This is a genomic window from Arenibacter hampyeongensis, from assembly GCF_002909255.1.
GTDB classification, from domain to species: domain Bacteria; phylum Bacteroidota; class Bacteroidia; order Flavobacteriales; family Flavobacteriaceae; genus Arenibacter; species Arenibacter hampyeongensis.
Genome location: NZ_PIOB01000007.1, coordinates 1 through 57,671, shown reverse-complemented (window position 1 = coordinate 57,671; position 57,671 = coordinate 1). Strand labels below are relative to the sequence as shown.

Here is a 57,671-nt window from a genome sequence, read left to right as displayed (position 1 = left end):
CGTAATGGGACCAAAGGGCAAATGGGTAGAAGTTCAGATTAGAAGTGAGAGAATGCACGAGATTGCCGAGAAAGGTTATGCTGCCCATTTTAAATATAAGCATGGCAATCAAAAAGAACAGGGCATAGAAGAATGGCTGAACAAACTGCAGGAAGCTTTGGAAAATGCAAATACCAATGCGGTTGATTTTGTTGAAGAATTTAAACTTAACCTCTATTCCAAAGAGATTTTTGTATTTACACCCAAAGGAGAATTAAAATCCCTTCCCAAAGGGGCCACTCCATTGGATTTTGCCTTTAACATCCATACTGAAGTTGGTATGCACACCAGAGGAGCCAAAGTAAATGGAAAATTGGTACCCCTGAACACTACTTTAAATAGTGGTGACCAAGTGGACATATTAACTTCCGATACAGCCAAGCCAAGCCAGAGCTGGTTGGACTATGCCACAACAGCAAGAGCCAGAGCCAAGATAAAATCTTCTTTAAGGGAAGAAAAAAAGTCCACTGCACAGGACGGTAAGGAAATCCTAAGACGTAAACTTAAATCTCAAAAAATTACGCTTAATGAGGATACAATAAACAAATTGGTCGTCTTTTTTAAATTAAAGACCAGTTTGGATCTATTTTATAGGGTCGCTATAGGCGCCATTGACAATCAAATGTTAAAGGATTTTGCCGCTTCTTACAGCAACGCCTTTATAAGCTTCTTCAAGAATAAGATGAGGAAGCACCCTGTTCCAGAGGACATCCATAAAGATGAAATAACGACCAAGTTTGACACTCTCGTTTTTGGAAAGGAAGAAGACAAGTTGGAATATAAATTATCCCAATGCTGTAATCCCATTCCGGGAGACGAGGTATTTGGTTTTGTAAGTGTAAATGATGGTATCAAGGTACATAAAAAGAATTGTCCAAATGCCATTTCACTACAATCCAATTATGCCTACAGGATCATTTCCGCCAAATGGATAGATTCCTCACAGGAAGAATTTACGGTAGAAATAATGCTGACCGGGATAGACAACTTAGGGCTGATAAGTGAAATTACAGAGATTATTTCTGGAAATTTACATGTGAATATGAGAAATATTAATTTCGGTACGGAGGGCGGCACCTTTTCAGGGAGAATTACACTTGTTGTAAAAAACAATGCCATCCTTAAAAAAGTTATAGATAAACTAAAGCAGATCAACGGCATCGATAAAGTAACCAGAATTTAAATTTTAACTGTACATTTGTACCCTAACGCTGGGTAAATGCTATGGGCGAAAATAAGAATCAAGAAATAGTTAAAAATGTCTTCACCACTTTTTTAGAGGAAAATGGGCATAGAAAAACACCTGAGCGCTACGCAATATTACAGGAAATATACGAGAGCGAAGAGCATTTCGATATAGAATCGCTCTATATTACCATGAAAAACAAAAATTATCGCGTAAGCAGGGCTACACTTTACAACACTATTGAACTTTTATTGGATTGCAAATTGGTCAGGAAACACCAATTTGGAAAAAATCAGGCCCAATACGAAAAATCATATTTTGACCGACAGCACGATCATGTTATCCTTACTGATACTGGTGAAGTCATGGAATTTTGCGATCCCCGCATCCAAAGTATAAAACAGACCATTGAGGAAGTTTTCAAAATAAAGATCAATACACACTCACTCTATTTTTACGGGACAAGAATCAAAGAAGAGAACACGAATAATTAATCCAATTACATAAAGAATGGCAGTAGATTTACTACTAGGACTCCAATGGGGAGATGAAGGAAAAGGGAAAATAGTTGATGTTTTAACCAAGAACTATGACATTATTGCACGTTTCCAAGGCGGCCCCAATGCTGGCCACACATTAGAATTTGATGGTATAAAACACGTTTTGCACACCATTCCTTCAGGAATTTTTCACAAAACAGCGGTTAACATTGTCGGTAACGGTGTAGTTATTGATCCGGTTATCTTTAAAAAAGAGCTCGACAATCTTAAGAAATTCAATCTAGACATTAAGTCCAAACTATTTATCTCTAGAAAGGCACACCTAATTTTGCCAACCCATCGCCTATTGGATGCGGCCTCTGAAACTGCCAAAGGCAAGGCCAAAATTGGATCTACCCTTAAGGGTATTGGCCCAACTTACATGGACAAAACGGGCAGGAACGGAATGAGGGTAGGTGATCTTGAATTTTCTGATTGGAAAGAAAAATACCGAGCATTGGCCAACAAACACGAGGCAATGATCAGCTTTTACAATGTAGAGATCCAATACGACCTAAAGGAGTTGGAGGCAGACTTTTTTATGGCTGTTGAAGAATTAAAAAAACTGACCTTCATTGATAGTGAAGAGTATATTTTTAATGCACAGAGGGAAGGCAAAAAAATATTGGCGGAAGGTGCTCAAGGATCCTTATTGGACATCGATTTTGGAACATATCCGTTTGTAACCTCCTCCAACACCACAGCGGCGGGAGCTTGTACCGGATTGGGCGTAGCACCTAATAAAATTGGTAAGGTTTTAGGTATTTTCAAAGCTTATACCACCCGTGTAGGCAGTGGACCGTTCCCCACAGAACTTTTTGACGAAGACGGTGCAACCATGGGCAGGGTAGGAAATGAATTTGGCGCAACCACAGGTAGACCTAGACGTTGCGGATGGTTGGATTTGGTAGCCCTTAAATACGCCGTTGAAATTAATGGAGTAACGGAATTGATGATGATGAAAGCGGACGTGCTTAGTGGATTTAAAAAATTAAAAGTGTGTACTGCTTACAATTATAAGGGGAACCAAATAAAACATTTACCCTATAGTATAGAACCGGAATATGTTACCCCGGTTTATACAGAAATGAAGGGTTGGGCAAAAGACTTGACCAAAATGAGCAAGTCAGATGAACTTCCGGACACCCTAATGGATTATATAAAGTTCTTGGAAAAAGAACTGGAAGTCCCCATCAAGATTGTTTCGGTAGGACCAGATAGGACCCAGACCATATATCGTTAAACAAAAGCCATCTTTTAAGATGGCTTTTTTGTTAATGGCATTTTATTAAAACTATCCCAAACTGTAACTTCCTCCCCCAAAATATACTATTTTTGACCAAAATTTTAAACATTGCTTAAGTCCATATTCTTTTTATTTACAGTATTCATTTGTTGTAACGGTTTGGCCCAAGAGCCGAAGTCGGAGATTAAACAAATAAACATTGTTTATGGAGGTACTTTTACCAAAGATGAAAAACTATTTCCGGGAGCCGCCATCTTTAGTAAGGATAACCAACAAGTTCAAATGGAGCATGCAGGAGCCGATTTATGGTGTGATATTGCAATATATTACCAAAAAGAAAATAAGCTAAAGGCAATTGGAAACATTAAGCTTCAACAGGGAGATTCCGTACAATTAACCTCTGGAAAAATAGATTACGATGGCAATTTGAATCTTGCCAAGGCCTGGGAAAATGTGGTTTTGAACCATACCAGCATGACCCTTACCACGGACACCTTACGATTTGACAGGGAAAAGCAGGAGGCGTATTACAAAGATTATGGAACAGTAGTTGATTCTTCCAATACCCTTACCAGCAGAATTGGACGCTATTTTACCCAACTAAAGAAATCGCAATTTTTGGATAGTGTAAACCTCGTGAATCCAGAATTTAAATTGGTTTCCAAACAATTGGATTATTATACGGTTTCCAAAAACGCTTATTTATACGGCCCATCCACCATCACTGGAGAAGCCTATAAAATGTATTGTGAACGCGGGTTTTATGACACCAAAATTGAAAATGGATACGGAATAAAAAATACCCGTATAGATTATAATAATCGCATCATAACTGGGGACAGTTTGTATTTTGACAAGAAGACTGAATTTGCTTCCGCTACGAACAATATTACCATAAGGGATACGATAAACAATGGCTTGATCAGGGCCCACTATGCGGAAGTATACAAGGCCAAAGATTCAGTATTTGCCACCAAAAGAGCCGTTTCCATTAATCTGGTAGAGCAAGATTCCCTATATATGCACGGTGACACCCTAATGATCACAGGAAAGCCCGAACAGCGCATTATAAGAGCGTTCAGGAATGCCAAATTCTATAAGAAAGATTTAAGTGGCAAATGCGATTCCATACATTTTAACCAAAAGACCGGCATTACCGAATTAATTACCGAACCTATTATTTGGAATGGCGAAAATCAAATGACCGGGGATAGTATTCATTTACTTTCCAATTTGGAAACCGAAAAATTGGACTCCATGAAGGTAATCAACAATGCCTTTGTAATTTCCATGGATACAGTGGGTAAAGTAGGTTACAATCAAGCCAAGGGCAAGGATCTTTTTGGAAAATTTATCGACAACAAACTTAGTCTTATAGATCTGGTAAAAAACACAGAGGTCATCTATTATATGTACAATGATGACCAGGAACTCATTGGTATAGACAAGACCATATGCAGTGCCATTAGAATGACCCTTGCCAATAATGAAATAGAGGATATTACTTTTATCACCAATCCTGATGGCGATATTTTCCCGGAAAAGGACATCCCGGAAAACAGTAGACTGCTAAAAGGTTTCATATGGCGCGGGGATGAGCGAATACTTAGTAAGTATGACATATTTGATGAGGACGACAATAATATAAAACTGGCCACTATTAAAGGGGTGGAAAACCCCATAGATTTGGATGTAGATCCGGAGGAGGCGGCCGAAGACCAAAGGAAACGTGATTCCATAAATTCTTCAAAATTGCTACCTCCCGATCCAGTTGTGAAAAAATTTGAAACTAAAAAAATAGATCAACAGAAAAAAGTCACAAAGCCAGCACTAACGGAAGCAAAAACAAAGGAACGTTACGAAGAGGGCGACAAGGAAGACGGATTGGATCCCGGCTACTATTTAATTGCCAATGTGTTTGAGCAAAAGAAAAATTATGAAAAATTTTTAAAAAACCTTACAGCTAAAGGTTTATATCCCAAATATTTCTTCCGAAAATTTAATAAATATCACTATGTGTATTTGGAACGATTTAATTCATGGCAAGAAGCACTTAATTCCCGTGATAGTAATTTCAACGGTAAATATTTGGATGAAACCTGGATTTTTAGGGTTCTGGATAATTAGAGCGATGAATAAATGATAGAGGATTATTTTAAATACCAGGCACAGACTTCCGCCCATCCCCTGGCCTTGGAAATTTCACACGCCAAAGGCAGTTATATTTACGATTCCAAAGGAAATGCATATCTAGATTTTGTTGCTGGGGTTTCCGCTTGTAGCTTGGGACACAGCCACCCAAGAGTGGTAAATGCCATCCAAGATCAATTGGGTAAGTATATGCATGTAATGGTCTATGGCGAATACATTCAGGAACCGGCCGTAGCCTATACCAAACTATTGGCACATCATCTCCCCGCTCCTTTGGAGACCACTTATTTGGTTAATTCCGGAACAGAAGCCATTGAAGGAGCATTGAAATTATCAAGAAGGTTCACAGGAAGAACTCAAATTCTAGCGGCCAAGAATGCTTACCACGGGAATACTATGGGTAGTTTGAGCATTATGGGTTATGAAGAACGCAAAAGTGCTTTTAGACCACTTATTCCAGATGTCGGATTTATTCGTTTTAATTCTGAAGCGGATCTGTTAAAAATAACGGAAAAAACCGCTGGAGTAGTTTTGGAAACCATTCAAGGTGGTGCCGGTTTTATATTGCCGGAAAATGGGTATTTAAAAAAGGTAAGGGAACGATGTACAGCAGTGGGTGCCATGTTAATTTTGGATGAGATCCAACCTGGTTTTGGCCGTACTGGAAAATTGTTCGCTTTTGAGCATTATGATTGTATTCCCGACATTCTGGTTATTGGCAAGGGCATGGGTGGCGGTATGCCGGTCGGAGCCTTTGTTGCTTCCCACCATATGATGCTGTCCCTAATAGAGAACCCCAAACTTGGCCATATTACCACCTTTGGCGGCAATGCTGTAATTGCTGCCGCATGCCTGGCCACATTGCAGGAAATAACTGAAAGTACACTTATTCAAGATTCTTTGGAAAAAGAGAAACTGTTAAGGAATCTTTTACAACATCGACTAATAAAGGAAATTCGCGGAAAGGGCCTTATGTTGGCCTTGATAATGGAAAAACCAGAAATAGCCAACGAAGTTGTACTTAAATGTGCTGCAAAAAACTTGATTTTATTCTGGCTGCTTTTTGAACCAAATGCGGTTCGCATATCCCCGCCGTTGACCATTACCACTGAAGAAATTACACTTGGCTGTGAACTGATTTTGGAGGTATTGGACGGCCTTAAACAATAAATTGTTAACTAATTTGTTAATATTAAAGACCAAATCTGTCGGAATTAAGGGTTTCAATAGACTACTTTAGTTCCAATGAATAACTAGAAGTTCCTATGGCGTTAGAACCAAACGAGAGACCAGGGCAACCAATTGCTAAGTTTGAATCCATGCTCAAGACCGATGATGTGTACTTCTTTGATGCGGAAGATTTTCAAGATATTATTCACCATTATCTTAATAACGGTAAAATTTCCTTGGCGAAAAAGGCCATCAAAATAGGGTTGCAACAGCATCCAGGCAGTATTGAACTAAAGTTATTGTCCATAGAGGTCCTTGTTTTTGAAAATAATCTTGAGCTGGCCGAAAAAATGTTGGATGAGCTTCAGGTAATAGATAGCAACAACGAAGAAATATACATTCAACGGGCCAATATCTATTCCAAAAAGGATAATCACGAAGCAGCTGTCTCCCTTTTAAACCATGCCTTAAATTTAACCGATGACAGTTTTGACATCCATTCACTACTTGGAATGGAGTATCTGTTCATGGATAATTTTGAAGATGCCAAACAAAATTTCATGATGTGTGTTTCCTATGATGAGGAAGATTATTCATCACTTTACAATGTGATCTATTGTTTTGAATTTCTTGAGGATTTTGACGGTGCCATAGTGTACCTAAATGACTATCTGGAGCGAAACCCCTACAGTGAGGTTGCTTGGCACCAATTGGGTAAGATGTATTTTACCAAAAAGATGCATAAGGAAGCATTGACGGCTTTTGACTTTGCCATAATTTCCGACGACACTTTTATTGGCGCTTATTTTGAAAAAGGCAAAGTATTGGAGAAAATGGGTAGATACAATGAGGCCATTGAAAATTATGAGACCACCATTGCCATTGAAGACCCAACCTCCCATGCCTATTTAAGGATTGGCAGATGTCACGAAAAATTAAAAAATGATGAATTGGCAAAATCCTATTATTACAGGACGGTTCATGAAGACCCATTATTGGATAAAGGTTGGTTATCAATTACAGATTACTACATAAGGCAAAAAGATTACAAAAAAGCGTTGTACTATATTAATAAGGCCATAAATATTGATGGGGAAAATTCCAAGTATTGGAAGAAATGCGGAAAGATTCATTCTGCCCTAAAAAACAACGACGAGGCTTACTACGCCTATCAACAGGCAGTGGACTTAGGGAACTACGAATTTGATACTTGGTTTCATTGGGCCGATGTAGCTGTACAAAACCTAGATGTTCATGCCGCGATAGAAATATTGCTTCAAGGTCATGAATTTTATCCCCAGCGATGCGAAATGCAGTATAAAATGGCTGGATTCTATATGCTTATAAGCGATTTCCCCAGGGCTCAATATAGATTGTTGAATGCCCTAAAAATAGACATGGACCAACTTCATTTATTTGAGGACGAATTCCCTCAATTCTACAACACCGATTGGGCTCAAAACTTAATTGAAGATGTGAAAAATGCTTCCAGATAAATAAACTATTTTTGTTTTTTTATCATTTATGGAAAATCGCAGTCTATTAAATTACGTTATCATTTTATTAAAAGGAATGGCCATGGGCGCTGCAGATGTTGTACCTGGTGTCTCTGGAGGTACCATTGCTTTTATTTCCGGTATTTATGAAGAACTCATCACCAGTATTAACAATGTAAACCTATCCCTTTTAAAGACTTTGAGAACAGAAGGATTAAGGGCTTTCTGGATTAAACTCAACGGCAACTTCCTACTAGCACTACTCTTAGGTATAGGCATTAGTGTTCTGTCGCTGGCCAAGCTCATTAGTTGGTTAATGGAGAACCAACCCATACCCCTATGGTCCTTTTTCTTTGGGCTGGTTGTGGCAAGTATATTGCTCGTAGGCAAAGAAATTAAAAAATGGAATTTGGCCGCCATATTAATATTGATACTTGGTGCCGCCATAGCTTTTTATATTACTCAGTTGCCTCCTTCCGAAAATTCGGAATCCCTTCCCTATTTATTCTTTTCCGGTGCCCTGGCCATATGTGCCATGATTTTACCTGGAATCTCCGGAGCCTTTATCCTAGTACTGTTAGGTTCCTACAAGACGGTTTTGGACGCGGTGCACGAACGCGATCTACAAATTATAGCAACGGTGGGCCTGGGAGCAATATTCGGGCTTCTAAGCTTTGCAAAGCTTTTAAAATGGATGTTTACCCACTACAAAAATCTAACCTTGGCCTTACTTACCGGATTTATATTGGGTTCTTTAAACAAAATTTGGCCTTGGAAGGAAGTCTTGGAAACCAAAATGTTCGGAGAAAAAATAATTACCATTAAAGATCAAAACATATCGCCTTTTTCTTTTGACGGTGACTCCCAATTAATAAGTGCAATTATTTTAGCTATACTAGGTTTTTCCCTTATTTTTATACTGGAAAAATTGGCTGCAAAAAAATAAACCTCCTACCCCAAATGAAAAATCCCAGAACCTTTACGGATAAATTTTTCCTTGTTATCAAAGGCTTGTTTATGGGTGCCGCCAACAAAGTTCCGGGGGTGTCTGGAGGAATTGTGGCATTTGTAGGTGGCTTTTATGAAGAGTTTATTTATTCTTTGCAAAAGGTAAACGGAAAAGCCTTTAAACTCCTGATCAGTGGTAGGCTGAAAAGTTTCTACCGGTACACCAACGGCCAGTTTTTAACGCTCCTAATATTTGGTATGCTTGTGAGTTATTTCAGTGTCTCCAAAATTTTGGATTATTTTTTGGAACGGAATGAACTCTATGTATGGTCTGCCTTTTTTGGAATGATATTGGGTTCTATTTACTATATTGGAAAAGATTTTGGATATTGGGGAAAAAGGACCATATCCGCATGTATACTTGGACTTACCATAGGTATTTCTATAAGTTTCCTAAATCCGGCTACACAGAACGACAACTTGATCTTTATATTCTTTTGTGGCATTATCAGTGTTTCAGGAATGACTTTACCTGGCCTGTCCGGGTCGTTTATCCTCATTCTATTAGGTAATTATGTACTTCTCCTGGTAGATTCGGTAAACGCACTTTATGACTCCTTTTCGGAAATTTTTAGGGGCGACTTCAGTTTTATTGATAATCCGACAAGGCTCAATACCCTGAAGATACTTGCCGTGTTTACCACTGGATCCGCTGCCGGATTGGTTACGCTCTCCCATTTGTTAAGTTATGTTCTTAAACATTACAGACATATTACTACAGCGGTAATAATAGGTTTCATTACAGGCTCACTCGGGGTAGTTTGGCCTTGGAAGCGGACTCTCTTCAAAACGGACAATGCAGGTAATTTACTGTTGGACACGAGCCGGAATCCCATTATAAAAAACTATGAAAGATATTTGCCAAATTTGGCATCTTCCGAGACTTGGTGGGCCATATTTTTTATATTTTTTGGGATATTAATTTTATTAGGTTTAGACTGGTATGGAAAAAATAGAAAAAGGTAAAAATAGATTTGGCTTAATAGGAAAGAATATCTCCTATTCGTTTTCAAGGGGATATTTTACAAATAAATTTTTCGAGCTGGGATTGGAACAACATGCTTATGAAAATTTTGATCTTGAGCGAATAGATCTGTTCAAAAACCTTTTGGAATTAAATAGCGACATCAAAGGTTTTAACGTTACTATTCCATACAAGGAACAGATCATGCCCTTTTTATCAAAAATAGACCAAGAGGCCCAGGCTATTGGAGCAGTGAACACTATTAAAATTGTAAAGAACGAAACAATTGGCTACAACACCGACGTGTATGGTTTTCAAAAATCCATAGAGCCCTATCTAAAGAATCACCACAAAAAAGCACTTATTCTAGGAACAGGTGGCGCTTCCAAAGCTGTTGCCTTTGTACTCAATAAATTAGGAATAACCAATAAATTAGTGTCCAGAAATCCTAAAAAGGACCAGCTTAATTACACAGATCTAAGCAAGCAAGTAATAACGGACCATACAGTTATTGTTAATTGTACTCCCCTGGGCACCTTCCCAAACATAAATGACAAGCCGGACATTCCATACCACTTTATCACCAATCAACATTTACTTTTCGATCTTATTTACAATCCAGAAAAAACAGCCTTCCTATTGGCTGGGGAGCGAGAAGGCGGTAAAATTAGCAACGGTTCCAATATGCTTCAATTTCAGGCAGAAAAATCTTGGGAAATTTGGAATTCATAGGTTAAAAGACCAGCAGGATATTAAAAACTACAAAAATATAGGTTTACCCCACTTATTAAATCCTTAAAAAGAAGTTTCATTACCTTTGATATTAAAACGGATGTAATTATATTTCCGTACATTACATATAGAAAGCTATAAACATTCATAAAATGTTAGAAGATAAAGAAGATAAACTACAGAATAATGTAGGTACAGAGGAAACTTCGGAAAATACTGAACCCATAAATAATTCGGATACTGAAGCAAAAACAAATTCTTCCCTCGAGCCTGAGGAAATGGAAACTGATTCTGAAAATAATGCGGAGGTGATTAACGTAAAGGAAGATGCATCTGAGGAGGCCAAAGCCAAAGAAAAAGAGGAGATTATTGCAAAAAAGCCTGAAGAACCCTCTATTCAGGAAACACCCGAGAAAATAGTATCCAACAAAAAAAATGAGGCTTCCAAACAAAACGTGGAAGAAGCCAATAAGGACCAAAAATCCGAAGATGGAACTGTAGAAAAAGAGGAAGATGTTTTGGAGGAAATAGATGAATCCAATGCAGAGGATGCAGAAGATTCGGACAACCACCAGAGACACCATATTCCTATGCCGGATTACCATGCCATGTCTATGGAGAATTTGGTGGGCGAACTTCAGCGATTGGTAAGGAATGAAAAAGTACAGGCTATTAAAAAGCATGTGGATGGAATTAAATATGAATTCGATCTAAAATTTCAAGAATTTATAGATGAAAAAAAGGAGGACTTCGTTACCAGTGGTGGCAACGAAATAGACTTCCGATACAATTCTGTTACAAAAAGACAGTTTAACGAGGTTTATTCCGATTACCGGGAAAAAAGAAATAGCTATTACAAAAGCCTTGAACAGGGACTTAAATCCAATCTTACACAAAGATTGGAAATCATAAATGAGCTCAAGGCATTGGTAAACGTTGAAGAGGATATCAACACCACTTATAAGAACTTTAAGGAACTTCAGGAACGGTGGAAAAATGCCGGCCCAATTCCACGTACAAATTACAACGATGTATGGCGCACCTATCACCATCATATTGAAATATTTTACGACTTTCTTCATTTAAACAGGGAGCTCAGGGATTTGGATTTTAAGCACAATTACGAGGAAAAGTTAAAAATCGTAGTTCGGGCAGAGGAGTTGGTCCAAATAGAGGATTTAAGCAAAGCATTTCAGGAACTGCAGACGCTACACAAAATATGGAAGGAAGATATTGGTCCTGTAGGCAAGGAACACAGGGAAGAGATTTGGGACCGTTTTAGCAACGCTACCAAATTACTTCACCAAAGACGTCAGGAATATTATAAAGACCTGGAAAAGGTTTACGAGCAAAACTTGGAAAGGAAAAACGAAATTATCCAATCCATAAGTTCAATAGCCTCCCATATTGCATCGAGTCACAAAGAGCTACAACAACAAATAAGGGAAGTAGAAAAATTACGCGATTCCTTTTTTAAGGCCGGGAAAGTACCTCAGAAAGTGAATGAGAAAACTTGGGCAAGTTTTAAGGATGCCGTACGTGAATTTAATAGAAACAAGAACAACTATTACAAAAATCTAAAGAAAGACCAGCAAGTAAACCTTGATAAGAAAAGGGCTCTGTTAGAGCTTGCAGTTTCATTAAAGGATAGTGAAGACTGGGATACTACCACCCAAGAACTGAAAAGAATCCAGAATGAATGGAAAAAGATAGGACATGTACCTAGAAAATATTCCGACAAAATATGGAAGGAGTTCAAAACCGCATGTAACCACTATTTTGACCGTTTCCATGCCTTAAAAAATGAAGCTCACAAAGAGGAAGCCGAGAATTTTGAACGGAAAAATGCCTGCTTGGAAAACTTAAAGAGCTTTGAACTCAGCGGAGACAAGGACAAAGATTTGACGGCCATTAAAGAATTTATTTCGGAATGGAAAGAAGCAGGCAGGGTACCTTTTAACAAAAAGAGTATAAATGCCAAATTCAATAAAATTCTTGACGCACTGTTCAAAAAATTAAATGTCAACAGACAGGAAGCCGAATTGTTGAAATATGGAAATAAGATTCAGCAGTTGGCCAATAACGACAATGACTATGCCATCTCCAACGAGCGTACTTTTATTAGAAGAAAAATTGACGAAAGTAAAAGTGAAATTAGGCAATTGGAAAACAATCTTCAATTCTTTTCCAATGCCTCAGAGGATAATCCATTGGTAAAGGAAGTAATTAAAAACATCAACAATCACAAAGATTCCTTGGCCACTTGGAAAGCCAAACTTAAAAAGTTGAACATCCTGGAAAACAACTTAATGAAAGAGGTTGATGAGGCTGAAAGTGAAGAGGACCTGGCCAATGACGAAGATTAGGCCCTACCAAAAACAAATAAAAATTTAAGCGTATTAGAAAAATCAAGGTTAGTTTTATTATTGCCATAGGGTTTGTTATTTTAATAACAAGCTGCGGTACTCCTAGAATAATTGTAAAAGAAAAGGGGAACGGTCTTGCCAAAACCATAACACAACCAGATTTATTATTTGTAATTACCGAAGAAAATCCTAAGCCCAACGACTCCCTTTTGATCGGCACCATAGCCACCAAACACAATGGCTTTACTGGAGATTGCAACCTTCGACAAGTTAAACAGGCTGCAAAAAAGGAGGCTAAAGGAATTGGTGGAAATTTAATATTCATAACCAAACATAGGCGTCCCAACGCTCTTTTAAATCCCTGCCACAGACTTCAAGGGAATATATATTCCGTTCCCAATCCAGAAGACTTTGAAAAAGAAATCCTATGGAAGTCCAATAGAAAACTTAAGGTGACAGACTTTAAGGGTGCTTCCGAAGACAAGCCCTATCTTGCGGCAACAAATGCCTATTTCGGTTATGCTACTAGCGTAAAAAGTAAGGAGAACTTAGTACTTATTGAAGTGGATACTTATTTCGATTGCAAAGCTTCATACTTTAAAAATAATAAGAACCAATCCTTGGTATTAAATCATGAGCAAATACACTTTGACATTACCGAGCTCTATGCAAGGAAATTTATACAGAGATTACAGATAGAAATTAAGAATTATAAGGACCTTATAAAGAAAGTGGAACGTATAGGAGATGAAGTCAACCAAGAACTTCAGTTAAAACAGGATGCCTACGATACGGACGTCTATAGTGATTTTTCCCAGCAATCCTATTGGGATGAATGGACCGAAACCAGATTGAAGGAACTGGCCATGTACAAAAATAAGACTGTTAGCAGACCTTATAAGGAGGATTAGGGAAGGAAAGCCAAAGCCGTCAACTTACTCAATTACACCATTTAAATCCTGATTAGTACAACATAAAAAAAGCCTTCCCAAAAATGATCTTTGCAATCATTTTTGGGAAGGCTTTAAAAAATCAGACATACTATTACTTGGCCACGTTTACCGCCCTGGTTTCCCTAATTACGGTAACTTTTACCTGACCAGGATAGGTCATGTCAGTTTGGATTTTTTGGGAGATTTCAAAAGAAAGTTCAGCAGCTTTGTCATCGCTCACTTTCTCACTTTCCACTATTACCCTTAATTCCCTACCAGCTTGAATGGCGTATGCCTTTTGCACACCACCAAATCCGAAGGCTATTTCTTCCAAATCCTTTAAACGTTGGATGTAAGAATCCAGTACTTGTCTTCTTGCCCCTGGCCTTGCGCCGCTAATAGCATCACAAACCTGTACGATTGGTGCAATTAGGGTTTTCATTTCTATCTCGTCGTGGTGGGCTCCAATGGCATTACAAATATCAGGTTTCTCACCAAACTTTTCCGCCCATTGCATACCAAGGATTGCATGGGGTGTTTCTACCTCAACCTCAGTATTGGGCACTTTACCTATATCGTGTAATAGTCCGGCACGTTTTGCCAATTTTGGATTTAATCCCAACTCCGCGGCCATTACCCCACAAAGCTTGGCAACCTCCCTGGAGTGCTGCAATAAGTTTTGACCATAGGAAGAACGATATTTCATTCTACCCACTGCCTTAATCAATTCTGGATGTAGGCCATGAATACCTAAATCTATAACTGTACGTTTACCTATTTCAACTATTTCTTCCTCTATCTGTTTTTCAGTCTTTTTAACGATCTCCTCAATTCTTGCTGGGTGAATCCTTCCATCTGTTACCAATTTGTGCAATGAGAGGCGTGCCACTTCCCTACGAACAGAATCAAAACAAGAAAGAATGATGGCCTCAGGAGTATCGTCCACAATTATTTCTACCCCAGTAGCCGCTTCCAAAGCTCTAATATTTCGTCCCTCACGACCGATAATTCTACCCTTTACATCGTCGGACTCCAAATTAAATACGGAAACACAATTTTCCACTGCCTCTTCCGTACCAATACGTTGTATGGTGTTGATGATGATTTTCTTGGCTTCCTGCTGAGCTGTAAGCTTAGCTTCCTCAACCGTGGATTGTATGTAAGCCATGGCATCCGATTTTGCTGTATCTTTTAAAGATTCCAACAATTGTGATTTTGCATCATCCGCAGATAAACCGGAAATTACTTCCAACTGCTGCACTTGACTTTTATGTAGTTTTTCCAACTCGGATTGCTTCTTTTCCAGAAACTCGCTCTTGTAATCTACCTCTTTCAGTTTAATCTCGAGTTGTTCCCCCAATTTTTTACCTTTGGCCAATTCACTGCTTATTTGGGATTCCTTATCCCTGGTCCTTTTTTCGGATTCCGAAATTTTCTTGTCCTTATTGATGATTACCTTCTCATGTTCTGCCTTAAGTTCCAAAAACTTTTCCTTGGCCTGAAATATTTTATCCTTCTTTATATTCTCTCCTTCAATATTCGCCTCCTTAACTATGTTTGCCGCTTCTTTTTTGGCGCTGGCAATGGTTTTCGAGGCCTTGCCCTTTTCCATAAATTTCGCAATGGCAAAACCTATTGCCAATCCCACCAATCCTATTATAATTGCTATACTATCCATATTTAATTTCAAAATTAATAATAAAAAAAGCCCACATTGATGGAAGTTTTGTACAAACCCCGATAAACAGGTTTAGGGCTACCAGACTGCTCAAGGATCCTTATACCAGTAAGGCCTGCTTTTACAATCTAAACTCACCCTTTTCAAACAAATTAGTGTTGAGCTTGTCAAAAATTAATTACCAATGTGGGCAGTAACTATATATATTTTAAAGAACGTTATTTCATACCTAGCTTGGAACTTACCAACAGATTAAGTGCTTTTAAGCGCTCTGCCGCTTCTTTAACACCTTCTGACTGGTCTATTCCTTTTTGCTCAATTTTAGAGGCAAACTGAAGTGCGCACATGGCCAACACATCCTGCTTATCCCTAACGGCATAATTTTGCTCAAATTTCTTTGCCAGCTGTTCTATATTCTTAGCTGCCTTTCTTAGCCCCTCCTCTTGCAAAGGATCTATTGTCAAGGGATATACCCTATCTGCTATAGAAAGCTTTATCTTGAGCTTCTCTGCCATATTATTCATTTACACTATTCCGAAAGTTGGGCAATACAATGGTCCAACTCCCTAATCAATGTGTTTATTTTAAGCTTAGCTTCGGTCTTATTTGTATCACTGCCCAGCATAGAACTTGCCATTTTTAGTGAATTGTACCTTTCCTGCCATTCATTCACTGAAACCCTAGTTGCTTCATGATCATTTTTTACAGAAACCAATTCTTCTTCCAATTTTATGTTTGTATTATGCAATAGCTCTAACTTATGCAACAACTTACTTATTTTATTTTCTAAAGAATCAACAATATCTACCAATTCACCCATTTGCAAATATCAATGCATTTTACACAAAGTTAACACACCTCTTTATACTTAGCAATTCTTTTTTCAATTATTCTTAAAGTTAAATTTCTACCCTCAATTTAAGAAAAATAAATGACTCCTTTGCATTATATAACACAGACTTTTTTTCAATTAGAATGGTATTAATTACATTCGTACCAATTATTTAATTTTTATGAAAGGCGTCATCTTAGGTTTTTTTTTAGTTGCATCAACATTTTATGGGCAAGCTCCATATCCCACGGATTATTTCCGTCCTCCTTTGGATATTCCAATAATTTTATCGGGAACCTTTGGCGAATTGCGGTCCAACCATTTTCATTCAGGTATAGATATAAAAACACAACAGCGTCAGGGATTACCGGTCTATGCCATTGGTGATGGCACTATTACACGGATAAAGGTTTCCGAATGGGGTTATGGTAAGGCTATGTATATTGCCCATCCAAATGGCTATACTTCGGTCTACGGCCATCTTCAAAAATTTTCGCCAGAAATAGAAGCTTACATCAAGCAGGTTCAGTACCAAAAAAAATCTTTTGAAGTAGAAATTTTTCCAGATTTTTCAGAACTTAATGTCCTAAAGGGCGAATTAATTGCCTTTACAGGAAATACTGGAGGCTCTGCTGGTCCCCACTTACATTTCGAAATAAGGAACAGCGCCTCTGAAATGCCCACAAACCCTCTCCTACATGGCCTGGAAGTAAGGGATGCTACTGACCCAACCCTATTGAGTGTTTATGCCTATCCCCTTTCGAACAACTCACAGGTAAACCAAAGTCAGGAAAAAATAAAATTAAAATACCATAGACAAAGTGATGGCACTTTTCTTGCCGACAAAGTAACCGCCCTGGGTACTATCGGTTTTGGTATAAATACCTTTGACCGTCAAGACCTGGCAGCAAACCAGAATGGGGTTTATTCCGTAAAACAAGTAGTGAACGGGAAGTTATATACCGATTACGATTTTGAAACATTCTCGTTTCCAGAAAGTCGCTATATAAACACCTTGATAGATTATGACCATTATAGTACCTTTAGGGAACGGATCCAGAAGTGTTTTAAGGACGAAAGCAATCTATTGGGCATTTACAGAACCATTTATAACGATGGGAAAATTGACGTTAGCGAAGGTTTATCCTATAATGTGGAAATTCTCATCAACGACCTGGCGGGTAATCTCACCAAATTGATTATCCCTGTGGAAGGCCAACAACAGGAAATTAAAATTCCAAAAATAGAAGAGAAAACGGACATCTATATCATTGCAAAAAAACCGAACAATTTTGATTTGGGCGGGGCAAAAGTATACTTTCCAGCGAATACCTTTTACAACAATTTTTACATCGACCTGAAAAACGGACAGGATACTGTTACCATTCACAACAGCAAGATACCAGCACATAGAAACTTTACCATAACTTTTGACGTTTCAAAATATTCCGATGAAGAAAGAAAGCAGTTATTTATTGGAAGACTGGACAATAGTAAGTCGGTAAGCTACGCCTCCACCTATAAACGGGGAACGACCTTTACTACACGCACTAGGGATTTGGGTACCTATACATTGGCAAAAGATACGGTAGCCCCTCAGATTAGACCTAAAAACTTTAAAAACAAACAGTGGCTCACCAACTATAGTTATTTAAGTTTAAACATCACTGATAATCTAAGCGGGATTGACTCATACAACGCAACACTTAACGGAGAATGGATACTCTTGGAATATGAGCCTAAAACAAATACCATAACCTATAATTTTGATGATCTTATATTGGACAAAAAACAATGTGAATTGAAAGTTGTGGTTACCGATAATGTTGGCAACAGTAATACCTTCACTAGTACTTTTTACAGAAAATGAAACCTTGAGACTTTTTAAACTATTTTTTCTGGTCTTTTTAACAGGGACAACCACCTATCTAAAGGCACAAACCGCTACCATTACAGGTGTGGTTTTTGACGAAAACAAAACACCTTTGCCCAATGTTAATATTACTTCCGATAACAAAGGAACCTTTTCAGATATAAATGGCTTTTATATATTGGAAATTGTAGCAGACCAAGAAACAAGCATAACTTTTTCCCATCTCGGCAGTGAAAGGCTGATTCTTAGAGATCTCATATTGAATACGAACGAAAATTATGAATTTAATCCCGTTCTAAAGCAGGAGGCCATACTGATCGCTGAAGTGGTAGTAACCCCTTCCGGTACTAGATATATTGAAGGAATTACTACTATTTCATCGGATATCGTCAGAAACATTCCTGGACCAAATGCAGGAGTGGAAAATATTCTGAAACTTTTGCCCGGCGTTTCCTCCAACAACGAGCTTAGCACACAATATCTGGTGCGTGGAGGTAATTATGACGAAAACCTGGTGTATGTAAACGACATTGAAATATACAGGCCTTTTCTTATTCGCTCCGGCCAACAGGAAGGGTTAAGCTTTATAAACAGTGATATGGTGGAAAATTTACAATTTTCTGCAGGTGGCTTTCAAGCCAAATACGGGGATAAACTTTCCTCGGTTCTGGACATCAGCTATAAAACCCCTGTTGCCTTCGGCCTTAAAATAAGGGCAACCTTGCTAGGTACTGCGGCTACTTTGGAAGGTGTATCAAAAAACAAAAAATTATCCAGTATAACCAGTATCAGGTCCAGGGACAACAGTCTTCTTGTAAATAGTAATAATACCAGGAGCAACTATAATCCCTCATATTTTGATATTCAACAATATACCACCTATATCTTTTCACCTAAGTTCCGGATAAGCTATCTGGGAAATCTATCGATCAACAATTATCGAAACAAGCCATTCACCAGACAGACAAATTTTGGAACACTAAACGATATAAAAACCCTAACGGTGTACTATGCAGGAAGTGAAAAAAGCCAATTCAGGACCAATCTTAATGCCCTGAAAGCGGAATACCGGCTTAACAACAAAACTACTTTTAAACTTATTTCCTCTTTATATTTTAATCGGGAACAAGAATATTCCGATGTCATATCCCAATACCAGCTCAGTGAGTTAAATTCCAACAGCGGGGACGATAATTTGGGAGAACCCGCCCCAATCAATGGATTGGCTACTCAATTCGACCGTGCTAGAAACGATCTGGATGCCAAAATTATTAATTTGGAACACAAAGGAACATATTCCAATGACGGGACCGTGATCGCATGGGGACTTAAATATGAACATACGGATATTCGTGACCAAATCAGGGAGTCGGAGTTCATAGATTCATTAGGGTATCTGGTGCGCCCTCCCAATTCTGAATTTCACCGTAATGAACCTGAAATTTCCTTCGAGGCACCTCTAATTCCCTTCCAAAGTATAATTGCCAAGAATTCGGTAAATACGGCTAAAGTATCCGGATATGTGCAATACAGCCGACAGACACAGTGGAACGGCCACAACTTCTACTATAATCTGGGCACTAGAGCCAGTTATTGGGCCGTAAAGGGAAAAAATATTGCAAAAAGCGCGCATCTTATATTTAGTCCCCGGGGCCAATTCTCCATTAAACCGAATTGGGAAAAAGATATGGTATTCAGACTATCGGGGGGAGTCTACCAGCAGCCACCCTTTTATAGGGAATTAAGGGACAACAACGGTACCGTACATCCAGAAGTAGAGGCTCAAAAATCCTATCATATAGTATTGGGAAACCAGTATAGCTTTAAATTATGGCAAAGGCCATTTACATTAATCGGGGAAGCATATGGGAAAATATTAACCAATGTAAACCCTTATACTTTGGAAGATGTGCGTATACGCTATGCCGCAAAAAATAATGCAAAGGCTTATGCCTATGGCGCTGAATTTAGGCTAAACGGTGCCTTTGTACCAGGAACAGAATCTTGGTTTAGCCTAGGGTATCTACAAACAGAGGAAAACATTGATCACCAGGGTTATGTTTCCAGACCCACAGACCAGCGCTTGAACTTTGGGATTCTTTTTCAGGATTATATGCCCGAGGTACCAGATATTAAAATGTATTTAAACCTTGTTTACAATACGGGTTTACCCGGGGGATCACCAAGCTATACTGACCCCTACCTTTATCAAAATAGATTAAGGGATTATAAACGCGCAGATTTAGGAATTTCCTATATTTTTGTGGGGGCCAATAAATCCTATGACAAAAATTCATTTTTGCGGCTTTTCAAAGAATTAAATGGAGGTTTTGAAATATTCAATTTATTTAACAATCAAAATTCCATAACCAACACCTGGGTACGGGATTTGACCAACGGACAACAATTTGCCGTGCCTAATTTTATGACCGGTCGTATTCTGAATATAAAAATAGAGATGCGATTTTAGAGCTGAAAATAGGGTAAATTTATAAACCGGAACTGTAGAATTTAGACTGTAACAATTTAGAATACACCTTAAATGATTAATTTAACGGTCGCTATTTAGAGAACAAATATTAATAGATGAAAAATATTATTGCATTCATTTTCGTGCTCATTTGCCTTGGCGCTTCGGCTCAAAAAAACATTTATGAGAGTGAAAAATTTGATGAACTGAGCCATAATCATGATAATTTGGCCATTATTCCCTTTTTGACCAATTTGGAATTGGAGGACCAGATATCCAATGAGGAATTAAAGGAACTTGAAATGAAGGAAGGCTACGCAGTGCAGGATGCCCTGGAAACCTATTTTTCAAAAAGAAAAAAGAAAAAGAAATTTTCAGTGGAGTTCCAGAATATTAAAAACACCAATGCCATTTTAAAACAGAATGGTATTTCCTATGAAAATATTGATGTTTATAGCGTAAAGGAACTGGCTGAAATTTTAGAAGTTGACGGCATAATAAGTGGCACATTGGACTTAAACGTGCTTTTATCCAAAGGTGTCCCTACAGAGTTTAGCCTACTGGATTATATTAAGGGCAGCGCCAATTACGGCAGAATAGGTGCAAAAATAAGTGATGGGACTACAGGCAAATTACTGTGGAAATACGAAAAACAAATCAATAAGAAATCGGGAAAAAACACTACCGATCTGATTGAATTGATGATGAAATTGGCTTCTAGAAAATTTCCTTATGATAGGGAACGGCCTAGAGACCGAAAAAAAGCTAATGAGAACTAAATTCTTCCAACACCTCTATTACGTAATCCAATTCTTCTTTGGTATTATATTTTGAAAAAGAAAATCGGAGAGACGGCTTTTCCATGTCCTCTGGGGATAGTATTTCGGTAAGTACGTGCGAACCAATATCACTGCCGGACTGGCATGCGCTACCCTTGGAACATGCAATACCTTTTAGATCTAGATGAAATAATAACATGAGCGCCTTTTCCGGATCAAATGGGAGCCGCACATTCACTAAGGTATAAGTGCTCCGATCCATATCTCCCGAAAGACCATTAAAGGCCACATCAGGAATTGCCATGGCTATTTTTTCTATAAAATACCTTTTTAATTCCGTTACATAAGTCCTTTCCTCTTCAAGATGTTCATAAGCGGTAATAATTGCTTCTTCCAAGCCTACAATATTATGAAAAGGCTCTGTGCCCGCCCTAAAACCCCGTTCTTGAGATCCTCCCAATAGCAATGGCTTTAAACCCGTGTTCCTTTTTATATATGCAAATCCAACCCCCTTTGGCCCATGAAATTTATGGGCGGCCGCAGTTAAAAAATGAGCTTTGTTTTTTTGTACATCCCAAGGATAATGACCTATGGACTGTACGGAATCGGAATGAAATAAGGCATTGTAATCCTCACAAAGATTGCCGATGGTCTCTATATCCAAGGTGTTTCCTATTTCATTGTTCACGTGCATCAAACTCACCAATTTTTTACTTTCATCCCTTTTCAATAGGGACTCCAAGTGGGTCAAGTCCGGATTCCCCACACTATCCAAATCCACAAATTGAAGTTCAACACCATATTCAGATGCCAAGGCTTGAGCCGTGTGCAAAACGGCGTGATGTTCTATTTTGGAAGTAATTATGGTATTAACCCCAAGATCTCTAACACTGCATCTGAGAATCATATTGTCCGCTTCGGTTCCTCCCGAAGTGAAGATTATCTCTGCAGGGTGTGCATTTAAATACTTCGCGACGGTTTTTCGAGCTTTTTCAATAGCTGTTTTGGCAGTTCTTCCAAAGCCATGTGAAGAGGAGGGATTCCCGTAGGAATTTGCCAAAGCATCTTGCATTCTTGAGATGACCTCCGGTCTAACCTGCGTGGTTGCGGCACTATCCAAATAAACCTTTTTCATTTAATTATAAATCGAATTAAAAGCTATCCCAACTCCAGGAAAGTCCGCCAAAATTACTTGAAATAAAGTTAATTTCCTGCAAAATGCTCACAAACCTCTAGGATTATAACTTATATTTCAATTAAATTTGAGGCATGAAAAATGTATTTATTATCCTTTTGTGTTTGGCCCTTTCCTCTTGCGATGACGGGAATTTACAAATTGAAACTATAAATTTTGACGATAGCGACATTCAATATTGCGGCAGTACAGTCACAACAGGCACCACCTTATTTTTTAAAATTGCGGACAGTGAAGCTTTAATACTCACTTTAGCGAGTGGCACCCTTAAAAATGAAGCATCGGAGGGTGAGGTTGAATACCCCATTTCTAGTACCACCACCCTAACATATCGCATATTTTCTGCCAATGTAACCAAAAACTATTTTTGCGATGTTATCCCAGTAACGGAACCTATGGTAATTGAAGAAATTGAGGCTCAAGGTGGATCTGTATTAATAACCACTACAGAGATTATTGATGGAGAAAACACCTCTTACGAACACACGATAAGGCTAAGCGAGATTACCTTGATCAACAGTTCCAACAATCAGCGAATCACGGACTTGAGCATCAATGATTTTGGGACGGTAACAACCCAATGATCATGGGGTATTCTGAAAAAAGTATACTTCCGTTGCCCCTAGGCCATATTTCTGATAGTCGGCATCATAGTACTTTACATTTTCGTACCGCTTGAAAAGAAAATAGAGTTCCTCCTTTAATATTCCTTCCCCTACACCGTGAATAAATACAACCTTTTGTATTTTTTTACGAACAGCAAAATCCAGTTGTCGTTTGGCCGTATCCAATTGAAGATTTAACATTTCAAAATTGGTCATACCTCTTGTGGAAGGCGTCAACTTATTAATATGTAGGTCAACTTCCATCTGCGGTGCGTTTCGCTCCTTCGTCCTTAATTTCTGATGATGTCTGTTTTTTGGTATTTCCTTTTCCGCCTTTATTCGAGCTACCTCAAAATTCGATACTTTAATGGCATTGGAGCTGGCAATTTTCAATAATTCATCTGCCGTATATCGCAATAAGAACCCGTCCTTGCTTTCTACAGTAATTTGCGAACCGTTTAATTTTACCACTACACCTTGAATAACATCATCGATGGCCTCAACTTTATCTCCAACTTTAAATTCCATTACTTATTTTCTTTTTCATTTTCCTCTTCCCTATATTGGTCACTGCTCCACAATTGTGTGGTTTTGTACAATCCGAACATTAAAAGGACAATTCCAAGGCTTAACGCATATTCCTCTTCCATAATATTGTCTCCCAACCCAGCAATTGCCGCTCCTACTATGATGAGCACTAAATAAAAAGTCCGTTTTGTTTTCATTGCCCAAAAATAATAGTAATTTTCGGTAAAGAATTATATTAGCACTTTAATTAATCCTAATGGCGATTCTCCTGGAACTGGAAAATTATATGCTGCCTTGTATGAACAAGCAGATTTTCGGTATTGAATGCCCTGGTTGTGGTTTTCAACGTTCCATTTCCTATTTGGTGGATGGTAATTTTATTGAAGCCCTAAAGATATATCCCGCCATTTACACCTTGATATTGCTGGGGGGTTTTATTGCGGCCTCTTTCATGTTCAATATTAAAAATTCCTTCAAGATTAAAATTTATCTTTTATACTTAAACGCCGGAATCATCATTGTAAGTTATTCTTATAAGATGATTCATTTAATACATTAAAATAGAATTATGGAACAACAAAAACTGCCAAACGCAACACTGATTTTAGTTTTCGGAATTATCTCTATCGTTACATGCTGCTGCTATGGAATTATTGGTTTGATATTTGGAATAATCGGACTTATTTTGGCAAACAAGGCCACCAATCTCTATGCTTTGGACCCCGGTATTTATGAAGGCTACAACAATGTGAAGTTAGGAAGAACCCTTTCCATTATAGGAATTATACTTAATATCCTAGTAGTAATCTTCTTTATTTGGATCATCACTATTATTGGCTGGGATGCCTTACAGAACGAAGAACTTATGAGGGAGCGAATGGAAGATTATTTCCAAAACCTTCAATAAATACACTTACAATCAAACAATTTTATTAAACTATTTTATGGAAAACGATCAATCTCGCCCCAAACCAAACAATTATTTGGTATTAGCAATTATCAGTACTGTTTTTTGTTGCCTAATCCCTGGCATCGTCAGTATTGTAAATGCAGCCAAGGTAAATGAGGCCTATGCCCTAGGCAATTATGATCAAGCGGAAAAAGCTTCTAAAAATGCCAAAACCTGGGCCATTGTAGGTATTGCCATAGCCGGCCTATTTTGGCTTTTATATATAGCAATATTTGGCTTTGCCATAATCGGTGGTCTAATGAGTGCGGGTGACTTCTAGAAAAATCAAAATAACGGTGACAATTATTATAGGGGTGGTATTACTTGGAATACTACTCCTATATTTTTTTATTAATCCCAGTAGTTCTTACTACTTCCCCAAATGTCCGTTTTTAACTGCCACCGGTTATTATTGTACTGGTTGCGGTAGTCAAAGGGCACTGCATGATCTGCTACACTTTAATCTATTAGGTGTTGCTCGGCATAATATCCTCTTTATTCCTGCCTTTTTATTGATTGCTTATCATTGGGCTCGTAATTACATCCCTTTAAAGAATAAAAAAACTTTGCCAGATCTAATATATCATCCCAAAACACCGATAGTACTTTTCATAATTATTGTCCTATTTACTATTCTGCGAAATATAAACATTTATCCTTTCACCCTTTTGGCACCGGGATAAAATAAAAGCCCGCTATAAAAGGAATAACGGGCCATAAATTAAAACCTATAGGTAAATTACTTTTCAAACTTCTTAAGCGTTTTTATAATAATCTCCACACACTCCAGGAGTTGTTCCTTATTTATTACCAAAGGCGGGGCGAACCGTATAATATTGCCATGGGTTGGTTTAGCCAAGAGACCGTTTTCCTTTAAGGCCAAACAAATATCCCAAGCCGTAGAACTGACTTCGGTATCATTTATCAATATGGCATTCAATAATCCTTTGCCCCTAACGGCATTTACAATGTTAGATGTTGGAATAAACTTATTGAGTTCCTCCCTAAAAGTTTCACCAAGCTGATAGGCATTTTCAGCTAGGCCTTCTTCCTTAACCACCTCGAGTGCTGCTATGCCAACAGCTGCTGCCACTGGATTTCCACCAAATGTACTTCCATGGCTACCAGGTGTTATAACTTCCATAATTTCGTCATTGGCCAGAACTGCAGAAATTGGGTAGGCACCACCGGAAAGGGCCTTTCCTAAAATCAATAAATCCGGCTTCACTTCAGGTGTCCCGCTACAATGCCTTTCCGGACAATTACAGTTACCGCAGGTTGCCAATAATTTACCAGTACGTGCTATTCCAGTCTGCACTTCATCAGCAATAAAAAGAACGTTATGCATTTTACACAACTCCTTTGCCTTTGCGAGATATCCTTCCGATGGCACATAAACTCCTGCCTCCCCTTGTATGGGTTCTACAAGGAATCCTGCAATATTTTTATTCCCTTCCAAAACCTCTTTTAACGCATTCAGATTATCATACTCAATTTTAATAAAACCTTCTGTATAGGGTCCATAATTTTTGTGGGCAACAGGATCATTTGAAAAGGAAATTATAGTAGTAGTACGCCCGTGAAAATTATTTTCGCAAACTACAATTTGTGCTTGGTTTTCAGGAACTCCTTTTTTCACATAGCCCCATTTTCTACAAATTTTTAGCGCAGTTTCCACGGCTTCTGCCCCAGTATTCATGGGCAACAGCTTGTCATACCCAAATGTTTCTGCAGCCAATTTCTCGAATTTTCCCAGCATATCATTGTAAAATGCCCTGGAAGTTAAAGTAAGCGTTTGCGCTTGCCGCATCATGGCATTCACAATTTTAGGATGACAGTGTCCCTGATTTACCGCCGAATAGGCCGATAAAAAATCATAATACCTTTTCCCTTCAACATCCCAAACAAACACTCCTTCACCCCTATTCAAAACTACGGGTAATGGATGATAATTGTGTGCTCCGAATCTTTCCTCTAATGCAATTGCATCCTTAGAAGTTAATTTTTCTAAAACTGACATAATTTTATAACTATTAAATAAAACTTAAGCAATTCCTTCTTGGGGAGAGAAATCATCCTTCTTTTGTAGAGACTGCAATTTACGAATTGTAATTTGCTTCCTAAAATATTTTATGAATTGATTTTTATTTCAGAAAAACCTGCCAATCAATCCTTTAGATCAAAACTGGCACTAACAGGATAATGATCGGACAAATACCAATTTTCCGCACCATTATGGACTTTTGCATCCAAATTTTTTGTCGACAACTCAGGTGAAACCATAATGTAATCTATTCGCTCAAGGCGTGAAACCAGTTGGTCCGAACTTTCCTTATTCACCTCCCCCAAAACCTGTCCCGGGAAACTACCCCTTTCAGCTAAACCCGCAGAATATTTTTGAACCATATCATTTAAAGGAAGCGATAAGAATTTAGAAATTACTGCATAATCAAAAGTGTCATTAACCAAATTGCCATCCAACCCTTTTCCCGCATTGGATTTTCTTAATCTATTTAATAAATCCCCATTGGGATCATATAGATCGGCATCAAATGGAGAGTGGGCGTTAAAATCCCCCAATACCACATATTTTGAGGTAGATTTGGCTATGGCATCCAATTTTCCCAATAGGATATCAGCTTCTTCCCTCCTGCGGGAAATACTTCCCGGATGAAGGTGAATTACCAAAAAGTCGATATCGTTTGTTTTGCAATGCAAAGCACCGTGATGCATTCCTTCCATTATTTTTTCTTTTACCTCTATGGGATATTTAGAGGTAAGGCCAACGGAATAGCCCGTTGTTTTCAATAAAACGGAGTAATCATGACCCCAGACTTCGGCATCTTCCTGCAATTTTTCCGGAGTATATGCACATAGTTCCTGAAGGGCAACCACATCGGGCACTTGTGCACCTATCCAGTTTTGTACTTTTTCCCTTCTTTCTTGATCCTTGCCCCAGTCATAACCATTCCATACATTATACGTGATGATTTTTAAATCGGTTTTTTTGTCTTGGGATGTCAATAACAATGGGAGCATTACAAGAATCCAAAAAATATTTCCAAATTTCATTCGTTAAGATTTATTTTAAAAACATGGCCAACGGTTCTGTCACCTCCAAAAATATTCCAACCTGCAGGGCCGTACAAATATGCCGGTTTCTTATTTATCATTAAAATTTTAGGTCGTTCAATTTTGGGATCGGGTCCATATATTCTCACTACTTTTTTAATATCGAATTCTTTATAATATGAAGGCAGAAGATCATAACCTATAGTGGCATCTTCCAAATTAAAAGTAAGTCCGTCCTTAGATTTCCACAATGTACCTCCGCCAACTATGCCTGTATTTTGACCATGGTTGTCGGTGGTCAACAAAAAAATATGATCCTGATAAGCAAAAACGGTTCCATCCTCCAATGCCCCCTTGTTCGAAGTAACGGGCTTGTCCTTAATAGTATATGGGCCCTTTAATTTATTGGCTATAGCCAGGCCATATTTTAGAATCCCATCTGTGGTTTTAGTTTTAAAGTATAGGTAGTATTTCCCATTTACTTCCAATAAGGCGGGATTGGCCACTCCCATACTGGATTTATAATTCCATTTTAATGGATTGTCAGCATCCAATATCATTCCGTCCTTTCCCACTTTTTTCCATGGACCCGAAGGAGATTTTGCAATTGCCATTCCAATGCGCTGATTACTTGGATGTGGTGGTTGTAGATAATTAGTATTAGCTATATACAACAACACAAAGTAATTGCCCACTTTCTTTATCTCTGGATTGTGTGGCGCATATTTATCCCAAGTATCCCTTCCCGTACCTTTTATGGCAACATCGGAAAAAGCAAAAGGCCCTTCAGGGGAATCGGAAACGTAGTGCGCTATTTCAGAAGATTTCCTCCAGGCTGGATCAACATTCTTTTCTGGCCATCGAGCTACGAACAAGTGCGTTCTTCCATCCTCATCCTGAATTGGCGCACAGCCCCAAATAGTATAAAGATCATCTTGAACCGCCACTCCTTTAAATTCTAAATTTTGGGCGATAAAAGATAAGGGCATTTGTAGGGACTTGTCTTGGGCGCTACCCGCTTCGACAACCAAGATTATGTAGAATACAAATAATTTTAAAATGTACTTCATTTTATTCACATTAATCAGTATACTTTTAAATCAGCGCTAATTCCCGGCTGATGTGGTGTTTTATATCTGCCGTCCACTATAGATACGGGAAACTTGAAATATTCCTGTAAATGTGGAATATGTTCCAACAAAAGAGCAGGGTGTCCTAAGGAAATATGGTTAAATAGTACCAAATGCTGATGGATCTGCCCCATATCCCCTACATGCGGGACAACCGGGATATTGTATTTTCTGGACAAAAGGCTGATCAGGATAAATTCAGATATTCCCCCCACCCTTACGGCATCTACCTGATTGAAAGCCATACTTCCCGATCGTATAAAATTCTTAAAGGTAATTTTATTGGGCACATGTTCACCTAAGGCAAGTTTCACATCTACCGCCTTGGCCAAATCTACATGGGCCTGTACATCATCAGGGTGGGTTGGTTCTTCTATCCAATACGGATCTAATTCCTTTAGCTTTTTACAAATGGATATGGCTTGTGGTAAATTCCATTGTTGATTGGCATCGAACATGATCGTAGCCTTGTCCCCGGCAATTTTCCGAACCAAAGAAGCTCTTCGGACATCCCTTTCCCATTCCTTAGAGCCCACTTTTAGCTTCATAGCCGTAAATCCCTTATCCAAAGCTTTTTTAATATTGGTTTCCACTTGTTCATCCGAATAATTAAACCAACCTATTGAGGTATCATACCCAGGATATCCCAAATCCACAATCACCTTTCGGTCTTCCTTGCCTTGCTCTTGCGCCACCAGTAGGGATATTGCCTCATCTTTTGTTAAAACATCCTCATAATACGAGAAATCCAAAGTATTAACCAGTTCCTCGTGAGAAAGATCGATCAATAATTTCCACAAGGGAATCCCTTTGGATTTAGCCCAAAGATCATAACAGGCATTGACCACGGATGCCAAGGCCAAATGGACCACCCCCTTATGGGGTCCCAACCATCTAAAATTAGGGTCGTCCGCCATTGCTTTGTAAGTTGCGCCGAAATTGGCCATCAATTCATTAATTTCCTTTCCTTCTATGTGTTTTACCAAATAGTTGATGGCATCACAGACCAATTTATTACCTGTTCCCAAGGTAAAAGCAAGTCCCACTCCTTCCAAATTACTATCGGTTTGTAATTTACAAACGGCATAGGCATAAATAGGCGTTGTGTGAATAGCATCCGAACCTGCACCATTCTTAAGATGGTACTGAATATCATTGGAATAGCCTTTTTTAATTACAATTGTTTTAATCATAAATCATTATAGTTACTGTTACTTGCCAAAACACTTTAAAATCATTCTGAAAACAACCATAATTATGATTTGGTAAGATTTCAAAAGGTTATAATTGTTTGATTAATAGCTCATGCGTTCTATCGGTGAAATTGCCAATGCAGGTTTATTTAATTCCAGGACTATTACCGAGGCCACCTCATCGGGTAAATTGTCTGGCAGATTAATCGTAATCGTGGTTTTATTTTTAACTATCACCACCTCTTGATTGTCTTGAAGAAAATAGGCCTTATTAATTTTCACATCTTTCGGAAATGGCAACTCTATTTTAGTTCTTTTAGGGTTGAACAAGTGTAGGAATATTTTGCTGTCCTTTCTGGTACTAACCATGTAATCAGTAGGTAAATATGGGCCACCACGGGTGCCATAGACGGCATCCCCATTTCTATTTAACCAGTCCCCGATTTCCTTCAAACGATCCATCTGTCTTTTCTCTATTCTACCATCTGCCATGGGTCCCACATTAAAAAGTAAGTTCCCATCCCCACCTACAGTTTGTAAAAGTGTTTGGATACATTCCTCTTTAGTCTTAATCTTATCGTTCGCTTTCCATGCCCATTGTGTAGCTATGGTCATACAGGTTTCCCAAGGTGTCTCCATATTAAATGCGCCCACTTGTTGTTCAGGGGTGGCATAATCTCCGGCGTACTGGGCACTCTTCATAGTTCCTTCCATTCCAACCCGACCCTTATCTACCCTATTGTTGATTAATATATCCTCTTTCAATCCCCTTAGGTAAGCATATAAGTCCATTCCCATCTGGTGGGACCATACCCATTCCCATTCTCCATCGAACCAAATAAAGGCAGGGTCATAATCTTCAATCAATTCTTTCAACTGATTTTTCATAAACAGGATATAGCGTTCCATCCGAGCTTTGGTTTGGGCGTCCTTAAAATCCCTTTCTACATGAAATTGATAATCCTCGGCAGGATAAACCACGGGATTATCTGGATGATACCAGTCTGCAATGGAATAGTAGGTCCCGAACACTATGCCTTGTTTTTTGCACTCCTCCACCAAATCTTTTATAATGCCCTTTCCGTAAGGTGTACTACCCATATCATAATCCGTATATTGACTATCCCAAAGGGAAAATCCATCATGATGTTTTGAGGTCAGCACAATATATTTCATCCCTGCTTCCTTGGCTGTTTTCACCCATTCCGCCGCATTGAACAAAACGGGGTCAAATTCCTTGTACAGCTCGTCGTACTCTTCTTTGGGCACTTGTTTACCCCTGGACCAACCTATTTCTGTCCCCCTTAAACTAACAGGTCCCCAATGAATAAACATCCCGAAACGCATGTCCTGAAAAGATTTTAGCGCTTCCTTATTGGTCAATAAGTCCGGATAGGCCTCACCCCCGCCCAAGGATTGCGCATTTAAATTAAGGACAAAAATCAGGCCTAGGATTGTAGCAACATTTTTGAAATAAATTTTCATTTCGTATCTGATTTGATTATTAATTTTATTATTATTCGATAACAACTTCCAATGGAATCTGTACATTAAAAGAACTGCCATCATTTTTAGGATTTACATTGCCCAAAGCGGATGCGGCATACAAATACTGGGGAATGCCATCCTTGGTCAATAACAATTGAGGGCGTTCCAATCTATCGACCTCTATGACCGATCCGTCCAACAAACGTAATTTCCGTTCCATGAAAAGCGGATTTTGGTTTAAATCCCAATTTATACCATCTGCCGAAGTTAAAAGTGCCAATGTCTTTTTATACCCGGTTAGTCTTCCGGAAAAATCCTTTACTATCGCCATAAATTGTTGAAGCTTCTTGGAGTACCAAACGTAGGGGTCTTCGGTACTTGCCAAAGTACCATCGGGCATTCTAACATCAAAAACGAAACGGTCCAAAGGCATAAAAGGACCCTTTGGGTCATCGCCAATAGCCACACCATGAACACCCTTCCATTGAGGTTCATAAATATTACCCTTAAAATACAGCATATACTTTTGGGTAAGAGGGTTGTAATCTACTGAGGGGTTTACTGCTATAATATTATCTGGTTTTGCCACCGTACCTGTGGGTGACCCATCAACAATATTATCTGGTTTTACCCTGGTTCGTGGTCTTAACAGAGGTTGTTTTGGACGACTAAAATTCCCTGAAAGCAATTCTTTAAAGTTGTTGAATTCCAAGACTCCAATACATAGGGATTGTTGTACCCTTGCACGTTGGTCCAAATTTTCACCTGTGGACCCCTTGGCCTGTTCCCCTGGGTCTCTTGCCCCTATATAGTACAGATAGTACTTCCCATTAAATTTTTTGATGTGGGGATTGTGTACCATTTGGGCATCCCAGGACAAATTGTCCCCTTGGTAGCGAGTGCCTTTTAGAACAATTTTTTGAAACTTAAAATCCTTATCCGGATAATCGGAAACAGCATAACCTATTTTAGATTGTAGTACCCAATCCTTGACAAAACTACCACCTTCCGTACCGCTTTCCCAAAGAGAAAACAGCATATGGTACTTGCCGTCGTCACCTTTAATTACACTAGCTCCCCAAACAAAATAATTTGGAATTTGAAATATGGAGGCCCCCATGATTTCGTTGGGACAAACCAGCGCATCCACCTTTTTAGCATCAATTTTCCCAGGAATGACCTTTAAGCTTTGAGCATTACAAAAAAAGGCATTGGTCATACAAAGCACAACAAACACCAATTTGCAATATGTAAGGATCACATTCATTTTAATAAGGCCTATATTTTGTAGAGTTGTAGCACTTTGTTCTTTACTTTATCCTGAATTGATTGATAAATGCCCTATTTTGATCCATATTGGATTCCCAAATCATTAGTTCTAATCTCCTTTAATTTCTCCCGCAATGTTTCTTGCATTTCAATCACTATTTCCTCATACTTGGGATTGTGTGCCAAGTTATTGTATTGTTTGCTATCGTATTCCATATCAAAAAGTTCCATTCCCGATCCAGCATCTTCATCGTACTGTATAAATGCCCATTTGTGGTTACGCAACAAAAAGGTCTTACCCCCTTGACTCACTGAAAATGCATACTCCCTTACTTTGGTTTTAGGATTATCCAAAGTTTTTACAAGGCTTTTACCCTGTAATTGGCTGGAAGCTTTTATCCCGGCCAATTCCGCTAGGGTGGGATACAAATCCAAAAGTTCCGAAAAGGAATTACAAACGGCTGGTGACTTGCCCGGAACCTTTATCACCAAAGGTACCCGGACCGATTCCTCATGAAGGCTTACCTTCATCCAGAAGCGGTGTTCCCCCAAATGAAAACCATGATCGGAGGTAAAAACAACAATGGTGCTTTCATCCAATCCTTCTTCTTTTAGTGTCTTTAATATCCTTCCTACCTGTGCGTCCATATAGGCGACTGAAGCATAATACCCGGCTACCGCCTTTTTTTCCTGTTCTTCGGACATTTCACCATTTACACTGGTAACGTAGTTAATTCCACGGGCGGGAATGTCGTCCCAATCGTTTTCAACTTTTGGCGGCAATACCATTTGGTCATGTGGATAAGGTTCAAAATACTTTCTTGGAGCAACAAAAGGAACATGGGGCCTTACAAGTCCCACCGCAAGAAAGAATGGATTATTTTTATGTTGTTTAATAAGTTCGATTGCTTTTTCAGCCGTTTTCCCATCGGAATGCACCAAATCATCTCCGTCTGCCTTTACTATGGTCATAACGTTACCGCCTTTTCTAGGTTTAAGGCCATAAGGATTATTTTGCACCAATTCGGCCTCTCCCTCGGCGGTCCATTCCGGTCCCTGACTGTTAAAGCGTTCTGTCCAGGATGCCTCATCATCCTGTCCGTTGGATCCTGTTTCAATATCTATGGGCACCCCCATATGATAAATTTTGCTTACCCTCGCTGTATAATACCCATTATCCTTAAACAATTGTGAAAGTGATTTACGTGATGGTCCAACATTTTCCCTACCGCTGACATATCCATAAGTGTTGGTTGCATTGGGATAGTAGCCAAACATTAAAGAAGCCCTAGAAGGACCACAGACTGGGTATTGGGAGTAGGCCCTTGTATATCTCGTGCCCTCGGCTGCCAATTGATCAATATTAGGGGTGCTGGAATCCTGATTTTCATAAGATGAAATTGCCGTAGCTGTTAAATCATCCGCAATAATGAACAACACATTTTGCTTTTTGTTTCCACTCTTTTTTTTAACCTTATTGTTCTGGGCTTCACCCATAAAAAAACATAAAATGGATAGGCAAAAAAGTAATTTTCTCATTTTTAACTATTCTATTAAATTAAAATTCATTCCTCCCACATTACTGGAAGTATACATTAATTCTACCAACTGCATTGTTACAAAAGCATCTTCGGTCGAATTTAACAAAGCTTGGCTTTGATTTATATAGTGATTTTGCAAACTGGCCATTGTACCCATAAAAGCATGTGGAAACCATCCGCCCTTTAGTGGCAATTCCTTCCATTTAGTTGATTCCTGGCCTAAAATAACGTATTCAAATGTGGGGGGCACCCCTTTAGGGTAATCTATGGAAACGCCTATTTTTATTTTGATGGCACCTTTGGTCCCTTCAAATTTTACATAAGATTGCTGCTTTTCCCTTCCAAATTCATGACCGTGATTGGTCATAATCCTCGCTTGGGTATACTCGTCATAATCCAATATCATGGAAGTACGGGTAGAAGCCAATTCCGGCATTTTGGGATGCCTGACCGTACTAGCGTACACCTTTTTAGGATTTCCAAGAAATGTGCGCACCAAATCCACATAATGAATACTGTGATACAAAATTTCTACTCGGGGCAGGTCATACAAAAAATTCCATAAATGCCATGGTGTAAAGACATTTACCAGAACCTCCATATCATATACCTCCCCTATCAATCCCTTTTCTATCATTTCCTTGGCTGCAACCATATAAGGGGCGTACCGCAATTGAAAATTTACTGCCGAAACCAAATGTTTTCGTCTACAAATGTCGATTATTTCTTGAGCCTGTTGAAGATTCTCTCCCATAGGCTTTTGAATGAGGACCGCTGCTCCATCTGGTAACTGCTCCAAAATATTGGCAATATGGGCTGCAGGAACTGCCAAATCAAATATGGCATTATATTTCTGTCCCGTCCCAATTGCCTTTTCCAAAGTTTCAAAAACCTCCCCAATAATACCGAAGTTCTTTTTTAAATTTTGGGCCTTTTCCAAATCTATATCAAAAATTCCCTGTACTAAAAATCCTGCAATGGCATAAGCGGGCAAATGGGCATCCTTGACTATGCCCCCTGCACCAATAATTATAATTGGTAAGGGCTTATTAGGTAAAATAGGTAATTGCTGTAAATTTATTTTATCCTCCATCCTCAATGGTTACTATATCCTTGTTCCTTATACAGATTTAGCCTTGATGTAAGTTCTATTACAATTTCCGGATATTGTTCATATAGATTTATTTTCTCTTCCTGGTCCTCTTTAATATTGTAAAGTTGTCCTAGGGGAGACTCATTACTATCTTCATTTTCGGGAGTTTTACTCCAGCCACCCGAACCTTGGCCCAAAATTAATTTCCAAGCCCCCTTTCTAATGGAGAACATGCCGTTTATAGAATGGTGGACAATATCCTTACGCACTGGTTCCAAACTATTCCCAAGAAGCACTTTACCAAAATCCATACTATCCTCATAATGCTTATCCTTTTCCGAGTTTCCTACAATGCTGGCAAATGTTGCCATAAGGTCTGTCAACCCTAATAATTGGTCGGTCACTTTTCCCTTGCCAATTTGTTTTGGCCATGATACTATAAACGGAACCCGATGTCCGCCTTCCCAAATGTCCGATTTTAACCCCCTGAAGGGTCGACTTGGATCGTGATCATATTTTTTTACAGATCCAACAGTACCACCCATATTTGTGCCATCCCTTTGCGGAGATCCGTTGTCAGAAGTAAAAACCAATATTGTATTATCCAATTGACCGGAGCGTTTCAAGGCATCAACAATCTGCCCCACTGCCCAATCCACTTCGTAGACAAAATCTCCATACCTTCCCGCCTTACTTTTACCGATAAATTGAGCTGTTGGGGCAATTGGTGTATGTGGAGCGGTTAGAGCAAAATACAAAAAAAATGGTTGATCGTTTTCCCCTTGGCTTTCAATATATTCCACCGATTTTTTTGTGATACGAGGCATAACCTGTGTTAAATCCCAACCTTTGGCCATTGGTCCAGGACCTCCATAAACCGTGTCCGGTTTTATTATATCTGGAATTGCCATCAGGGAATTATTTTCAAAAAAAGTATAGGGAGGGAAATTAGGTACGTCATCGCCAAAATAATAGTCAAACCCGGCTTCTAAGGGTCCTCCTCCCAAGGGTTGGGCAAAATCGATATCCTTCCACAAATCATTTCTGCCCTTTAGTCCATAATCCCCAATTGCCATGGTGTCATTTACATAACCCTCATTTTTGGAGGGCCATCGCCATCCCAGGTGCCATTTTCCAATACATGCCGTTTGGTATCCATTTTTCTTCAACATTTTAGGCATTGTCTCCCGATCATTTTCTATTAAAGGTCTGTCCCATGCCCATAGGACACTTTTTTTAAGTTCAGTCCGCCAAGCATATCTTCCTGTAAGAAGACCATATCGAGTGGGTGTACATACGCTACTTGGAGTGTGCGCATCCGTGAATCGAATACCATTGACTGCAAGCGCATTTATATTAGGAGTAGGGATTTTAGACTGATCGTTATATACCTCTGTATCACCGTACCCTAGGTCATCAGCTAGAATAACAATAATATTTGGCTTTTTACTTGAATTTTCTCCCGCTTTGTTTTTACAGGAAATAAATCCACAGACTAGGATAACTATAAAAAACTTGATAATTGCCGATCGGATGAACGGGAATATCACCTTTTGCTCCTTATTATTCTGGTCTTTATCCATGTGCTGCTATAATTTTTTTCGATATTGATCAATATACAGTCCCATTTTGTCAAATGGAAGGGCCTCAAATCCAGGAATTTTATTAAACACTTCAGAGTCTGTCCTAAGATTGAAATTCTCGTTTTTGTAATCGACAAATCCCGGATCTCCATCAGTTCGGTAATTGTGTTCATCATAGCATTGAGCGTGCTCTCCCCCTACTAAATGTAGTGGGTTTTCGGGCCCTCCAACAATTAGATTTCGAGTCAATTCATTACGTCTTGCCCGCATTCCTTCCCATTCCTTGCCATCCACAATAGGGTTAAGATAATCAAGTAACTCAGGGTATTTTTCAGAATATGGGCTCTCGGTGATGTTTACATTTGTCAAAAGACGCCTTCTTAAAAGTCCGTCTTCCCCAAACATTAAAGGCCCCCCTCCACTATACCAGGTATAATAATGTGCGGATATTTCGGCCGTGTAGGCAATAGGTTTGATCACTATATTGTTCACCATTCTTAAATCCCAGCCACTGTTCGTGAATAATATGCCATGCTTTGTGTTCATCTTATAAAAAACATTGCCAAATACCAATACGTCTGTGCTGGAATCATCACAATAAATCCCCATATTCATTCTATTAGGGTTGCCACAGTGGTGAAAATAATTGTACCGAACAATATTTCCCCTGTCACTGGGATCCCTGCCTATATACCAAGGCGATGTATCATCGGAATTCAAGGTTACATGATGAATGTCGTTATACTCAAAGAGATGTTCATTTCCATGGACATATATCCCCTGCCATTCTGAATTGAATATTTCGCAGTTGGCTATTCTATTCCCACAACCATCAATGTTTATTCCCGACCAGAGAAATTTATTTCGCCTATTGTAATCGTGGACCTTGCAATTTTCCACATAATTATTTCCAGGAATTAATTTCCGCTTACTTCCCCCGCTCAAATATATCCCTCCGCTGCCAGTATTGTATACATCACAACTCAAAATACCATGATTGGAGCCAGCATTTCGATCCCATGCTGTGTATTTATAGATATGGCCTTGAAGATTCCCTATTTGCCCTGAAACAGGCACTCCCTCATAATCGTCATGGGTAACAAATGGAAAAGTTTGTTGTGCCCCCTGACCCATAAAAATGCCACTGGTTCCAACATTTCTGATAGTGCAGCCGGCGATAAGGTTGTTTGTTCCCCTTTCCATATAGATACCTATTCCCCTTCCAACTTCAACCGTTAGGTCCCTAATGGTAACATAACTTGCACCTTCCAAACTTATAATAGGGTCCTCCAAAATGGAAACCATTACAGAGCTTTTTTTAATATCATTTGGAGGCCAGAAATATAGTGTGCCCGATTCTTTATCAACATACCACTCTCCGGGGCTATCCAATTCATCAAGTATATTATATGCCACGTAGTGCTGAAAATCCCGCCCACTGGCCACTCCATATAAGGATGGCATAGCTAGTTTAATCTGTTTCTTTTGAGCATCGATTGACTCAACTAAAATGTTGTCGTCTGCAAATCCATAATTGAACGAACCCTGAAACCAAATATCGTTCTGATCTGCCCAGATGGCATGTCTTGGATCTGTATATTCAAATAAGCCACCTCTATTGCTATAGTCTCCATTTCTGGGGACCGATCCGGCATCTAGAACTTTACCTATTTTAATATATCCTTCGTTTGGATATCGTGCCAGAACCATAGCCTCATTATTAAAGAATACTTCTATTTGCGCAGGGACTACGGACATGGCATGACCGTACTGTTTTATCTGCCCAAAATCACTAATACCTAGCGCCTTCAGATTGACTTGTAATACATTTTGGATAGCATTTTTAGACAGTCTGTCAAGAATTGCCCTATTGGTAACCTTCTCAAATTTTTCAACTGGAATGCTTTTACCGCCAGTGACACTTACAGCCTCATTCGGCAATGTTCGCCAAACAATGGGAGCATCGGGATTACCAGAATCATTCCCATTAAGAATGAATGGTTCGGTCCGATCATATTGCCCAGTCCCTATCCACACTGTTATTCCTCCTTTTGGCAGATCATTTATGGCTTTGTACTGTCGGACTAAATTACGTGCCGCTTCCAATGTGGCAACGGGTTTGGTTTTCGTACCTATATTAGTATCGTTACCGCTAGGACTAACATAAACATCCTGGGGAAATACATTTAGAATCAGAAATAAAGTGCAAATGGCAGTTGCCATCAATTTTAGTTTCATTCGTACTTTTTTAAGGTATTGATCAAATCTTTTTCCCTAATGGAGGGAGTCACTACCAATCGTGTAATTTCCCCGTTTTTTAATGTGGCTTCGATGGTTGTATTTTTCGGGGCAAAAATTTTAAAATCTACATTCCAATTTTTAGGCCATGCAGGGAAAAGGTAAATTTTATCACCCTCGTATTGAGCCAACATCCTTTGCAGGGCAGTCATTGCAACTGTGCCATGGCACTGGTCTGGCGTCCAATCATAATTTGGGCCCCACATTGTGGGAAAACGATAATGGGTTGTACTTGCATTAAAATTTTGGGAAGTTAATTCCGCTGCTTCATCAGTTAGTCCTAGATAGGCTGCTTTAATAGCATTTTGTTGCCATCCACCTGTTTGTTTTATAGCCCGCTGATCAAAAGTTTTCCTTGCCAATTCGATATTTTCCTTGCCTATACCAAATGCCCTGTAAGGAAAGATGGCGTATAACTCCGGATTTTCAATATTCTGTTTACCGCTGTACTCATAAGCCGGAGCCAATAATTTTTCCCCATCAACTATACGGGTCGGAATTTCAGGTAATTCACTGATCAATCTCCTATATTGCTTTCTTTGGGATTTGCTTGTCAAATTTTCCGGCAATCTTAATAATTCTGTACACACCTTATTTATTCCAACAATTTCCGGCAAAGGGTTTACAGCAGTATTGTAGGTTTCCAACGCCATGGCTGGGTCAAAGAGAATTTTTCCATTTTTATCGCGTCCCCAATGTTGGTCGTAAAAGTCAACAATCTCGGTTACCACCGGAAGAATGGTCTCTTTTAGTAATTTTTCATCTTGGGTAAAGGAAAAATAGTCAAGCGCCATTAATGAAATTTCCAGACCGCTTTGCCAGTAATGCCTGATAAACCTATTTTCAGTTGTACCCAATGGCAATGTTGACCTGTCCCTGCCGTAATTGGAGTCGGTATACGCTCCCCAAAAATACATGGTTTCGGGAAAGAATGCCCCTTTGTGCCCATAATATATTTTGGTTGCCTCTTTACGAACTTCGAGTGCATCCCTATACATTTTAAAAAGCGGTAGCATCATGTCAAAATCACCAGCTTCCAACATCGACCAATACGGTAAACGGGTATTTTGCCACCAATATGGGCCGCCCCACTGTCTGTAATCGGCATCAAAACCTCCAAATCTATTATCCATGCTTTTGGTGTCAACGGTAAATATTGAACCGTTGAATTTAATTGGGGAATTTCCCCGACCTGAGCAGGCATTCATGTACCGTTGCAAGGCATAGCCCCGGGAAACATTAAACACTTTCTCCCTTTCCTTGATATCGTCAGTGGACAAGTGAATAAAACTACGGTTCCAGAAAGAATGCCACCAGCTTTTATGTTCGGTAAATCTTTCGGCGCGGGATAACAGTTCTATGTTTTTTGCACTTTGCCAGATTTGTTGAGTCCAGTCGTTTTGCGTTTTGGACTGATCTGTTAAAGCATATACCGAGACAGAAAATTGTTTTATTGCAAGAGCTGACTTAAGCCTATCATTTTCCAATTTGGTCAATTCCTTGGAACGAATCAATCCACCAAATGTACGATGAAGCAAAGGATCGTTATTTTGTTTCGAATACTGCCCTAACCCCTGTAATTGCAAATTATCCTTCCAAATGGATCTGTTGTTCCTGTGCATCCAGATAATGTCATCCTTATTTTCCAGTACAGAATCCTTCTCCACAAAAACATCTGGGCCACCATGTATACCATAGGCAGAGTGTATTTCGTTTATTTCGGTAATTTGCCTGCGTTCTGTGCGCCATGGCTCTGTTGATACTGTTGCAGAAATTGGAATTTCACTTTTAACATCCAACTCCACCACAGGATGATTGGCATCAATCCAAACATCAATGGATACCAATTCACCTTTCGATCCCGCTTCTATATGCACTACACCATCCTTAAGTATCAATTCCTGCAAAAACGGCAACCCAGTTTTAAATGGATTTGGCGACAAGGACAGTCTTACTTTCCCCAATTTCAGCAATCTGGCATTTTCACTCCAGGCATCGGTTTTTGAAAGATAGAACAGTAAATCCCCGTTTTCCTCCACCCATAGGTTTATTCCAATATCCCCGTTTCCAAGTGGCATTGATCCCATGGAATTTGCAGAAGGACTAAGCCAAGCAACATTGTAATCGGACAGTGTTGGCAATTCTGATGATTCTTTTAATCCTCTTTTGATAAGCCCAATACTCTGATTTGCCATCAACTCATAACCGCCTTCAAGCCAATGAAATCGGTCAAGCTTTGCCAAATACAACTTATTTGAAACCAAACCATACAAATCATTTATGGTGATATTATATTTCTTCATTATATCGGCTGCCCATTTATTGCGTTGAGTTATGGTTGGATTAATTTCCATATTCAGCTCCGCATTGTCCTGTTCGGTAACAGGGGTAGTACTTGCCCAAATCAACTTTGCTCCCTTCGCGTTTTCTATAAGGGTTTGTACATATTTTTCAAGCAGTGGAACATACTCATCATCTTTTATGCGTCCTTTTGGCCAGCCATGCAGTCCAATATTAAATTGGATTACATCGTATTGGTTGGTAGAAAGAACTAACTTAAGGTCAGTAAAAAGATACTCGCTATTTAAATGTTTTGGAGTGAGCCAGTAATCTACATTAGCATTTTCATTCAGACTATCGATAACAATTTGGTGAAAACCATTCATGACCGAATCACCTATGAGCAAAACATTTTTTAGACTTTCGTTTTTTTCGTTGGAAGGATAAAACCTCCATGGGCCACCCTCTGAATGTAATCCAAGCTGCGCATCCGTCTGTGCATTAACAAGACCACTTAGTAAAACCAATACTGAAAGTAAAATAACAAACGAAAAAAATTTCATGCTTTGTTTTTACGCCTTAATAGAATATTGAATATAATAACAACATGACCAACACCAGCAAAAGACTTAAATAATTAATTAATTTTGATGACTTGCTTACCTTAATATAAAATTCCTCAGGAATACATTGTGTACTTTTATCAAAGTAGGATATAAGGAAGTATATGACCGTGGATATTATAAAAAACAAATAGGTTTGTCGGAGCCAGTTAATGCCCAAACCCTGTGGATTGGAAATATAGTTTTCCAGACCCTTTACAACCATGTACTTTTCTATATAAAAGACCGTGGCCGCGAATAAACTCCCCCCCAACAAGGTGTAAAACGAGGCACTGGCAGTTCCTTTTTTTGTTAGAATTCCCCAAACAAAAACCGTTACTATTGAGGGTGCAAATATGGAGAACATTTGATTGATCAACTCGAAAATCCCCCCCAAATCACCCAAAAAAGGTGACCATGCAACTGCTAACAACAAAACTATAACACCCGTAATTCTGCCAATTCTAATTTTTGAACTATCGGATAGATCGGTCTTTAATCTATCAAAAACATCATAAACTATTAAGGTGGAGCAACTGTTCAAGGCCGCCGCCACACTGCTCATTACGGCAGCTAACAAAGCCGCCACCATAAGTCCTTTTAAGCCAATGGGCATTAGGTTTACGATCATGACCGGAAGTACACTTTTGGTATCGCTCCCAATTTGATCCTGAAAAAGTGCTACCGCCAAAATACCGGGAACCACCATTATAAACACTGGCAAAATCTTAAGAAAACCTGCGAAAAGGGCACCAAGTTTAGCCTGCTTCTCTGACTTAGCTCCCAAAACCCTTTGAACAATAGTTTGGTCTGTACACCAATACCAAATACCCAATACCAAATGTCCGAAAAGCATATCCAAAAAAGTAAATCCCTTTTTTGCCGAATCGAAATTAACTGCCTTTAGGCGATCGGGATCTACCGCCTCCTTTAGTGCGCTATACGAATCAACCCCAACTTCAGGCAATTGCCAAATTGCCAAAAGGGTTATGGTCAGGGACCCAAGTATCAACACCACTGTTTGTACCGCTTCAGTCACGACCACGGAGGTTAACCCCCCAATAATGGTATAGACGCCAGTAGCCAACGCTATTACAATAATTGAGGTCCAGATATTTAATCCAAAAATACTTTCGAAAACTACGGCACCTGCATAAAAACTCACGCCAATATGCATAAACAGGGCGGCCATGATACTAAAAATCGCCAATATTACCCTGGATCGGGAATCGTAGCGTTTTTCCAGGAACTCTGGCAAGGTGGTTATTTTGGTACGTAGATAAAATGGTATGAAAACAAAGGCCAAAATAATAAGTTCAAAAGCTGAAAACCACTCAAAATTCCCCCATACAATACCATCTATAAAACCTGACTCTGCCAAGCCCACTAAATGGACAGTGGAAATATTGGAAGCAAAAAGTGAAGCTCCAATAACAGACCATGTCAAGGATTTCCCAGCTAAAAAATATCCATCACTGGTGCCTTTCTTTTTCCTACCGTACCATAAACCTACGGCGACTATAGCCAAAATGTAAATTATTACAACCAGTAAATCGATAGTAGAAATTGACTTCATTATTTTTGGTTTGAATCGAGATTAAGTTTCCTATAGGCTGTTAAACCCTTGGAAGTCATATGTGGCAATAACAGGTCCCAAATATAAGTTGTCAAGGTACTATTTGCTGTAAAAGCAGAATATGGTAAAACCTCATTTTGTGACTTCCAGAAAGTTATAATAATTCTTATCGTATGCTGCAATCGCATATAAATCCCTTCCTTTAATTCCGATTTAAAATATCCATATTCCAAAAATCTTCTGAAAAAAAGGGACATCTGCTCTCTTCGGATTTGAAATGTCTTCTTCAACAAACTGTCTACCTTCTTAAAGTTTCTAGAGATTTCCAGAACATCGAGATTAAAAAACGAGTATTTATCATGAAAGGATTCCAAATTCTGCAATAAATCATTGAAGTGCATAAACGGATCACCAATATCGACCTTTTCCTCATAAACCTCAGAAATATCCTTCCTCATTTGCTTATATATTGCCATTAGCAAAGCTTCCTTGTTCTTATAATGATATTCTAAATTACCATGGCTCATGCCAAGGGAATCGGCCAGGTCCCTACTTGTTACATTGGTAACTCCTTGAGCGTTATAAGCCGCTATTGCCCGAAGTATAATTTTCTGTTTAGTTTTCAAAGCCAGAAGATTTATTCCCAAATATAAATAAGTTAGGGCAAATGCCCTAGTAATTATTTTGATAAAAATATAGAATCGTAAGATTGACAACAAGACTCTGTTAAAAAGCTACATAAATCCTAAAAAATTCTCCTATTTTTGCGCCATGCGCAGAAAGAATACAAGACAAGTTTTTGAAAATGTTGAAGTGGTGGATGCTGGAGCCAAAGGAAAAACTATTGGAAAGGCACCCGACGGCAGGATTATTTTCTTGACCAATACCGTACCAGGTGATGTTGTCGACGTTGAAACCACTAAAAAAAGAAAAGCCTATTTTGAAGGGATTGCAACTAAATTCCATACTTTTTCGGACAAAAGGACTACTCCTGTTTGTGAACATTTTGGAGTTTGTGGCGGCTGTAAATGGCAGGATATGGGCTACGAGCACCAGCTATTTTATAAACAAAAAGAAGTAGAAAACAATCTTCGTAGAATTGGTCATTTGGAATTGCCCAAAACCAATACGATCATAGGGTCAACTAAACAGTACTTCTATAGGAACAAGATGGAATTTTCCTTTTCGGACAGTAGGTGGTTAACCTTGGAGGAAATAAACTCCGGCAAGGAAATCGAGGATAAAAATGCATTGGGATTTCACATTCCTGGCATGTGGGATAAAATATTGGACATTAAAAAATGTCATTTACAAGAGGACCCCTCCAATGCCATTAGATTGGAAATTAAGGAATTTGCCATCAAAAACGGACTGACTTTCTTTAACCCTAGAAATCAATGGGGCATGCTCCGTACTGTGATGATCCGTACTTCCTCTACGGGTGAAATTATGGTCATGGTTCAGTTTTACGAGGACCATATGGAAAAGCGGGAATTGTTGATGAACCATTTATCAGCAACCTTTCCAGAGATTACCGCCTTATTATATGTGATCAATCAAAAACAAAACGACACCATATATGACCAAGAAATCATATGCCATTCTGGTCGCGATCATATTTTTGAGGAAATGGAAGGGTTACAGTTTAAAATAAATGCCAAATCATTTTATCAAACCAACTCTGACCAAGCCTATGAACTTTATAAGGTAACCCGTGATTTTGCCGAACTTAACGGGACTGAATTGGTTTATGACCTTTATACCGGTACAGGCACCATTGCACAATTTGTGGCTAAAAAGGCCAAAAAGGTCGTAGGTATAGAGGCCGTTCCAGAAGCCATTGCCGATGCCAAAGCCAATGCCAAAAGAAATAAAATTGACAATGTAGATTTCTTTGTAGGTGATATGAAGAATGTCTTTAATCCCAGTTTTATTAAGGAACACGGGAAACCCGACCTAATTATAACCGATCCACCGAGAGATGGCATGCATGCAGCCGTTGTCCAGCAAATCCTAAACATTGCCCCCGAAAAGGTCGTCTATGTTAGTTGTAACAGTGCAACACAGGCAAGGGATCTGGAATTGATGAAGGAGGCCTATGAAATAATAAAAGTACAACCAGTGGATATGTTTCCGCAAACCCATCATGTTGAAAATGTTGTACTTTTGAAAAAACGGATTAAATAATCCAACCAAGCATGAAGAAAGTCTATATTCCAATTCTATTCATAATCGCGTTTATTAGCTTTGGAGCCTGTGAAAAGGATGATATCTGTGTGGATGGGGATACTCCATTAATGGTGATACGGTTTTATGATGTGGACAACCCCACCGAATTAAAAAAAGTAACTAAATTTAGAATTGTGGGGGTTGGTCAGAACACAACCGTTACCACTGTTTCCGATAGGACCGATTTGGATTCTATTGCCATTCCATTAAAAGTTACCGAAAACAATACGGGTTTTTATTTCATCAATAACTCTGCAGATGTTGATTCATTGGAAGTGGGAGATTTGGATACCTTATATTTCAATTATGCTAGAAAGGATAAGTTTGTTTCCAGGGCCTGTGGTTATATTGCCAATTTTGAAACTTTAAGTAGCGATTTAAAAATAGAAACCGATAACTGGATAAAGGATATAGAAATTGTAACTCCATTGGTAGAAAACTCAACAGCGGCCCATGTTAAAATATTTCATTAGTAGTTTTATATTTCTAGGCTTTGTATTGGGATACTCACAAAGTAAGCCAATAGATCTGCAGCCAAAAGATACGGTAGCACATACCGATCCTTACGGAATTAGGGTGGGGATAGATCTTAGCCGCCCATTGATTTCTTTTTTGAATGATGATTATACTGGACTCGAAATAGTTGGGGATTACAGGATTACCAATAAACTTTATGTGGCCGCAGAACTGGGCAACGAAAAAAATACCAAACAGGAGGATCTTTACAATTTCACTTCTTCGGGGAGTTACTTAAAACTTGGTGTGGATTATAATACCTATGGTAATTGGTACGGCATGAACAACTCAATTTTCGTGGGAGGGCGATATGCATACAGCACTTTTAGTCAAACCCTTAATAATTATCAAATTTATGACACCAACCGTTATTGGAACAATCCAGATTACCAGAACAATCCTGATCCCAATGCCGTGAACGATTTCCCTTTAGGTTCAGATATCTCCCAAGAATTTAGCGGATTAAGTGCCAGTTGGATAGAAGCTGTGTTAGGCTTAAAAGCCGAGCTTTTCGCTAATATTTTTTTAGGAGCAAGTGTACGGATTGGCTTCCTGGTGAGTAATAAAGATCCTGATAATTTTAGGAATCTATGGATTCCCGGGTTCAATAAAGTTACGGACGGGAGTAAATTTGGCGTGGGTTACAATTATTCGATCACCTATTTTTTACCACTTTACAAAAAAGCCAAAAAAAATAAGGAAAAGGAAGAAAAGAAACCACCTATCGAAGAAAATCCTACAGCTCCCGAAAACCCTTAATAAAAATCCATTTCATCATCAGTTTCTCTCCTAACGGTGTTTTTACAGCACTAAATTTAGGTGCCAATAAACTAGCGGCCACCGCGGCAATAAAAGCCAGGACCAGTGTATTGAGAGACAATACCATTCCAAGTAATAATCTACCCGCCACAAATAAAATGGCGAAACCTATAAAATTAAGGACAAGGGCTTTGTGTTTAGGTTTCAAGACTACCATACTTTAAATTCATATTAGACGGGCTATTCTTCCTTATTAAACTTGGCCTTTTTACTCCCCTCGTACATTACATATTTTACCAATCGCGACTCCAAATGACTATTAAAGACCTTTATCTTCCTGGAAGGACGTAGTCCCACAAATTTCAAGGCCTCCAGGTTGGAAGTGATAAACCAAGCATCTGTCCCTGGGTAATTCCGCTTTAAAGTATTTCCAATGTCGGTATAAAAATCCTCCATTTCAATATCCAATCGCTCGCCGTAAGGAGGGTTGAAGACCATATGTAAATGCGCTTCCGTAAATTTCTCCGTATCAAAAAAGTTTTTCCTTTCAACGGTGATATAATCGGATAGATTAGCGTTTACCACATTGTCCTGCGCTTTTCTAACCGCAGAAGGTGCCTTATCGTATCCAATAATCTTGTGATTAAACTCCCTTGTCCTATTTAGACTGCTATCTACAATTTTTTCAAATAGATCGGCATCAAAATCATGCCATTTCTCAAAAGCAAATTCCTTTCTATTGATGTTGGCCGGAATATTACACGCTATCATGGCCGCTTCTGTCAGCATGGTTCCACTACCGCACATGGGGTCCAAAAAGTCACATTGTCCATCCCATCCACTCAACAACAAAAGTCCGGCCGCCAAAACCTCGTTTATGGGTGCAATATTGGTAGCAGTCCTATACCCCCTTTGGTGCAATGACCTGCCCGACGAATCCAAGGCCACATTACATTGATCATTTTGAATATGGATATTGATCCTCACATCCGGGAATTTAATATCTACATCCGGCCTTGTACCATCCGTATCCCTAAATTTATCCACTATGGCATCTTTGGTCTTTTGGGAAACATATAAGGAATGGGTGAAATTTTCACTGTTTACTGTAGCATCTATGGCAAAAGTGGTGGATGTTGAAAGATAATCAAACCAATCCATGGCATAGATTTTTTTATAAAGATCGTTCTCATCCCGAACACGAAAGGAATGGATAGGTTTAACTATTTTAATAGCTGTTCGCAAACAAAGGTTGGCCTTATACATAAAACCGGTATCCCCTTCAAAAAAAACGCTTCTAACCCCTTCTTCAACATTACCAGCACCGAGGTTACGAAGTTCCTTGGCCAAAATTTCCTCAAAACCGAACATGGTCTTGGCCACCATTTTAAAATTATTGTTCATATCTACCTTTAAGATTACCGCAAAAATACGTTAATTTTAGCCCTTATTAGCCAATATGGTAATTTTGTACAATACCAGAATTAATCCTTAATGAAATATTTATTGCCCATTCTTGGCGTATTGCTGAGTTTTATTTTTGTATACTTCACCAAACCTAAAAACAAGGAAGTCTTTAAACTACTTCTTGCTTTCAGTGGAGCTTTTTTACTGGCACTTACAGTGTTCGAATTATTCCCTGAAGTTTATGGTAGTGCAGAACCAAAAACGGTCGGGGTATTTATAATGTTTGGGATTCTGCTCCAAATTTTTCTTGAATTTTTTTCCAAAGGTGCCGAGCACGGCCATGTTCATTTAGATCCTGAAAAATCGGATTTCCCTTGGATGCTTTTTATTAGCCTATGTATACATTCCCTTCTTGAAGGATTGCCCATAGAAAACCACAGTACCATTTTATATGGAATTTTAATCCATAAAATTCCTATTGCCATTATACTTAGCATATTTCTGCTCAACTCCAAAATTAAGTTACAGTCCGCCATATTTTTTATTGTGCTTTTTGCGCTGATGACCCCTATAGGAACTTATATTGCTGCCAATTTTGAGTTTATTGATGCCTATTCTGTTTTATTGAACGCATTGGTTATTGGGGTCTTCCTTCATATTTCAACTGTTATTTTATTCGAAAGTTCGGAAGCACATAAATTTAACTTGCGTAAATTGGTGGTCATCATATTGGGCATTTCCATTGCTTATATGCTATAACCCATAAAACCGAATATCCAACAGCAGTTAAAATTGGGGCAGTAGGTCAATTAGTTTAAATTATTAGCCACTACAAAATTAACATCGCACCAATACCATTAAATGTTCAGCAAGGAAGAAGCAAAAAAGTTACGTCACGATTTCTGGATCTCCTTTGGTAAATCCTTTCCCAGAAAATGGATTCTTTATAATACCGGTATAAAGGATTTCTCCTTTAAATTTCATTTTGATATGAAAAGTGCAATGGTCTCTATGGATATTGAAAGTCAGGATTTGGAAAAACGACTGGAATTATGGGAAAAATTAATTTCACTTAGGTCGATTTTAATAGAAGAATATCTGCCAAAAGCAGTATTTGAGGATACAGTTTTTCTTGAAAGTGGAAAGGAAATCTCAAGGGTTTCTGTTGATTTGAAAAATGTTTCCATACATAACAAAAACACTTGGCAGGAGACTATGGTATTTTTGAAGGACCATATGGCTTCCTTTGAAGAATTCTATAATGAGTTTGAGGACATTATTCAGCCTTAAACCACATCTATAAAAATAAAACACCAATGGCTGATGGCACCGGCCAATACAAAAAGATGCCAAATGAAATGGTTGTAGGGGATTTTTTCAAAAGCGTAAAAAACTATTCCTAAAGTATAAAAACCACCACCTAAAAAGAGGGTAAGCAGGCCATAGTCAGTTGTTTGACTAAGTACATTGCTAAAATCCAACACTATTAACCATCCCATTATCAAATAAAGAAAAACTGAAATAAACTCATATTTCCCTGTATAGAATAATTTCATGACAGTACCCGCGGCAGCTATTCCCCAAACCGAATAAAACAATAACCAGCCATTTCCTTTTTCCAACATAATTAACGCCACCGGAGTATAGGTTCCTGCTATTAAAAAATAAATGCTGATATGATCCAATATTCTTAATTTGTTTTTCAAATTTGGAATCCTAACACGATGATATAAGGTTGAGGCCGTAAACAACAATACAAGGGTAAAACTGTAAACAATAATTGAAAAAATGGCATAGGAAGTTTGCTGTCGGCTATTTTGCAATAACACTACAAAACCTATTAGCCCTAATATTATTCCAAGGGCATGTGATAGGGCATTTAGATTTTCCTCTTTTACCCGCATATTTATTTTTTAACTTCTGCGAATTATATTCAATTTACCTCAAAAATTGCCTCGGAACCTATTGGAACTCCATCGCTGGTGATTCCCTGTAACACAACTTTATAGGTGGCAGATTTAATACCTGCAGGAAATATCACTTTAGCCTTACCGGTCTTATCCAATTCCACCATAGGTTCCCAATGTAGGGTTGAGCCAAACTTCTTCCTATTGGCATCTAGGTTATCATTTCCATAGACCGGATCGTAAAACTTTCGAGATTGGTAAAATCCTTGATGCTTAAATACATTCTTACCAACTACATTATCCTGATTCTGCATCTCTTTACCTGTCAGGGTGTAAACTGCAATAACACCATTGCCACCTTCAGAACCAAATACCGAAGCTCTAGCACCCTTTAAAACATCTATAAAATCTACCTCCCAAACTGGAACGTTTTCTATGGCTTCCTGATTTACCGGTATTCCATTCAAAAGAAAAAGGGGTGTTGTACCTCTTTCCGATGACATAGAATTAATTCCGCGAATTGCGATATTTCGCCCGTATACATCAACCCCCGGAACCCTAGCTCGCAATGCAGCCAAAATATCGGGATAGGGCATATTTCTAATTTCGGAAAAATCTACTGTATTGGATACATTCGTATATATAGAACGTGTGCTTCTCTTTGTATCCATTTCTTTCTTTTTGGACTTCCCTTCAGTTAAAATCAATACTTCATCCAATTGGATCAGCTTCATCATTTCATTTTCAAACAGCTCGTCGAAGCGTTTTCTTTCAGTAGCATTGTCCATAAATTCATTGAAGCCAGAGCTTGCTGTACTACCAGACTTCATCTTTAAAGAAGAAATGGGGGCCGGTCTTATGGAATCCAATAGAATGGCAAACTCCTTCATAGGACGATCATAATCAATCATTTCAAATGCCAATTTATTATCTTCCTTAATATCGAGCCCTAAAAACTTAAAGTGTCCATCTTCATTCGATTTTACACTTAGACGACCCATAACATGGCTGTCTTGAAAAGTTAACTTTACGGTAGCCACATCGGGCCTCTCCAAATTGTGGAATTTCCGTACCCCACCTTCCACAGTAATTCCAATTTCCTTGATAAATTCAAATTTGTCACCCTCGGTTTTAGGCTTGTCGTTCAAAATAAATTGTCGCCATCCCTGAGTCATCATCAATAGGTCCAAATGTTGTTTTCTTTTAGGGTCAGTGGAATAAAAATAATATCCCGGTTGCTCTATTTCCCCTTTTATTTCCGAATTGAGCAATAAATAGGTGCGTATATCCGATTGATACTCCCTAGGCGAAGAAGCGGCCAAATTGGTGACCGAAACAGACATATTCGCTTCTAAGTTTTCCCTAAGCCCCCCTGTTGCATCCATTTCAATATCCAGTTCCACATTGTCCTTAAGTGCATAAGTTAAGGAAGTTGGAATTATACTTATTGAAGAAGATGTGCCACCATCATCATAGAACACCAGCCGTTCGCACTGGGCCATATTCTTTTCATCAAATAGAGTAAATTGGGCAATCCCTGTAGTAAGGAGCTTTTTATCAATTTTAAATACGGCAATAGCTTTCTCCTGGCTAATTTGGCCATTATATACTTCTCCATTGCGTTGGGCTGCTATAAGCCTATAACCGTTAAGGCTTTTAGGACTCGATGTTTGAATATTTATCTGATAATAATCCCGTAATTCCTGTACACGTAGCAATATTCCGTCGTTAACTCCGGTGGGCAGGTCATAGGAATACTTACTACCATTATACACAATATTAGCCATATATTCTTTCCCCTTAATTGGTTGAATGTCGAAGATTCCCATTCCGAAATTGGCGGTTGCAAATTGGGCGAGTTCAGCACCCGAATCATCTACTATTACACCAGAAATATCAATACTTTTGCCATTCCCCCCCATTATCTTGAAACCGACTCGGTTAAAATGGTCATTGACCATTTGTCCTCCTTCAGGAAAAAATTGCAGGTCGGGCCTCTGCCCTTCAAAAATCACTTGCTCTCCAACTGGATTATTGGTGCTTGATGATATAGAAGAAGTATTGTCTTTAATAAAGTTTAATGGATTAATGTATAGCTGTTTCTTGAAAAAATAGGCCTCATTAAAGTTGCGCATGTAGTTGGTATAGGCCCTAAGCACATATTCCCCTCCGATAAGGTCCGAAGGCAATTCAAAATCACCTATGCCTACCCCATTTTCAATCTTGACTATTTGGAACCCTATGATGATATTTCCGGGTCCAACAATATCCACATAAACCACATTCGGTATATCTTCCCGTCCGTGTGTTGCAGCATTTAAAAGATATGCTTTAAACCAAATATCTTCCCCGGCATTGTAATACGATTTGTCCAAGTGAACAAATATTTTTTCCCTATAATGATTGGGTTCATTATCAATAATGTTATTTGAATTGCTTTCTCTCTGGGAATAATTATAACCTGTAAACATTATTAAAATTAATAATGCCAAAAAAGTTGTTTTCAATATGCTATATATTTAATTAATCTATCTAAATAAAACTACGAATTATCTTCACAAATAAAAGGGTTTTAACATTTTGATAAGTGCTCCTATTTCCTAGTATCAACACCAAAAATTTTAAGAATATTCCATCTTTTCTATAAGGCGCCCAAGGACTAATCCCATTTAATCCGTAAGGAAAGTGAAAAAATATGATTAAAAAAATTATTATGCTTGGGCCCGTTTACTGCACGATTAGTTTAGCCCGCATTATCGAGGAATGCCCTGGAAAGGTACATACTATCCAATATTCACCTGGTTCATCAGGCATTTGAACATAAATTTTTTCGGCTGTTTCCGGTTGCATTATAGCAGTATGATAGAGTACTAAATCGGTATCCGGCACGTAATTATAGTCCGGCCCGTCCAATCCCAGCATTAAGGCCATTTGCCCCACCTTATCCACCGACTCCACACCTTTCTGGGTAATTACGAGGTTGTGCATCATATCGTCGTTATTATTAAAAGTGAGCTCTACCTTAGCTCCTCTTTTCACCTGCACTTCCTCAACATCATACTTTAAACCAGGTTTGGTACCTATCATTAATTTTTGATCGGATTTATTATTCCAATCAATAGGCATTTTTGTTATTCTTTTAGGTTGATCAATGTTTTTACCCGATTTGGCAATTCCTGTCATTTGTGGTGACTTCAAAACTCCGCCAGGGACTTCGTTCAAAGTATAGTAACCTGTGTTATGTAATAGTTTTTTGCCAATCTCAGAGGTAAGGTCTGGGATTTTAATCTCGTGAATAAAGCCCAACCGCATTCCGTGCAAAGTTAATTTAACGGAAAGCCTATCTGGCGAAACCTCTGCTTTGTGTACCATTACCGGCTGTTCCTCCACAATGGGACTACCGTAGGTATTATGATATTGATAAGTAAAATTTTTCATTTTATAGTTAGCTACATCACTGGCCAACTTTCTATTGACAGGTTGAGTGAATTCCAATTGAAATCCATCATCAAGTGCTTTCATAGTTTTTATCTCAAAGGGTACTTTCCCTGTCCAGACCAATCTTTGTAAACCAAAGTTTTCTTTACCTGTGGAAGACCATCCCCTACTGGTCATTCCAACAAACAAACTGGTATCACTCCCCCAAATCATTCTTAATATACCCGAAGAAAAGCCCTCACGAAATAAAAATGAAGCACCTTGATACACCCCATTGACTTTCTCCATAAAAACCCGCATAATCTTACTATGCCCTTGGTCACCGATAAACATCTGTCCTTCAAAGGGACCAAAATCCCCTTTGGTGGTATCATATAAAATATCCGATGTAGAAATTCCCTGTATGGTATGGGGAAACCAAATAGCAGGAGCCTTTAGCGCAGGCACTTTTTTGGCATATTCATAAAGACTTAAACCAGATTGCTTTTCAATTTCTTCCTGTTTTAATTTTAAGGGAGACTGTGGGTCATCTGTCCATCTTAAACCTTCAGGATTACCTGCAAAATCACCAACTTCCAAATGGGTCATCCTTCCCGATCCTACCCAATCTCCTTGGTTTTCGGTGTAAAAATAATCGCCTTCAGGACTGACTTGGAAACCCGCTGGCGACCTTAACCCGGTCGCTATCGGAGTCATTTCACCTTCAGGTGTTATTTTTAACATCCACCCCCTCCATTTAACCAAACTGGCTCCATGACCAATCCATGATAAATTTAAGGTAACCAACATATCCCCATTGGGCAAAATTAACGGCCCATAGGAATAATCGTGGTAATTACCAGACAATGGCCAAGAGTAAACAGTCTTATAACTATCTGCCTTGCCATCCCCGTTCCTATCATCCAATCTAGTAAGTTCCCCTCTTTGGGAAAGATAAAATCCATTGTCCTTATAGGCCAAGCCCAAAGCCTCATGCAACCCATTGGCATACCTCTTGTACTGTGGATTTAAGCTATAGGGTTTATCTATTAGCCATACCTCACCCCTTCTTGTTGAAACTCCTAATTTGTCGTCATCCGTTAAAGCTAGACCACCCACTTCCAAAACGATGTCTTTTGGGATGGGTACATCTACTATTTTATAATATTCCGATTCCTTTTTGGCCATGTCCGAACTGTCCTGACCAAATGTAATTTGCACTGCAACTATTAGTAATACAAAAAAAACTGCCTGTCTTAAAATCTGCATAATTGGTTGTTTTGGGTTACCAAATAATATTGTACTTAATGTTCTTGCTACCTGCGGGTATTTTTAGAAGTAATTCATCCTTTCCATTGGAATGACGTACAAGAGGAGTTAAATTGTTTTTTTTTGAAAAATCTATAAAATAACTTTCATCGTCAATAATGAAAGTACCATCCTCGAGTTTGTGAATAGATTCCCCTTCTGCAATTTTATGCCATATGTCCCCATTGCCCTCAATGGCAATGGTACGTGTTAGCCCACGACCATTTTTAGAAGGTTTAAATGTATTGCTAATAGACGTTCCCTCTACTTGTACTAAAAATACTGGAAGACCATTGTCTTCTATTTCATACCCCAATTGCTTATAATTTACATTTGACGGAATACTATCTGGCCAAACTATGTCCTTATTTTCCAAAATCATAAAATCTGGATCACCGTGAAAGGATACCGAAAAACCTTTGGGTTCAGCAAGTTGATTAATCCCTCGGGCATGCCACATTTGGGTAACATCCAGAAAATCGCCATGCCATACCTGTAATATGGACTCCCTGCTTAAATCATAGGAGAAATTTACATTTTCCGGGGTACCTACCGCGATGCAATGTGTCCTTTTTTCACCATTATGCATCATAAATCCGCGCTGGGTTGTAGGCTCATTCAGAACCTGAATCAATATATTCTCTGCTGGTCCTCTATTGGAAGAACCCAAAGAATTCTTGGCATTCAAGGACATCTTTTGTATTTCCGGACCTTCCACTTCTATTCTAAATCCAGAATTCCAAGGATTGTGTTTATTATAGATAAAAGTGAAAGGCAGTTTTCCTTTTTCCAGTTCTACTTCCCTTATCCCAGGTGTATCCAAACTGTAATCCCCATTTAAATCAACTATAGTATCGGTTCCAATTATCAATAGGGCACCACCATTGTTCACCCCTATATCAAAGAGATAGGTTCCTGAATTTGAAACATCAATTTGACCATCATACTTCAATATTCTTTTCACCCTATCCCCTGTGACCATTTTGGCAGAAATACTGTCTGCCTTTATATCCCTAATCACTGTTAGGGTGTCAAAGGCAGCAATTGAATCAGAATTGCTTTCGTATTCGGTCATATGGATATCCAATAGGGATACCTTTTTATCTTCGTATAGCTTGTATTTTAGATTCCTTATCGCTACCGGTCCGTGATCACCTTGAATCATTAATGGCCCTCTAGCTTTTTCATCGTCAAAGGCAGAAGCCCTTGTAGGGCCAGTTACCTCAATGTTTTCCTGAATCAATTGACCATTCAACCATACCTCTTGAAAAACGGCATTTTTGATTTTATTACCAGAAGCGTCAAATTTGGGAGCATGAAATATAATTTTAAAATGCTGCCATAATCCTGGAGATTTTGAAGCGTTGGTTTTTGGGGAATGTCCCTCATAAGCTTTATGATCACCTTCCCTACTATCGTCCCAACGCTGATAAATACCTCCTATATCACCAGATGTAGGCTCCTTTACACCCCAACTATCCAATAATTGAACTTCATATCTACTCTGAAAATAGAGTCCAGAATTTGAGTTGACCGGCATCATCACATCCAGCTCAATTTCTATATTCCCATGTTCAAAATTTGTAAAAATGTGACCATTTTTTATTTGTCCATCCGGAATGTTCGCCAAAATCCCTTTTCCTGGCGAGGATGTCAATAACTTGTCCTGCTTCCTATCAACATAGACATCTCCAACAATCTTCCAATTATCGGTTTCCACCTTAAACAAGGATAGGTCGTCTAGTTGGAGCTCAGTGAATGGTAGATAATCCTTTATTTTGGTAGATTCACTAGTAGTAGTGGTTGTAGTTTCTTTGGATGGACGATCACCGCATGAAATAAAAATCAGCAATAACCCACTTAAAAACAATGGAGTTTTCATAAAATTGAAGCTTAAGTTACTTGAAACAATAGTTCCAAACCTTAAATATATAACTATAAGTTATAAAACTTCTATATCACCAAAGACATGCTAAAAAACACTTTATCGCCAAGCCTCCGAACACTGGGCATTTGAACTACGAAAAGGTTTTCGTAAGTATAAAAATAAGTCGGTTATCTCCTCCTATATTCTAGACAGATGAGGAAACCAATTATATATGGGGAGTCCCTTATATGACTTTGGTTCAAAAAAAAAGCACCTACCATATACATGGTAAGTGCTTTCAAAAAAAGGCGGCGGCCTACTCTCCCACTTGGTGTAGCAGTACCATCGGCGCAGACGGGCTTAACTTCCCTGTTCGGAATGGTAAGGGGTGGGCCCCG

General features: G+C 38.7%; 49 protein-coding genes, 1 rRNA gene and 1 other RNA gene (1 of these 51 running past the window's edge). 24 read left to right on the top strand and 27 right to left on the bottom strand.

The annotated features are described in order from the left end of the window. From CWD91_RS16350 to CWD91_RS16300, 11 genes are all read left to right on the top strand, one after another. On the top strand, positions 1 to 1,222 hold the 3' portion of the coding sequence (locus CWD91_RS16350) for a RelA/SpoT family protein (protein ID WP_103442186.1). It extends 983 nt beyond the left edge of the window; the window shows 1,222 of its 2,205 coding nt (coding positions 984-2,205); its start codon lies beyond the left edge, outside the window; the stop codon is at positions 1,220 to 1,222. A gap of 41 nt (positions 1,223 to 1,263) precedes the next feature. After that, positions 1,264 to 1,719 (top strand): Fur family transcriptional regulator, encoded by a 456-nt coding sequence (locus CWD91_RS16345; protein WP_103442043.1) that lies wholly within the window; start codon positions 1,264 to 1,266, stop codon positions 1,717 to 1,719. Positions 1,720 to 1,735: 16 nt separating this feature from the next. Next, on the top strand, positions 1,736 to 3,007 hold the full coding sequence (locus CWD91_RS16340; RefSeq protein WP_103442042.1) for an adenylosuccinate synthase: 1,272 nt from the start codon (positions 1,736 to 1,738) through the stop codon (positions 3,005 to 3,007). Positions 3,008 to 3,118: 111 nt separating this feature from the next. Next, positions 3,119 to 5,137, top strand: coding sequence for an OstA-like protein (locus CWD91_RS16335; protein WP_239985819.1), 2,019 nt, complete (start codon positions 3,119 to 3,121; stop codon positions 5,135 to 5,137). Positions 5,138 to 5,149: 12 nt separating this feature from the next. After that, a complete protein-coding gene (locus CWD91_RS16330; protein ID WP_103442040.1) occupies positions 5,150 to 6,331 on the top strand; it encodes an aspartate aminotransferase family protein in 1,182 nt (393 codons plus the stop codon). Between the two features lie 95 nt (positions 6,332 to 6,426). Beyond that, positions 6,427 to 7,827, top strand: a complete 1,401-nt coding sequence (locus CWD91_RS16325; RefSeq protein ID WP_103442039.1) for a tetratricopeptide repeat protein — start codon at positions 6,427 to 6,429, stop codon at positions 7,825 to 7,827. Positions 7,828 to 7,855: 28 nt separating this feature from the next. Next, on the top strand, positions 7,856 to 8,773 hold the full coding sequence (locus CWD91_RS16320; protein ID WP_103442038.1) for a DUF368 domain-containing protein: 918 nt from the start codon (positions 7,856 to 7,858) through the stop codon (positions 8,771 to 8,773). Positions 8,774 to 8,787: 14 nt separating this feature from the next. Beyond that, positions 8,788 to 9,801, top strand: a complete 1,014-nt coding sequence (locus CWD91_RS16315; RefSeq protein ID WP_103442037.1) for a DUF368 domain-containing protein — start codon at positions 8,788 to 8,790, stop codon at positions 9,799 to 9,801. After that, positions 9,779 to 10,531 carry a shikimate dehydrogenase family protein gene (locus tag CWD91_RS16310; protein ID WP_103442036.1) on the top strand — a complete coding sequence of 251 codons (753 nt, stop codon included), beginning with the start codon at positions 9,779 to 9,781 and terminating at the stop codon, positions 10,529 to 10,531. Before CWD91_RS16315 ends, CWD91_RS16310 begins: the two co-directional genes overlap by 23 nt. A gap of 152 nt (positions 10,532 to 10,683) precedes the next feature. Next, positions 10,684 to 12,897, top strand: coding sequence for a DUF349 domain-containing protein (locus CWD91_RS16305; protein ID WP_103442035.1), 2,214 nt, complete (start codon positions 10,684 to 10,686; stop codon positions 12,895 to 12,897). Positions 12,898 to 13,106: 209 nt separating this feature from the next. Further along, on the top strand, positions 13,107 to 13,808 hold the full coding sequence (locus CWD91_RS16300; protein ID WP_103442034.1) for a hypothetical protein: 702 nt from the start codon (positions 13,107 to 13,109) through the stop codon (positions 13,806 to 13,808). Positions 13,809 to 13,941: 133 nt separating this feature from the next. Here CWD91_RS16300 and rny read toward each other — a convergent pair whose 3' ends face one another. The 4 genes from rny to CWD91_RS16280 all read right to left on the bottom strand — a co-directional run bounded on the left by rny (position 13,942) and on the right by CWD91_RS16280 (position 16,327). Continuing rightward, positions 13,942 to 15,507 carry a ribonuclease Y gene (gene rny / locus CWD91_RS16295; RefSeq protein ID WP_103442033.1) on the bottom strand — a complete coding sequence of 522 codons (1,566 nt, stop codon included), beginning with the start codon at positions 15,505 to 15,507 and terminating at the stop codon, positions 13,942 to 13,944. 54 nt (positions 15,508 to 15,561) lie between these two features. Then, positions 15,562 to 15,671: non-coding RNA, 6S RNA (gene ssrS / locus CWD91_RS16290), on the bottom strand. A gap of 54 nt (positions 15,672 to 15,725) precedes the next feature. Beyond that, positions 15,726 to 16,022: a cell division protein ZapA gene (locus CWD91_RS16285; RefSeq protein WP_103442185.1), complete on the bottom strand. Its 297-nt coding sequence runs from the start codon at positions 16,020 to 16,022 to the stop codon at positions 15,726 to 15,728. A gap of 14 nt (positions 16,023 to 16,036) precedes the next feature. Then, complete coding sequence (locus tag CWD91_RS16280; protein ID WP_103442032.1) at positions 16,037 to 16,327, bottom strand: hypothetical protein; 291 nt, start codon at positions 16,325 to 16,327, stop codon at positions 16,037 to 16,039. A 193-nt stretch (positions 16,328 to 16,520) separates the two neighbouring features. Between CWD91_RS16280 and CWD91_RS16275 the strand changes: the two genes are divergently transcribed. The 3 genes from CWD91_RS16275 to CWD91_RS16265 all read left to right on the top strand — a co-directional run bounded on the left by CWD91_RS16275 (position 16,521) and on the right by CWD91_RS16265 (position 21,461). Further along, the gene (locus CWD91_RS16275) at positions 16,521 to 18,209 is read left to right on the top strand and encodes a M23 family metallopeptidase (protein WP_103442031.1); all 1,689 of its coding nucleotides are present in this window, start codon (positions 16,521 to 16,523) and stop codon (positions 18,207 to 18,209) included. Then, positions 18,163 to 20,682 carry a TonB-dependent receptor gene (locus tag CWD91_RS16270; protein WP_103442030.1) on the top strand — a complete coding sequence of 840 codons (2,520 nt, stop codon included), beginning with the start codon at positions 18,163 to 18,165 and terminating at the stop codon, positions 20,680 to 20,682. The genes CWD91_RS16275 and CWD91_RS16270 overlap by 47 nt, the downstream gene beginning before the upstream one ends. 116 nt (positions 20,683 to 20,798) lie before the next feature. Continuing rightward, the gene (locus CWD91_RS16265) at positions 20,799 to 21,461 is read left to right on the top strand and encodes a hypothetical protein (protein ID WP_103442029.1); all 663 of its coding nucleotides are present in this window, start codon (positions 20,799 to 20,801) and stop codon (positions 21,459 to 21,461) included. On the opposite strand, the gene CWD91_RS16260 is transcribed toward CWD91_RS16265, so the two are convergent. Then, positions 21,448 to 22,596: a cysteine desulfurase family protein gene (locus tag CWD91_RS16260; RefSeq protein WP_103442028.1), complete on the bottom strand. Its 1,149-nt coding sequence runs from the start codon at positions 22,594 to 22,596 to the stop codon at positions 21,448 to 21,450. The two genes, CWD91_RS16265 and CWD91_RS16260, sit on opposite strands and share 14 nt — an antisense overlap. Before the next feature lie 134 nt (positions 22,597 to 22,730). On the opposite strand from CWD91_RS16260, the gene CWD91_RS16255 reads away from it, so the two are divergent. After that, on the top strand, positions 22,731 to 23,240 hold the full coding sequence (locus CWD91_RS16255) for a hypothetical protein (protein ID WP_103442027.1): 510 nt from the start codon (positions 22,731 to 22,733) through the stop codon (positions 23,238 to 23,240). Here the strand turns inward: CWD91_RS16255 and CWD91_RS16250 are convergent, their stop codons facing one another. Together CWD91_RS16250 and CWD91_RS16245 are read right to left on the bottom strand one after the other, a co-directional pair. Next, complete coding sequence (locus CWD91_RS16250; RefSeq protein WP_103442026.1) at positions 23,241 to 23,789, bottom strand: Smr/MutS family protein; 549 nt, start codon at positions 23,787 to 23,789, stop codon at positions 23,241 to 23,243. Then, complete coding sequence (locus CWD91_RS16245) at positions 23,789 to 23,986, bottom strand: hypothetical protein (protein WP_103442025.1); 198 nt, start codon at positions 23,984 to 23,986, stop codon at positions 23,789 to 23,791. Before CWD91_RS16245 ends, CWD91_RS16250 begins: the two co-directional genes overlap by 1 nt. A 101-nt stretch (positions 23,987 to 24,087) precedes the next feature. Between CWD91_RS16245 and CWD91_RS16240 the strand changes: the two genes are divergently transcribed. From CWD91_RS16240 to CWD91_RS23180, 4 genes are read left to right on the top strand one after another with little or no spacing between them, the layout of a single operon-like run. Beyond that, a complete protein-coding gene (locus CWD91_RS16240) occupies positions 24,088 to 24,348 on the top strand; it encodes a DUF2752 domain-containing protein (RefSeq protein ID WP_239985817.1) in 261 nt (86 codons plus the stop codon). A gap of 9 nt (positions 24,349 to 24,357) precedes the next feature. After that, complete coding sequence (locus CWD91_RS16235; RefSeq protein WP_103442024.1) at positions 24,358 to 24,696, top strand: CCC motif membrane protein; 339 nt, start codon at positions 24,358 to 24,360, stop codon at positions 24,694 to 24,696. Positions 24,697 to 24,733: 37 nt separating this feature from the next. Then, positions 24,734 to 25,018, top strand: a complete 285-nt coding sequence (locus tag CWD91_RS16230; RefSeq protein ID WP_103442023.1) for a CD225/dispanin family protein — start codon at positions 24,734 to 24,736, stop codon at positions 25,016 to 25,018. Further along, on the top strand, positions 25,002 to 25,421 hold the full coding sequence (locus tag CWD91_RS23180; RefSeq protein WP_103442022.1) for a DUF2752 domain-containing protein: 420 nt from the start codon (positions 25,002 to 25,004) through the stop codon (positions 25,419 to 25,421). The genes CWD91_RS16230 and CWD91_RS23180 overlap by 17 nt, the downstream gene beginning before the upstream one ends. 56 nt (positions 25,422 to 25,477) lie before the next feature. Here the strand turns inward: CWD91_RS23180 and rocD are convergent, their stop codons facing one another. The 13 genes from rocD to CWD91_RS16160 form a co-directional block, all read right to left on the bottom strand. Beyond that, entirely contained in the window at positions 25,478 to 26,758 is a 1,281-nt protein-coding gene (gene rocD, locus CWD91_RS16220) for an ornithine--oxo-acid transaminase (RefSeq protein WP_103442021.1), read from the bottom strand. A gap of 146 nt (positions 26,759 to 26,904) precedes the next feature. Next, entirely contained in the window at positions 26,905 to 27,810 is a 906-nt protein-coding gene (locus CWD91_RS16215; RefSeq protein WP_103442020.1) for an endonuclease/exonuclease/phosphatase family protein, read from the bottom strand. Next, complete coding sequence (locus CWD91_RS16210) at positions 27,807 to 28,880, bottom strand: glycoside hydrolase family protein (RefSeq protein ID WP_103442019.1); 1,074 nt, start codon at positions 28,878 to 28,880, stop codon at positions 27,807 to 27,809. Before CWD91_RS16210 ends, CWD91_RS16215 begins: the two co-directional genes overlap by 4 nt. Positions 28,881 to 28,894: 14 nt before the next feature. Beyond that, the gene (locus tag CWD91_RS16205) at positions 28,895 to 30,133 is read right to left on the bottom strand and encodes an enolase C-terminal domain-like protein (protein WP_103442018.1); all 1,239 of its coding nucleotides are present in this window, start codon (positions 30,131 to 30,133) and stop codon (positions 28,895 to 28,897) included. A 102-nt stretch (positions 30,134 to 30,235) separates the two neighbouring features. Further along, positions 30,236 to 31,618, bottom strand: coding sequence for an alpha-L-fucosidase (locus CWD91_RS16200; protein ID WP_157943820.1), 1,383 nt, complete (start codon positions 31,616 to 31,618; stop codon positions 30,236 to 30,238). Positions 31,619 to 31,649: 31 nt separating this feature from the next. After that, positions 31,650 to 32,888: a glycoside hydrolase family protein gene (locus CWD91_RS16195; RefSeq protein ID WP_157943819.1), complete on the bottom strand. Its 1,239-nt coding sequence runs from the start codon at positions 32,886 to 32,888 to the stop codon at positions 31,650 to 31,652. Positions 32,889 to 32,962: 74 nt separating this feature from the next. Next, a complete protein-coding gene (locus tag CWD91_RS16190; RefSeq protein WP_103442015.1) occupies positions 32,963 to 34,429 on the bottom strand; it encodes a sulfatase in 1,467 nt (488 codons plus the stop codon). Between the two features lie 6 nt (positions 34,430 to 34,435). After that, the gene (locus tag CWD91_RS16185; protein WP_103442014.1) at positions 34,436 to 35,524 is read right to left on the bottom strand and encodes a Gfo/Idh/MocA family protein; all 1,089 of its coding nucleotides are present in this window, start codon (positions 35,522 to 35,524) and stop codon (positions 34,436 to 34,438) included. A 2-nt stretch (positions 35,525 to 35,526) separates the two neighbouring features. Further along, positions 35,527 to 37,107, bottom strand: a complete 1,581-nt coding sequence (locus CWD91_RS16180) for a sulfatase family protein (RefSeq protein ID WP_103442013.1) — start codon at positions 37,105 to 37,107, stop codon at positions 35,527 to 35,529. Between the two features lie 6 nt (positions 37,108 to 37,113). After that, positions 37,114 to 39,345 carry a right-handed parallel beta-helix repeat-containing protein gene (locus tag CWD91_RS16175; RefSeq protein WP_103442012.1) on the bottom strand — a complete coding sequence of 744 codons (2,232 nt, stop codon included), beginning with the start codon at positions 39,343 to 39,345 and terminating at the stop codon, positions 37,114 to 37,116. After that, positions 39,342 to 42,248, bottom strand: coding sequence for a DUF5703 domain-containing protein (locus CWD91_RS16170; protein WP_103442011.1), 2,907 nt, complete (start codon positions 42,246 to 42,248; stop codon positions 39,342 to 39,344). Before CWD91_RS16170 ends, CWD91_RS16175 begins: the two co-directional genes overlap by 4 nt. A gap of 16 nt (positions 42,249 to 42,264) precedes the next feature. Then, on the bottom strand, positions 42,265 to 43,863 hold the full coding sequence (locus tag CWD91_RS16165; RefSeq protein WP_103442010.1) for a sodium:solute symporter family transporter: 1,599 nt from the start codon (positions 43,861 to 43,863) through the stop codon (positions 42,265 to 42,267). Then, the gene (locus CWD91_RS16160; protein WP_205164652.1) at positions 43,863 to 44,489 is read right to left on the bottom strand and encodes a TetR/AcrR family transcriptional regulator; all 627 of its coding nucleotides are present in this window, start codon (positions 44,487 to 44,489) and stop codon (positions 43,863 to 43,865) included. The genes CWD91_RS16165 and CWD91_RS16160 overlap by 1 nt, the downstream gene beginning before the upstream one ends. A gap of 145 nt (positions 44,490 to 44,634) precedes the next feature. On the opposite strand from CWD91_RS16160, the gene rlmD reads away from it, so the two are divergent. Genes rlmD through CWD91_RS16145 form a run of 3 tightly spaced genes read left to right on the top strand, consistent with a single transcriptional unit; the run spans position 44,635 to position 47,367 of the window. Further along, positions 44,635 to 46,050 (top strand): 23S rRNA (uracil(1939)-C(5))-methyltransferase RlmD, encoded by a 1,416-nt coding sequence (gene rlmD / locus CWD91_RS16155; protein ID WP_103442009.1) that lies wholly within the window; start codon positions 44,635 to 44,637, stop codon positions 46,048 to 46,050. An 11-nt stretch (positions 46,051 to 46,061) separates the two neighbouring features. Continuing rightward, positions 46,062 to 46,565: a DUF6452 family protein gene (locus CWD91_RS16150; protein WP_103442008.1), complete on the top strand. Its 504-nt coding sequence runs from the start codon at positions 46,062 to 46,064 to the stop codon at positions 46,563 to 46,565. Continuing rightward, positions 46,546 to 47,367 carry a DUF6048 family protein gene (locus CWD91_RS16145; protein ID WP_103442007.1) on the top strand — a complete coding sequence of 274 codons (822 nt, stop codon included), beginning with the start codon at positions 46,546 to 46,548 and terminating at the stop codon, positions 47,365 to 47,367. The genes CWD91_RS16150 and CWD91_RS16145 overlap by 20 nt, the downstream gene beginning before the upstream one ends. On the opposite strand, the gene CWD91_RS16140 is transcribed toward CWD91_RS16145, so the two are convergent. Continuing rightward, positions 47,345 to 47,584, bottom strand: a complete 240-nt coding sequence (locus tag CWD91_RS16140; RefSeq protein WP_317045620.1) for a hypothetical protein — start codon at positions 47,582 to 47,584, stop codon at positions 47,345 to 47,347. The genes CWD91_RS16145 and CWD91_RS16140 overlap by 23 nt on opposite strands. Before the next feature lie 23 nt (positions 47,585 to 47,607). Beyond that, positions 47,608 to 48,771 carry a THUMP domain-containing class I SAM-dependent RNA methyltransferase gene (locus CWD91_RS16135; RefSeq protein WP_103442006.1) on the bottom strand — a complete coding sequence of 388 codons (1,164 nt, stop codon included), beginning with the start codon at positions 48,769 to 48,771 and terminating at the stop codon, positions 47,608 to 47,610. A 90-nt stretch (positions 48,772 to 48,861) separates the two neighbouring features. Between CWD91_RS16135 and CWD91_RS16130 the strand changes: the two genes are divergently transcribed. After that, positions 48,862 to 49,533 (top strand): ZIP family metal transporter, encoded by a 672-nt coding sequence (locus CWD91_RS16130; RefSeq protein ID WP_103442005.1) that lies wholly within the window; start codon positions 48,862 to 48,864, stop codon positions 49,531 to 49,533. Positions 49,534 to 49,635: 102 nt separating this feature from the next. Then, positions 49,636 to 50,064 carry a DUF4268 domain-containing protein gene (locus CWD91_RS16125; RefSeq protein ID WP_103442004.1) on the top strand — a complete coding sequence of 143 codons (429 nt, stop codon included), beginning with the start codon at positions 49,636 to 49,638 and terminating at the stop codon, positions 50,062 to 50,064. Here the strand turns inward: CWD91_RS16125 and trhA are convergent. From trhA to rrf, 5 genes are all read right to left on the bottom strand, one after another. Continuing rightward, positions 50,061 to 50,678 (bottom strand): PAQR family membrane homeostasis protein TrhA, encoded by a 618-nt coding sequence (gene trhA, locus CWD91_RS16120; protein WP_103442003.1) that lies wholly within the window; start codon positions 50,676 to 50,678, stop codon positions 50,061 to 50,063. The two genes, CWD91_RS16125 and trhA, sit on opposite strands and share 4 nt — an antisense overlap. Before the next feature lie 29 nt (positions 50,679 to 50,707). Further along, positions 50,708 to 53,188, bottom strand: a complete 2,481-nt coding sequence (locus CWD91_RS16115) for a TonB-dependent receptor plug domain-containing protein (RefSeq protein ID WP_157943818.1) — start codon at positions 53,186 to 53,188, stop codon at positions 50,708 to 50,710. 220 nt (positions 53,189 to 53,408) lie between these two features. Continuing rightward, on the bottom strand, positions 53,409 to 55,367 hold the full coding sequence (locus CWD91_RS16110) for a plastocyanin/azurin family copper-binding protein (protein WP_103442001.1): 1,959 nt from the start codon (positions 55,365 to 55,367) through the stop codon (positions 53,409 to 53,411). Between the two features lie 16 nt (positions 55,368 to 55,383). Then, complete coding sequence (locus CWD91_RS16105) at positions 55,384 to 57,288, bottom strand: 3-keto-disaccharide hydrolase (RefSeq protein ID WP_103442000.1); 1,905 nt, start codon at positions 57,286 to 57,288, stop codon at positions 55,384 to 55,386. 288 nt (positions 57,289 to 57,576) lie between these two features. Further along, a 5S ribosomal RNA gene (gene rrf, locus CWD91_RS16100) occupies positions 57,577 to 57,671 on the bottom strand; the annotation flags it as partial.

Bases quoted from the DNA above. Each gene is read 5' to 3' on its own strand.
- CWD91_RS16175 (WP_103442012.1), bottom strand. From the start codon at position 39,345: ATGAAACTAAAATTGATGGCAACTGCCATTTGCACTTTATTTCTGATT.
- CWD91_RS16250 (WP_103442026.1), bottom strand. From the start codon at position 23,789: ATGGAATTTAAAGTTGGAGATAAAGTTGAGGCCATCGATGATGTTATT.
- CWD91_RS16260 (WP_103442028.1), bottom strand. From the start codon at position 22,596: ATGAAAAAGGTTTATTTGGATAGTGCCGCAACCACGCAGGTTAGACCG.
- CWD91_RS16305 (WP_103442035.1), top strand. From the start codon at position 10,684: ATGTTAGAAGATAAAGAAGATAAACTACAGAATAATGTAGGTACAGAG.
- CWD91_RS16180 (WP_103442013.1), bottom strand. From the start codon at position 37,107: ATGGATAAAGACCAGAATAATAAGGAGCAAAAGGTGATATTCCCGTTC.
- CWD91_RS16345 (WP_103442043.1), top strand. From the start codon at position 1,264: ATGGGCGAAAATAAGAATCAAGAAATAGTTAAAAATGTCTTCACCACT.
- rny (WP_103442033.1), bottom strand. From the start codon at position 15,507: ATGGATAGTATAGCAATTATAATAGGATTGGTGGGATTGGCAATAGGT.
- CWD91_RS16105 (WP_103442000.1), bottom strand. From the start codon at position 57,288: ATGAAAACTCCATTGTTTTTAAGTGGGTTATTGCTGATTTTTATTTCA.
- CWD91_RS16135 (WP_103442006.1), bottom strand. From the start codon at position 48,771: ATGAACAATAATTTTAAAATGGTGGCCAAGACCATGTTCGGTTTTGAG.
- CWD91_RS16320 (WP_103442038.1), top strand. From the start codon at position 7,856: ATGGAAAATCGCAGTCTATTAAATTACGTTATCATTTTATTAAAAGGA.
- rocD (WP_103442021.1), bottom strand. From the start codon at position 26,758: ATGTCAGTTTTAGAAAAATTAACTTCTAAGGATGCAATTGCATTAGAG.
- CWD91_RS16205 (WP_103442018.1), bottom strand. From the start codon at position 30,133: ATGATTAAAACAATTGTAATTAAAAAAGGCTATTCCAATGATATTCAG.
- CWD91_RS16325 (WP_103442039.1), top strand. From the start codon at position 6,427: ATGGCGTTAGAACCAAACGAGAGACCAGGGCAACCAATTGCTAAGTTT.
- CWD91_RS16190 (WP_103442015.1), bottom strand. From the start codon at position 34,429: ATGAGAAAATTACTTTTTTGCCTATCCATTTTATGTTTTTTTATGGGT.
- CWD91_RS16195 (WP_157943819.1), bottom strand. From the start codon at position 32,888: ATGAATGTGATCCTTACATATTGCAAATTGGTGTTTGTTGTGCTTTGT.
- CWD91_RS16165 (WP_103442010.1), bottom strand. From the start codon at position 43,863: ATGAAGTCAATTTCTACTATCGATTTACTGGTTGTAATAATTTACATT.
- CWD91_RS16265 (WP_103442029.1), top strand. From the start codon at position 20,799: ATGAAAAATATTATTGCATTCATTTTCGTGCTCATTTGCCTTGGCGCT.
- CWD91_RS16330 (WP_103442040.1), top strand. From the start codon at position 5,150: ATGATAGAGGATTATTTTAAATACCAGGCACAGACTTCCGCCCATCCC.
- CWD91_RS16240 (WP_239985817.1), top strand. From the start codon at position 24,088: ATGAACAAGCAGATTTTCGGTATTGAATGCCCTGGTTGTGGTTTTCAA.
- CWD91_RS16255 (WP_103442027.1), top strand. From the start codon at position 22,731: ATGAAAAATGTATTTATTATCCTTTTGTGTTTGGCCCTTTCCTCTTGC.
- CWD91_RS16140 (WP_317045620.1), bottom strand. From the start codon at position 47,584: ATGGTAGTCTTGAAACCTAAACACAAAGCCCTTGTCCTTAATTTTATA.
- CWD91_RS16130 (WP_103442005.1), top strand. From the start codon at position 48,862: ATGAAATATTTATTGCCCATTCTTGGCGTATTGCTGAGTTTTATTTTT.
- rlmD (WP_103442009.1), top strand. From the start codon at position 44,635: ATGCGCAGAAAGAATACAAGACAAGTTTTTGAAAATGTTGAAGTGGTG.
- CWD91_RS16210 (WP_103442019.1), bottom strand. From the start codon at position 28,880: ATGAAGTACATTTTAAAATTATTTGTATTCTACATAATCTTGGTTGTC.
- CWD91_RS16310 (WP_103442036.1), top strand. From the start codon at position 9,779: ATGGAAAAAATAGAAAAAGGTAAAAATAGATTTGGCTTAATAGGAAAG.
- CWD91_RS16145 (WP_103442007.1), top strand. From the start codon at position 46,546: ATGTTAAAATATTTCATTAGTAGTTTTATATTTCTAGGCTTTGTATTG.
- CWD91_RS16285 (WP_103442185.1), bottom strand. From the start codon at position 16,022: ATGGCAGAGAAGCTCAAGATAAAGCTTTCTATAGCAGATAGGGTATAT.
- CWD91_RS16275 (WP_103442031.1), top strand. From the start codon at position 16,521: ATGAAAGGCGTCATCTTAGGTTTTTTTTTAGTTGCATCAACATTTTAT.
- CWD91_RS16215 (WP_103442020.1), bottom strand. From the start codon at position 27,810: ATGAAATTTGGAAATATTTTTTGGATTCTTGTAATGCTCCCATTGTTA.
- CWD91_RS16230 (WP_103442023.1), top strand. From the start codon at position 24,734: ATGGAAAACGATCAATCTCGCCCCAAACCAAACAATTATTTGGTATTA.
- CWD91_RS16315 (WP_103442037.1), top strand. From the start codon at position 8,788: ATGAAAAATCCCAGAACCTTTACGGATAAATTTTTCCTTGTTATCAAA.
- CWD91_RS16150 (WP_103442008.1), top strand. From the start codon at position 46,062: ATGAAGAAAGTCTATATTCCAATTCTATTCATAATCGCGTTTATTAGC.
- CWD91_RS16185 (WP_103442014.1), bottom strand. From the start codon at position 35,524: ATGGAGGATAAAATAAATTTACAGCAATTACCTATTTTACCTAATAAG.
- CWD91_RS16170 (WP_103442011.1), bottom strand. From the start codon at position 42,248: ATGAAATTTTTTTCGTTTGTTATTTTACTTTCAGTATTGGTTTTACTA.
- CWD91_RS16200 (WP_157943820.1), bottom strand. From the start codon at position 31,618: ATGAAAATTTATTTCAAAAATGTTGCTACAATCCTAGGCCTGATTTTT.
- CWD91_RS16270 (WP_103442030.1), top strand. From the start codon at position 18,163: ATGTTGGCAACAGTAATACCTTCACTAGTACTTTTTACAGAAAATGAA.
- CWD91_RS16340 (WP_103442042.1), top strand. From the start codon at position 1,736: ATGGCAGTAGATTTACTACTAGGACTCCAATGGGGAGATGAAGGAAAA.
- CWD91_RS16245 (WP_103442025.1), bottom strand. From the start codon at position 23,986: ATGAAAACAAAACGGACTTTTTATTTAGTGCTCATCATAGTAGGAGCG.
- trhA (WP_103442003.1), bottom strand. From the start codon at position 50,678: ATGCGGGTAAAAGAGGAAAATCTAAATGCCCTATCACATGCCCTTGGA.
- CWD91_RS16235 (WP_103442024.1), top strand. From the start codon at position 24,358: ATGGAACAACAAAAACTGCCAAACGCAACACTGATTTTAGTTTTCGGA.
- CWD91_RS16125 (WP_103442004.1), top strand. From the start codon at position 49,636: ATGTTCAGCAAGGAAGAAGCAAAAAAGTTACGTCACGATTTCTGGATC.
- CWD91_RS16110 (WP_103442001.1), bottom strand. From the start codon at position 55,367: ATGCAGATTTTAAGACAGGCAGTTTTTTTTGTATTACTAATAGTTGCA.
- CWD91_RS16280 (WP_103442032.1), bottom strand. From the start codon at position 16,327: ATGGGTGAATTGGTAGATATTGTTGATTCTTTAGAAAATAAAATAAGT.